Here is a 53,369-nt window from a genome sequence, read left to right as displayed (position 1 = left end):
TGGCGCTCATCAGGGCGCACGATGCGCTCCAGAGCCACATCGAGCATGATCAGCCGCAGGGCAGGCAGCTCCTCCGGGTGCTGCGGACCAGCGGCGTCTGCGTGCGCGCGGCACTGCCGGGGTTCCCGGCGAGAGCGGGACTGAAGGCTGCGCTCGACGAGCTGGAAGCGACGACGGCCGCGTTGACGGCGAATCCTTTGCAGCGGCCGGACACGCGCGTGCTGGAGTCGTGGATCACCACCATCGCCGAGGCGGTGGAGGAACGGCTGAGGACGTTGTGGGACGCGAGGGCGGTCGATCTCAGCAAGGAAGCGAAGGCAGCGGCGGAGATCGCGGTGGCGGTCTACATCCGGGGGCGCGATCGGGACGCGCTCAAGCACGACCTCACGAAGCTGCTGGCCAGGGGACGGCCGGGCGCGGCGGAGATCTCGGCGTTGCTGTGGCCGAAGCCGCGACGGCACTACCTCACGGTGCTGGTCAGCGGTGCGCGTTCATTGGACAAGCTCGACGACCTGCTTCCCGGAGCTCGGCAGTGGCCGGTGACAGCCAACCAGGACCGCTCCACAGCGCTGCTGGTGAAGCTGGGGCCGATTACGCGCGCGGGCGTTCTGGTGCGGGTGCCTGTGGACGCGGCTGACCTGGGCACGGCGGTGGTCCTCGGCAGGCGCGCGATCAGCGAGGCGCTAGACCAGTACGTGGCGGGCAACCGCATCGCGGACCTGACGCTGGAAGGGCCGTGGCAGGTCACCGGGCCGGATGACAAGCCGGTGCTGGGAGAGCCGATCAAGGCAAGCGTGAAGCGCGCGGCGCCGTTGTCGGCCGCGCGCTCGGAGGGGCTGCGGGCGGCGCTGCGGATCGCGCACATCGCCCAGCGGGTGGAGGCGCCGATGACGAGCGCCGCCCTGTGCTGGAACGCGATCGAGTCAACGGGGCTGGTGGCGGAGAAGTCGTCGCGGTTGGCACGCGCCTGCGCGATGCAGATGCTGCGCCAGCAGGTCATTGACGCGCACACGCAACTCAGGTTGATGGTCGCCGAGGAAGTGCGGCGGCTCGCTGGGCGCGTGAGGAAGGCGAAGGGTGCCCTCGCGCGTGCGGAGAACGCGCTGACGCCCGCCGACAGCGATGCGGTCGCACGGGCGCGCGAGGCATGGCTGGAATCCGCAGCCGCTCATCAACGCGCGGTGGGCGAGACCACCGCGCTGATGGACCTCGTCGACGCGCACGTTCCGATGAGCTCGGGCAAACCCGCTCTCACGGAGCCGGACCGCTGGCTCGATCTGCTGCTGCCACCTCTCGGCGGCGCGCAGACGGCCTGGGACGCCGTGACGGCGCTGGCGGCGTTCGCTGGCGGGCTCACGGAGGAGACCGTCGTGCTGTGGCGCGAGCGGCTGGCGCGGCCGCCGCTGCTCGCGAAGTGGTTGCAGGACAAGCAGGACACCTGCCACGCGCTGCTCGAATGGCTCTACACCACGAGGAACATCGCTTTCCACCACGGCCGCTTCGCGGGTCCCGTCGACGTCGCGACCGCGCACGCGGGTCGTGCGGTCGTCGACGTGATGCTGGAGATCCTGGGGCGGTGGCACTCGACGCAGCACGCGCGTGGTCAGGATCTGACGCCGCCGGAGGAGATCTTCAAGATCCTCGCGCAACGCAAGGACGCCCTCAGCGCGGCCCTGCACAAGGCGAACTCGTGCCACCGGTTGTCGATCCAGCACATCACCGGTCCGGACGAGACGAGCTGGTCGGCTCCTCGACGGGGAAGTGGATCGGGCTGAGCAGGTACTGCGCGCGCTCCGACGTGGGCTGGTTGCGCAGCCGGGGCAGGAGCACGCGGCGCAGGTCGCCGATCAGCTCCTCCAGTTCGTCGCGGCTGAGCCAGACGGCGTGCTGCCGGTAGCCGACGAGATCCGCCGTCGGGTCGGTGTTCTCGCGGTCGAGGTAGGCGTTGAACTCGGCGACCAGGACGGCCATCGACGTGGCGAACACGCGGCGGTGGTCTTCGGGCGACAGCGCGGCGGCCGCGTCGGCGTCGACGGTGACACGGTCCAGGCGGAGCCGGTAGTGGCGCTCCACCGCGCCACGGACACGGCGTTCGTCGGCGACCTCCAGGATTCCCTCGTTCGAGAGGAGGTCCACGTGCCGGTAGACCATGGCCTTCGACGCGTCGGGAATCCGGGCGCACAACTGGGCGGTGGTGAGTTCACGGCCGCCGCTCATCGCGTGCACGATCCGTAGCCGCACCGGGTGGGCCAGCAGTTCCAAGGTGTCCACCCCGCAACGATCGCATCCCGTGCTACCGTTCGCAAAAGATGAGAATGGTTAAGGGGGGCGCATGGGAACGGATCCGGGGTCGGCGGCCGTCGCGGTCGCGGACATGTTGCGGGAAGGGCGTTTCGCGGACGTCGAGGAGCTGTTCGCGCCGTCGTTGTGGGACGTGGTGCCCGAGGGGGCGCTCCGGGCGGGATGGGAGAGCCAGTTCCCCGTGCTCGGGCCGGTCGTCACCATCGGGAACCCGGTCAGCGAACCGGCCGAGGGCGACCTGGTCCGCGTCAGCGTGCCGGTGACGTGCGAGCGCGGTGGGCTCACGGTGGAGGTGTCGGTTGACGGCGACGGGAAACTGCATGACCTGGTCCTCGCGCCGCCCGCCGCGCCATGGGCGCCGCCGCGCTACGCCTCGCCGAGGAAGTTCACCGAACACGAGGTCACGGTCGGCTCCGGGGCGCTCGCCGTGCCCGGCACGATGACCGTGCCTCGGCGCCGAGGCCCGCATCCCGGCGTCGTGCTGCTCACGGCGGGGCCCTTCGACCGGGACCTGACCACGGGGCCGAACAAGCCGTTCAAGGACCTGGCGTGGGGGCTGGCCAGCCGTGGCGTCGCGGTCCTGCGCTTCGACAAGGTGAACCACGTCCACGCGAAGGTCGCGGCTGAACCGGGCTTCACGATGGTCGACGAGTACGTGCCGCACGCGGTCGCGGCCGTCCGCCTGCTCCAGCGGCAGCCGGGAGTAGACCCGGAGCGCGTGTTCGTCCTCGGCCACAGCGGCGGTGGCAAAGCCGCTCCGCGAGTCGCCGCCGCCGAGGAATCGGTTGCGGGGCTGGTGATCCTCGCCGGGGACACGGTGCCGTTGCCCCGGGCGATCCTCAGGGTTGCCCGCTACCTCGCCGAGCTCGATGCCGGGCCCGCCATGGACGCCGCGGTGGAGTCCTTCGCCCGGCAGGCCGCGCTCGTCGAAGATCCCGGGTTGTCGGCGGCGACCCCCGCGGCCGAACTGCTCTTCGGCTTGCCTGCTTCGTACTGGTTGGACCTGCGCGACTACGACCCGGTCGCGACCGCCGCCCGCCTGGAGAAGCCGATGCTGATTCTCCAAGGCGGACGCGACTACCAGGTGACGGTGGCCGACGATCTCGTGCGCTGGCAAGCGGGCCTGGCTCACCGGCCGGACGTTGTCATCCGCGTCCACGAGTCCGATGACCACCTGTTCTTCGCGGGCTCGGGGGCTTCGACCCCGGCGGACTACGTCTCGCCCCAGCACGTCGATCCGGCCGTGGTCGCCGACATCGCCAGCTGGTTGGCGCCGAGGCACTGGGGCCGTGTCCCACGAATCCGGTACACGCGAACAAGGTGAAAAACGTTTGGTGGCAACAGTTCACGGGCATCATGGATGAGTCCACTGTGGACTCGAACATGAATGTGGAGTTGTGATGAAGACGAAGTTGGCCACCGCGGCCGCGGTCATCGCCATCGCGTCCGGAGGGCTGGCGGCCCTCGCGGGACAGGCGGCGGCGGCACCGGCGAACTGCGACGTGTGGTTCAAGACCGGAGCGAGCGCGCCGGTCCAGGGCATCGACGTGAAGTGCACGAACATCGGGACCTTCAAGGCCGTCGTCCACTGCAAGAGGAACGACAACGGCTACCAGTACACCCACTACGGCAACCCGGTCTCCGCGGGCAGCTGGTCGACCGTCTGGTGCGACAGGAACGCCAACATCTTCGGCTGGGGCGGCACCCCCGCCTGACGCACGCGGCTGGCGTCGACCCGTCAGTCGGCGCCAGCCCGCCGTGCGGGTCACCTGTGTGGGGGCATGTCCTTGGTGGATGCCCAAAATCCGTGGTGCCCGAGCGCGGTGTCTGTTGATGATCCCCTTGTCGGTGAGCCGGAGGGGAGGTCGGCGATGTCTTCGTGCCGTGAACTCGCGTTGCGGCTGCGGCAGATCGCGGCCAGGCTGCCCGTGCGCCTGCTGCACAGCGCTGCTGTGAACGCCCACGAGGCTGCTTCTGGTTTGCTTGCCGCACAAGGAGAACGAGACACGCAGCTGCGAGCGAGCGCCGCCGCGCTCCAGCAAGCCGCGCTGACGGCGGCTGGCTCGGCCGAAGGCCTCGTGTGGGCCGTGGAGTGGATCGAGTCCTACTGCACCACGGTCCTGGGGGTCGCCGCCGACGCGCCCGCGCCCGTTCCCGTGTTGGCAGTGGACGTTTACGCGGCGGCCGCGGTGCCTCGGCTGTCCGGTTCGAAGCCGCCGTCCGCTTCCGAGGCGTACTCGACGACGTTCAAGCTGCAACCCGCGCTCGCCACACCGGCGCGGTACGAAGCACGACTCCAGCGATCCGACGCGACAACGTTCGGGATGCCGCCCGATCGCAGGCGTGGCGCGGAGATCGTGCGCTTGGACGACGAGCGTGACCGCCTCGAACGGGACAGCGATGGGCTGATCACCCACGTCATGGGCGAGCACGTCGAAGACTACGCGCGGCGGGTGTCCCAGGAGCGGGCGGTGGTCGCGAGCAACCCGCAGAAGCACTGGAAGGACACCAATCCCGGCGCGAAGCCTCCGAAGGAGTTGTACCGCGTTGGCAAGGAACAGGTGTGTGCCGCCATCGCGATTGACCTCAGGACGGGACTTGTCGCCCAAGGCGTCAACGGCAGGTCCCAGGATGTGGTGCCGGAGGGTCGGCTCCATCCGTTGCTTCAGCAGAACTTGCAGGATCTGCGGGCATACCAGCACCGCGTGCTCGCCGATGGTGACGGCACCTTGGCTGCGACCCGCCTCGGCAGCGGTCTCTACGAGGGGCAAGCGCACTATTCCCAGCCAGCGGCTCACGCGGAGGTCAAGGCGGTGAACGAACTGTTGTGGGAACGCCAGGATGTCCTTAAAGCAGGAGCGCGGCTGCCAGCGTCCGTCTTGGCCGAGTTGCGTTTTGACGCGAGATGGACAGCGCCGCAGAGACAGGCAGGAACAGGGGACCCCGCACCCGCGTGCGCGAACTGCAGCGCGATCCTGCGCGGAGTTCCCACCTACAGCGGTCGATGCACCTACGATCCTTGCGACTACCGTTACCGGAACCCCGCCGTCGAACCCCACACGGACAAACCATGAAGCCGCGCGTGAACTTTGACGACACCATCCGCGACGAATTCGAGCGCCGTCTCTACCAAGACGAACCGTTCACCGGCGAAGTCGTGGAAACGGCCGAAGACGGCTTCGTGCTGAGCTTGAACAACTATCGGGACGGCTGGGAGGAGGGGGTTCAGCGCGAGTGGTACTACGAGGGGCGGCTGCGGTCGGAGTACTGGATCGTCGGTGGAAAGCTCTTCGGCGAGTCCAAGGAGTGGCACGAGAACGGGCAGTTGGCGGTTCTGCAGGTGTGGAACGAGCACGGTGCCCTCGCCAGCTACCAGCAGTGGGACGAGCACGGTCGGCCGACCGAGCCGTAGGTGTCACTCGAAGCGCACGGAGCCTGGGGAACAGACGAATCTGGCCACCTGCGCGCTGTAGAGGCCGGAAGCGATGGCGCTGTCCTCGGCCATGATCGCGCGCAGTTCGTCCGTGGTGGCGTTCCAGAAACCGATCGACAGCAGTCGTCTGCCGGGCTCGGTCTCGACGTTGCCTTGCACCGCCCCGATGGCGCGAAGCCTTCCCTCCGCCTTTGACCGCAGCATCGCCCGGATGTGCTCGGTTTCGAGTCGTTCGACCTCGGCCGGGGGCAGCGATGTCGCGTGCTCACCCTGGGCGAGCAGCACGATGGTGAACGAGTCCACGGGGAGGTCGAGTGGTTCGAGCACGGTGTTCCTCTCGCGTCGCGACCGCGACCGATCAATGTGGTTCGGTCGGCAGCGTAGGTCCACGGCGGCCGTTGCGCGGTGCTTGAGAGTCTGAAACCGGCGCTATTTTTACCCGAAGTCGACCCACGTTTTGGCTGAGGTCGACTTGGTGCGTCGAATGGGCTCGACCGCTTGCCGGTGTCAGAACTCCCGGAGGAGTGCCTTGAACGCGGCGGCGAACTGTGCGGGGCGTTCGATGGGGCCGAGGTGGCCGCCGGGGACCTCGTGCAGGGGCAGCGAGAGCTTGGCGCAGAGGGACGCGGTGGCGCGGTGGGGGAGTTGGCCCCGCGAGTCGATTCCGGCGACCGGAACGAGCTGACGGGAGACGGCTCCGAGCGCGGCGAGGTCGATCTCGTTGGTGGTGAACGGGATCAGGACGTGCTCCAGGAACGCCGGTTGGAACACTCCGAGCCGTGCCTGGAGTTCGAGCAGTTCCGGTGTGGGCGGTTCGGGCAGTGTCTCGGCGTAGCCGTCGAGCCAGTTGCCGATGTGGCGCGTCTCCGAGGTGTCCGCGCCGGGCTTCGACGTGGTCATGGTCTCGATCATGAGGCGGGCGGCCTCGCTCATGTCCTGGGCGCGCGCGGCGGTCCGGACGGCTTCGAGCGCGGCGCGGTGGCGTTCGGCGTCGGGCAGCAGGGGAGCGCGAGGGGCTCGTGGACGACGGCGAGGCGGACCCGGTCGGGGTGGCGGGTGAGCAGTTCGAGGGTGGTGATGGCGCCGGCGCTGAAGGCGAACACGATCGGCGGCTCGTCGAAGAGCGTGTCGATCAGGCTCACCGCGTCCTCGGCGTAGGTCTTCGGGCTCAGGTCACCGTGCTGCGTGCCTGGCCGAGCGGAGACCAATCGGCTGGACATGCTGACCACGCGATGGTGGCCGGACAGGTGTGCGGCGAGGCGGTCGAGCACTCCGGCGTGGCCGACGCCGCCGGGCAGGAGCAGCAGCGGCGGACCGTCGCCGTGCTCGCGGTAGTCGATGGGCGTGCCGTCGAAGGTGAGCGTTGCGGTGCGAATGGGTTCTCCTGTGGGGTTTCTCAGATCTTCGACCAGTTGGCGAAGGTGTGGTGGAGTGCGTCGATCGCGCGCTGCCACGAGATCTCGACGCTGTGCTCGTCGGTGAAGCGGTTGGTGGCCTCAAGGTCGCTGAAGCCGTGCAAGGTGCTTCGGAGCAGGCGGACCGCGTCGATGGCATCGGGCTCGGCGAGGGCGTAGCCGCGCAGCAACGCGAAGCAGACCTCGACGATGCGCGCCACGCCCGCGTTCCCCTCGCTGGACACGGGGTGTCGGGTGGCCGCGTAACGCCCAGGACGCCCCGTCGCCAGGCGGCGGTAGGTGTCGGCGAAGGCGACCAAGGCGTCTCGTCCGGCGCGTCCCGCCACGGCGGCGCCCAGGGCATCGGCCCACTCGGTGAGCGCGAGCAGCGCGACGCGCTCCCGCAGGTCCGCCAAGCCCCGGACGTGGGTGTAGAGGCTGGCGTCGCGAACGCCGAAGCGCTTGGCGAGCGCGGCCAGGGTGACGTTCTCGAAGCCGATCTCGTCGGCGAGCTCGGCCGCGCCCGCCACCAGGGCTTCCGGGGTGAGTCGCACGCGTGACATGGGGTTCCTAACCTTCCTAGGATCAATCCTAATGTACACAGGGGACGCTTCAGGTGCCACGGTGCACCGTGGTCGTGGTGCTGGTGAGCGGGCGGCCGTCGGTGGCGAGGGGGACGACCGGCGGGACGATCTCGCCGTGGTCGTCGACGAGGACGGAGTGCGGTTCGCCCTCTGAATAGGCGTGGCGCTCGCCCCACTGCCGCAGCGTCACGATCACCGGGAACAGGTCCTTGCCCGCCTCGGTCAGCTCGTACACGCGGCGCTTGCCGTAGGGGGCATCGACCTGGGCGATCAGGCCGTGCGCCGCGAGCTTGCGGAGCCGGTCGGTGAGGATGTTGCGCGCGATCCCGGTGCGCTGCTGGAAGTCGGTGAACGAGCGCGCCCCGTCCATCGCGTCGCGGACGATCAGCAGGCTCCACCGGTCTCCGACCACGTCGGTCGCCCGCGCGACCGGGCAGTCCGGGTCCGTCCACGCCATGGCGTCACCCCTCATTGAGTTGCTTATTGAAACCATTCTGCCCTACTCTCCGAAGAGTTTCATTTCGCAACTGATGCGAGGGGTGTGCTGGTGGGCAGGGGGACGAGGTCGGTGCTGGCGGTGGTGTGCGGCGTGGCGGTCGCCAGCGTCTACGCCGGTCAGCCGGTGCTGGGGTCGATGGGGCACGAGCTGGGCGTTGCGCGTGATTCGGTCGGGTGGTTCGTGGCCGTGGGGCAGCTCGGCTACCTCGCCGGGCTGGTGTTGCTCGTGCCGTTGGGCGACATGCTCGATCGCAGGCGTTTGATCGCGGCGCATCTCGGCGTGGTGGCTGTCGGTCTGGCGGTCGCGGCGTCCGCGTCGGCGGCCTGGGTGGCGTTCAGCGGTCTGGCCGTCGCGGGGGCGTTCGCGGTGGTGGTGCAGACGGCGGTCGCCTACGCGGCCGCGCTCTCCCCGCCGGGTGAGCGCGGGCGCGACCTCGGAGTCGTGACTTCCGGTGTTGTGGTGGGGATTCTCGGCTCCCGGGTGATCACGGGCGGCCTGGCGGAGGTGTGGGGCTGGCGCGGCAGCTACCTGGCGCTGGCGATCTTCACCGCCGTTCTCGGAGTGCTCAGCCTCCTCGTCCTGCCATCGGAGGAGGTCCGCGCGGGGCGCTACGGGGAGGTTCTCCGTTCCCTGGCAGGGCTCTTCGTCCAGCCGGTGTTCCTCGGCCGGGGACTGATCGCGTTCTTCCTCTTCGCCTCGTTCGGCGCCCTGTGGAGCGGGATGGCGCTGCCCCTGGCTGCGGAGCCGTGGCGGCTGAGCGAAGCGGAGATCGGGTTGTTCGGTCTGGCCGGGCTCGCCGGAGCGCTGGGCGCCGCCCGGTCCGGCCGCTGGGGCGACGCCGGGCACGCGCGGCGGGTCACCGGTATCGCGCTCGTGCTCCTGCTGGGTTCCTGGCTCGCGATCGGGCAGCTCTCGTGGTCCTTGCCGCTGCTGGTCGTCGGGGTGGTCGTGCTCGACTTCGCGGTCCAGGCCGTGCACGTGAGCAACCAGCACGTCCTCACCGGCACCTACGCCGATCGCGCCAGCAGTGCGATCGGTGGGTACATGGTCTTCTACTCGCTCGGCTCCGCGTTCGGGGCCGCCGCGACCACGGCGTTGTTCGACTCCGCGGGCTGGGCGGGCTCCTCGGTGCTCGGCGGGGTGCTCGCGTTGTGCGCGTTGGCTGTCTGGTCGTGCTCGCGGTAGTGCTGGAGCCGCAGGCGCTTGGTCAAGGGTCTTCGACATCGCTGACGAAGAAAGGGCCCGCCACGTACCAACCGATGTAAGGAGCGGGGAAGAGGCACACCCAGTCGGGGTTGACCTGCAACTGTCCTTCCCGGAAGTTGCCTTCTCCGATGCAGTGCTGCTGGCTGAAGAAGGGGCCCCACTGCCTGAATTCCGCGGCCTGAGCCGTTCCCGCGCCTGCCAGCGCGAACGAGGCCAGGGCGACCGTGGTCAGCCCGAGCGTGCTCATCCGTCGGATGGTGTTACGCATGTATCCCCCGAGTCCTTACTGTAGTGATCTTGATCAGAGCGCGGGCGAGGGTAGTGGAGAACGCCGGGGTGTGCTCAATCGCTTCACTCTCGGGTGAGCGTCTATTGTGGAGGGACAGAAGTCGTTGGCGGAGTTGAGGTTCGAGCAGGATCTGGTGCGAGCCCTGGTGCGGCAGCAGCACCCGGACCTCGCGGAGCTGGAACTCCGGGACGTCGAGGGTGGCTGGGACAACCAGCAGTGGCGCCTGGGACCGGAGTTCGCCGTTCGCCTGCCGCGCACCGAACGCGCCCCGGAGCTGCTGCGCACCGAGCAGAAGTGGTTGCCGGTGCTGGCCGAGCGCCTTCCGTTGCCGACGCCCGTTCCGGTGCGCGTCGGCGAGCCCTCCGAGCTGTTCGAGCACACCTGGACGATCACGCGCTGGGTCGACGGCGAACCAGCGGATCGCGAGCCGATCACTCGCGAGGATGACGCCGAGACGCTCGCGGGGTTTCTCAAGGCCCTGCACCAGAAAGCGCCCGTGGACGCGCCGTTCAACCCCACGCGCAGCGCGCCGTTTGCGGCGCCGCCCACGTCGCTGGGGAACGCCGCCCAGAGGGTTCTGGACGAGGCTGTGGCGGCGCCGGCCTGGCACGGGCCGCCGACGTGGTTGCACGGTGATCTGCACCCCGCCAACGTGATCGTGCGTGACGGGGCGCTCGCGGGGGTGATCGACTTCGGCGAGATGTGCGCGGGTGATCCCGCGACGGACCTGTCAGCGGCCTGGATCCTCCTTCCGGAGGGCTCGGTGAGAAGGTTCTTCGACGCGTACGTGGACGTGGACGGTGCCACCTTCGCGCGTGCTCGCGGCTGGGCGGTCCTGCGGGCGCTCGGCCTGATAGACATCGGGCGCAACGGAAGGCTCGGCCTCCCCGGCGGGAAGCCGACGTGGGAACCGGCGGGCCGCGCCGCACTGGAAAGGGCTGTGAAGCGATGATCATCAAGGGTGAGATGGCCGTGATGCTCGGTGTTCTCGGGTTCCGGAAGGGCGACAACCGCATCCTCGACGCGATCGTGCTCGTCGGGCCGAAGATGGAGATCGACGAGTTCGACGACGGGGCGACGTACTACGTGTTCCCCGCCTCCGGGACGGATCTGCTCTTCGAGGACGGTGTGCTCGTCGCGGTGCTCGTGGAAGCCCGGAACTACCCCCGGCCGGAAGCGTTGGTGGAGGGTCTGCCCATCACAGCGACTCGTACCGAAGTCCTTGCGCTGATGGGGAAACCGGAGCGCACAGGGCCCACCTTCGACAGGTACGAGGTGAACGGCCACTACCTTCACTTCGAGTTCGACGCCGGACGCATCTCCAGGCTCACCGCGCTGCTCGAACCGGTCTGACGGCCCAGCGCGGCCAGAACCAGGGTCACGGTGATCGACGTGGCGGCCATCAGCGTGATCGCGGTGGCCGGAGACGTCAGTTGCGCGAGTGAGCCCGCGAGCGCGGCGCCGATCCCTTGGAACGCGGTCATGCCGGTGGCGTGCAGGCCGAGCGCCTGGCCGGTGAGCTCATCGGGGGTGAGCGACATCAGGCGCTCCTGCAGGACGAGGCTCGCGGCGAAGCCGACGGAAGCGACGGTGACGGCGATGACCGACAGCACCACTCCGGGCTGGAGCACGAAGAACAGGTACGGGAACGCGAGCAGCAGCCGCAGCGGGGTCGCGAGCCGAGGCCGCGTCCCGGGCGGCACCAAGCGGCCCACGGCCATGTCGCCCAGGAACATGCCGAGCGCGCCGAACGCGTACAGGGTGCCCGCGTCCTCGGGAGCGTAGGAGACGTAGAGCGAATCGCCGCCGATCACCAACCCGTTGGGGACCCACAGACCCAGGTACGCCAAGCGGCGCGGGCGCGAGGACCACAGGACGGCGTTGGTGCGCCAGGTCGCCGAGACCGACGGGCGCCCGGAGGAGCGCGGAGGGCGGGCAGTGAGGCCCAAGCGGGTGACGAGGGCCGAGAGCACGTACAGCGCCGCCGCGAGAAGCAGGCACGAGCGCGGGGACAGCAGCGTCAACAGCGCGCCGCCCGCCGCGAAGCCGACCATCTGCGTGATGCCCCAAAGCATGTTGTACACCGAACGCCCCAGGACGTAGCCGTCCCTGGACAGGATCTCGGTGAGCAGGCCGCCGCGCACACCGCCGCCGAGCGCGGAGACCAAGCCCTGCGCGAGCAGCACGGCGAAGATTGCCCAGACCGGCAGTCCGGGCAACGCGAGCACCGCCATGGCGACCGCGAAGGCCAGGTAGAGACCGGACAGGACCGCGCGCGGGGCGAGGCGGTCGGCGCCCGAGAGCAGGAACAGACCGCCCAGCACCTGCGCCAGCTGCGGCCCGAACATGCTCAACGCCGACAGCAGCGGGGAGCCGGTGGTGCGGAAGACCAGCGTGCCGAGGGCGAGGCCGCCGATCGTCTGGGCGGCGGCGACCGCGGCGAAGGAGAGCAGGAACGGGGTGAACTCCGGCGTGCGGAACAGGGAGCGGTAACTGCGCATGCGACGGATTCTCGAAGCCGACCCCGGCCGTGGTTACTCTTTCGCGGACGTGCGAAAGGTCGGGGTGGCGTGGGGCTGTGGCAGATCGACATCGACACCCTCGCGCGCAGCCGCTTCGTGCTCTCGCCGTTCGCCGAGGCGTTCGCGAGCCTGCGGTTGCTGTACGCGGGGATCGGCGCTCATCCGGGTGAGGACAGCTGGTTGCGCGCGCACCTGCCCGGCTACCGCGCGCGCCTCGCCGCCGATCCGGTGATCGAGCCGCTGGTGCGTGCGGCGATCGGTACGTCCTGGATCGCGGACTTCTTCTGCCCCACCTCGTGCGACGGGGAGAGCTTCCAGGAGACCGTGGCTCGCATGCGCTCGACCGGGGCCGAGCAGGCGCGCGCAGATCTCCGCGTGTCCCTGCGCGGCCCGCTGCCGGGCGTCCTGGATCGAGATGATCTTCCGGAGCGCGCGACCTCGTTGCTGACCTTCGTGTGGGAGGAGACCGTGCTGCCGGACTGGGAACGTCGGCGGCGCGTCATGGAAGCGGACGTGCTCGCGCGGACCGCGCGGGTGAACCGGGGCGGCTGGGCCGCCGTGCTGGACTCGCTGAAGCCAGGCACGCGGTGGCTCGGGGAGAGTCGGTTTCGGGTCAACCTCAACGACTACCCGCCGCGCGAGGTCGCACCCGGCGCCGAGCTGGTGTTCATGCCGGTCACGCCGAAGACCAGCTGGGTGTCGTGGGAGGAGCAGCGCTACGCCGTGGTCTACCCGTGCCTCGGGGTGCTCGCCGGGGAACAGCGGCCCGCACCTGCCGGACTCGGCGCGCTGATCGGCGGCGCGCGGGCGGAACTGCTTGTGCTGCTGGGAAATCCGATGAGCACCACGCAGCTGGTCGCCGTGACCGGACAGGCGCTGGGCGCGGTCGGGCGGCACCTGCGAGTGCTGCGCGAAGCGGGGCTGGTGCGGCGGCGCAGGGCCGGGCAGTCGGTCCTGTACACGCGGACCGCCGCCGGGGGAGTCCTGCTGGAGGCCTCGAAAGCGGACTGACCTGACATGATCGGCGACATGGAGACGACCGCGCGGGTGGCCGCACACGCGCGCACGGGGGCCAGGCTGTCCCTGCTCAGCGATCACCGGCTCGCGGAGGTCGTCGCGGGCGCGCCGAGCCTGGGCTCCGGAGTCGGAGGCAGGTCATCGGAGATCGACGTCGACGGAACGCGCGTCTTCGTCAAGCGTGTGCCGTTGACCGACGTCGAGCTGCGGCCGGAGCATGTGCGCTCGACCGCCAACCTGTTCGAGCTGCCGCTGTTCTACCAGTACGGGATCGGATCGGCGGGCTTCGGAGCCTGGCGCGAGCTGGCGGCGCACCTCATGACCACCGCGTGGGTGCTCGGCGGTGAGCACGCGAGCTTCCCGTTGCTGCACCACTGGCGGGTCCTGCCCGACACCCCGCCCACCGGCTTCGCCGACGTGTTCGGCGGCGTCGACGGGACCGTCGCGCACTGGGACGGCTCAGCGGCCGTGCGTCGTCGGCTGGAGGCGATCGGCCGGTCCCGCTCCAGCCTCGTGCTCTTCCTGGAGCACGTGCCGCAGACGCTGGCTGAGTGGCTCGACGAGCACGAGGACCACGAGCGGGTCGAGCGGGAACTGCTGCGGACCGCGAACTTCCTGAGCGCGCGAGGATTCGTGCACTTCGACGCGCATTTCAGCAACCTGCTCACCGACGGCGGGACCGTGTACTTCGCCGACTTCGGGCTGGCGTTGAGCCGCGAGTTCGAACTCTCCACCGAAGAAGACGCGTTCCTCACCGATCACCTCGTGTACGACCGTTGTTACGTGACAGCTCATCTTCTGCGCCACCACCTGCCTGACGGTGTTGCGCCCGGTATCCGCGACCGGCACGCCCGGAGCGCGCTTGTTCTGGACGACTTCCACCACCAGCTGCTCACGCGGAGCAAGCGCACTCCGTTCCCCTCGGCCGCACTGTCCAGAGCGAGCGCCTGACCCCGCCGCGTCCCAGCCAGTGGAACGACGGAATTCGGCCATACCTGAAACTCCTTGGTAGTGAGCGTGGTCACTGAAAACTGATGTCGTGCTCGACCGGCCAAAGTGGACGGGCGGCGCGCGGCGGATCTGGCTTCTCCTGGCGGGAGAGTGGACATGACCGGAATGATCACGACGGTGCTGGGCGTTCGGGACGTCGCGCGGCTCACGGCGGTGATAGCGCTCATCGAGGCCAACGACACCGATTCGCTGCTCGCGGCGGCGATGCCGACCTTGGCGAGGACCGAGCGCGCGGCGCTGGCCCGGCACGCCCCGCTCACCCACGCGGCCGTGCTGATCTTCCCGGAGACGCTCGACGGACTGGGCGAGGAACTGGCCAGGCACGGCCTGGCGGTCGGGGCGGTGACGCCGAGCGTGGTCGTCCGCGAGCGGCTGAGCCGCCGCTACGCCGTCCCCTCTGCGGAGCTGGAGATCGGCATCCTGCGCGCTCCGGTGACCGACCGCGCCGGCAGGCAGTGCGAGCTGGAGATCTTCGCCATGGCCACGCCGCCGGAGCTGGCCCACATCGCCGCCGACGAACGCCTGCACGGCAGGGAGAACCACGTCGCGTTGGCCGTCGCGGACTCCGATCCCATTGTCCTGCAAGGACTTCGGACGACGATCAGCGCGCGGATGCGCCCCGACGGCGGCGGCTACAACGCCCACGAGGACGCCACGATCCTGTACTTCCGCGACGCCCACCACTCCGACCCGGCGCTGCGCCGCATCGAGCTGTACTGCCCCGGCCAGTTCCCCCGCGTGCTCGCCGAACACCGGCGCGACTCCGAGCCCGGCACCGGCCTGCTGCGCCTGCTGACCGGGGCGTGGGCGACCCAGGCCATCGCGACCGCCGCCGAACTGCGGCTGGCCGACCACCTCGCCACGACCTCCGACTTACCCGGCCTCGCCGTCGCCACCGGTGCCGACCAGGACAGCCTGGCGCGGCTCCTGCGCTATCTGAGCACGCTGGGCGTCGTGCACACCTCGGCGTCGGGATTCGCGCTCACCGATCTCGGTTCGCTGCTGCGCTCGGACGTCGAAGGCTCGATGCGCCCGCTCGCCCTGCTCTACGGCGGCCCCTTCTACCAGTCCTTCGCCGCGCTCACCGACGCCGTGCGCACCGGTGAGGAGTCCTACGCGCGGGTGTTCGGCGCGCACCACTTCGCCCACATGGCCGCCGATCCCGGGCTGGCGGAGCTGTTCCACCAGTCGATGGCCGCCAGTGGCGCCATGTTCACCGAGCTGACCCGCGTCGTCGACTTCTCCGCCGCGCGGACCGTGGTCGACGTGGCCGGTGGCAACGGCGAACTGCTGTCCCGGGTCCTCGTCGCCAACCCCGCGCTGCGCGGCGTGCTCATGGACCGGCCCCACGCGTTGGCCACGGCTCAGCCGACCCTGGCCGGGGTCGCCGACCGCTGCACCCTCGTTCCCGGTGACTTCACCGAATCCGTGCCCTCCACCGGAGACGTGTACCTGCTGTCCCGCGTCCTGCACGACTGGGACGACGCCCAGTGCCACGCGATCCTCACCACGTGCGCGGCCAACATGCCCGAGCACGCCGAGCTGTTGATCATCGAGCGCCTGCTCCCGGAGACCTCCGATACCGATTCCCTCGCCGTGCCGTGGGACGTCCACATGCTCTGCAACGTCGGTGGCCGGGAGCGCACCGCCTCCCAGTACCGCGCGCTGCTGACCGCGGCGGGCTTCGAGATCGTCGGCGGTGAGTCGCTCTCGCTGGACGCGCACGTGCTGCGCGCACGCCGCCGCAGCTGAGCTGTTCGGGTGGAAATCCGCGTTGTGGCGCGGGTGGTCAGCAGATCCGGGGATCGGGAGTTCCGTACTCGCGCAGGACCTGACCCGGCTGCCACACCCACCCAACGGCTCCGGGAGCGTTGAGGTGCCACCAGTTGCGGTCGGGCGCCTGGCAGTTGATGGTGACGCGCTGGCCGTTCCAGCCCTTGCCCACCACAGCTCCGCCGGGAGCCGCCACGATGTCGGTGTCGGCGATGAAACGGCCGGGCACACCGGAGGCGGCCTGTGCCTGCGGTGCTGCTCCCAGCAGGGCGACCGACGCGGCCACCAGAGCGAACGTGCGCACTGAAGTTCTCCTCGGGATGGGAAGCGGCGCTCGCGGCACCGCGTGATCAATTCCCGGAGGAAGCTACGGAGCGCTGGTGAAATCCCGCTGAAACCTCTGGCTCATCCGCGTTTGCGCGCCTTCGCCGCGAGCACCACCGGCGTCGGGGTACCGCCCTCGGCGAACCGTTCGAGGGTCAGTCCGGCATCGAGCAAGGCGTGCATCAGCTCGGGCAGCGGCCGGTGCGTGGCGCCGACCTTGTCGCGGAGCCCCTGGTCCGTCCACGACTCCGTGGTCCAGTGGCCGTCGAGGTATCCGGGACGGATCACCACCGCGGCGGGGTCGCTGCGATCGGCGAAACCGCCGCAGAAGCACGGGTGCACGCCGATGTGCACCAACACCCCGCCGGGCCGCAGCACCCTGGCCGCCTCGCGCAGCACGGCCGGGTACTCGGGCATGTCGGTGTGGACCATCACCGTCACGACGGCCGGGACACTGCCGTCCCGAACGGGCAGCCGCCCGGCGTCAGCCCGTGCGACAGGCAGACGTCCACGGGCGTGCCGCAGCATCCCGCTGGACAGATCGATACCGGCTGGCGTCCACCCCAACTCCCGGATGACGGCAGCGTGAACCCCCGTGCCGCAGCCGATCTCAAGGCACACGCCGCTGCCTTCGCTGTCGCCGAGGAGGTCGCGCAGCGCACGGTTGATGCCGAGCGGGTCTCGCTGCTGGCCGTGGAGGAACTGCTCCTCGTACCAGTCCGCGATCTCATCGTATGCCGCTGTCGCCACCACGCCATTGGACCGTCGAGGAGGCCGTGGACGCCACGGATTTCCCTTGTGGCGAAACCGGGAGGTGCTTGACCTCCAGCGGCGTCGAGGTCCTCCGGTCCTACGCGCTCAGGTAGGCGCGCAAGAACACTTCGGCCCCGGCGACGGCTCGCGCGGCGACCTCCTCGGCTGCGGGCGGTTCCGTTGCGAAGAGCGCTCGGTCCAACGGCGCGCCCATGACGAGGAACGCGAAGTGCTCGGCCGCCAGATCGGGGTCAGGGATGCGGAGCAGACCGCGCTCGTGGAAGCGGCGCAGTCCATCGGCGAGGCTGGCCATGACGCGGCCGGGAGCGCGCGCGTAGTAGTCCTCGGCGAGGTCCGGAAACCGTTCCGCCTCACCGATCAGCAGCCGCCGCAAACGCACGACCGGCCCGCCGAGCACGGTGGCGGCGAGCCGCGTGGCGGCGTCGCGGACCTCGGCGGCGACGTCGTCGGTGGTGCCCAGTTCGACCGACAGCTGGCGTGAGAACCGCTCGGCCGTGGCGAGCGCCTCGCCGAGGCTCTCCCGGAACAGCTGTTCCTTGGCGCCGAACACGTTGTAGATCGTCCGCTTGGAGACCCTGGCCTCGGCCGCGATCTCGTCCACGTTCGCGCCCACGTAGCCGTTGCGCAGGAAGTGCTCCGTCGCCGCCGTCACGATGACGGCACGCGACCTCGCCACCCTCGGGTCCAAGCCCTCCGCGCCGCCCTTCGTCGAACTCACAACTCCGCCCTCTCCGCCGTCTTCTGCACTCAAGAGTGCACTACAACACTTACTGGTGTGATACTGCACTTATCAGTGCAACAGAGGCTGTGAGCTGGAGGGCAGTGCTATGGCCGACGCGACCAAGGGGCGTGGCGAGGGCTTCGACATGGCGGCGGCGGTGACGCGGTCGCTGCTGGGCTGGGGCGTCGTCGCCGGCATCTTCTACCTGGTCGTCGGTGTCGCGCTGGCGTTGACCAGGTCCGGTTTCGACTTCGGGAAGCACGCCCTCAGCCTGCTGATGCTCGGCGACCTCGGCTGGGCGCAGACCGTCAACCTGGCGCTCGCCGGGCTCATGACCCTCGCGGCTGCGGTCGGAGTGCGCCGGGCGACGGGCTCCGCTGCGGCGAGCACGCTGATCGGCGTCTACGGCGCGTGCCTCGTCGCCAGCGCGATCTTCCCGCCCGACCCCATGGCTGGCTTCCCCGTGGGGGCGCCCGCATCGGAGGGTTCGCTCAGCGGCGTGCTGCACCTGGCTTTCGGTGCCGTCGGCTTCCTCTGCCTGGCCGTCGCGACGTTCGTCGTGGCCGGGTGGTTTGCCAGGCGCGGCAACGCTGGCGGCGCGCTGTACTCGCGCGTGAGTGGAGCTGTTGTGGCGCTTGGATTCGTCGGCGGTGCGGCGATGGCGACGTCGGTGGTGGGCGTGGTGTGCTTGTGGATCGCGGTCGTCGTTGGCTGGGCTTGGCTGGCGGTGGCGTCGGTTGGCTTGTACCGCACGGTGCCGCATCCTGACGGGGCGCGGTGAAGGATCACTGACCCACGCGGGCAAGCGTAGATCATCTCGAAGCGCTCGATACCTACGAGCTCTCCGAGAAGGAGCATCTCGCGTTCCTGGTCGACTTGGAGAGCATCATCAATCTGGCGACGCTGTTGCGGTCACATCTCAAGTTTTCTCCGGCGGAAGCGAAGTCAGCGCAACATGGACTCAGTCAATCCACAGTGGACCTTGGCGATCGGCCTGCACGCCAGGACGGCGACGGCCACCAGCGCGGCGCCCACGGCGAAGGAGATCGGCCCGGCCACCGCGAGCTTGGTGCCGCCGTGCAGGAAGGCGAACATCGGCTCCGGGTTGGTGGTCAGCCACAGCCGCAGCGGCTCGCTGGTCAAGAGGTAGCCGAGGGCGACGACAGGGGCCAGCACGGCGAAGGTGATCACGGCGACCAGCAGGCGGGCTGCGTGGTAGGCGATCACTCGCCAGAGCGTTCCCTTCCCACTGGGCAGCGGATCCACCGCAACGCCGGAGACACTGCCGATCCACCGCGCGTCGACCCCGGTCACCTTGACCAGGACCGCGCCGAGCAGGCCGAACGCCGGAACTCCCAGCACCACCAACGGAAGCGCCACCACCGAGACCAGGAGTCCGATGCCGGTGAGCACCGCGATCGCCAAGGTCCAGAACGGGCCGAGCACCGTGAGCAGCACGCTCGGCCACAGCTTGCCCTGGAACAGGAACCCGCGTGCGGTCACATCGTTGTTCATGATCAAAGTGTTTCGCGCGGCGCGCGCACGCGGCCAACCTGCGCGCACGTGGTTCCGCACACCGGGTAGCACCCCGGCCGTTCAGTCGGGCGCGAACGCGGCGACGTAGTCGGGTCCACCCAGCGGTGAGCGCACCAGCTCCAGCGGAACGTCAAGGGCGGCAACGAGATCGCCGACGCGGGGCAGCAACCTGGCGCACGTGTTGCCTATCTCCTCCGGCAGCGACCGGGTGCGTTCGGCGCTGAGCACTCCGGCGGAGAGGTACCAACCGTCGTGCTCGGACAACTCCAGCAGTTTGAGCAGCCGATACAGGTCCTCGTCGATCTCCTCTTCCGCCAGCACCTGGAACAGCAGTCGCGTCGCGTGCGCCTGCGCGAGCTGCTCGGCGAGGTCGAGTTCGGCGGTGAAGCCGCCCTGCGCGACCTTGGAGCGCAGCCGCGATCGCAACCACACCTCGCGAATCCACAGTGGACTGTCCTCGGCGGTCTCCGTGGAGTTGTCTGCCACCAGGGTTCTCGCGGCTTCGAGTGACACGAGCTGGTTGTCCGAGCCCGCCGAGGTGAACGCCAGCGCCAGCCCCTGGTAGTCCAGTAATCGGTTGACGGAGAAGAAACCGAGGGCGCCGGTGGCCGCACGGCAGCGCGACACCGCCCGCTCGGCGAGCCGGACGCACAGCACCTTCGCCAACGACGCCGCGCGCAGCTGGGACCGGCTCGGCTGCTCCGGCTGCCAGCAGTTCTCGACCGCCCGACGTGCCAACGCTGTCGCCGCGACGGCCTCGGCCAGAGCGGTGAACAACAACCGCTGCTGGTTGGGGTAGAGGATCACCGGCTGCTCCGCGATCTCCCGGCCCGAGGCCAGCCGCCGCTGCGCGTGACCCAGCGCGATGGCGACCGCCGACCGCGCCACGGCGGCGAGACCGACCGACACCGCGCCCCAGGCGAAGCGGCCGAAGCTCGTGCTGCGCTCAGTGCGCGCCAACGGTTCCAGCCGGTCGTGGAACTCCCCGGACTCGGAGACCTCCGCGCCGTCGGCCAACCACGCCGATCGTGGCAGTCGGACGTCGTCGAAGCGCACCGAGGCGTAATCCAGCGACAGCAACGACGTCGGCTCCTGCGCCTTGATGACCACCCCCGGGCGCGGACCGGAGGCATCGCGCAACCGCACCAGGAACAGCGCCACGCCCCGATCGACACCTTCGACGACCAGGCGAGCACCCACGACGCCGAGCCGAGCGACCCCGTCGGCTGCCACGTTCGGCGGGAACTTCGCCGCCCCAGCGCCGGGGCTGCGCAGCACGAACTCATCGGTACCCGGTTCGTACACGGCCTGCGTGCGGATGTCGGCGATGCTGTTGCCGTGACCGAGTTCGGTCATCAGCACCGCCCCGATCGCCGCTCCACTGGTCAGTTCTGCCAGGTCAGCCGGTGCGGCGCCGTGCCCGGTCGCCGCGCCCATCGCCATGCAGTGGTGCAGGAACAACACGTGGAACACGCGGGGGTCGACCATCGCCGCCATCTCCAGCAGCTCGCGCAGCCGGTCCGGCTCGTGCAGCAACGGTGCTTCGAGGTGGAGCTGGTCGTGCACGAGTCGCACCCGGTCGTAGGTCGAGGCGGTGCTGTCGCAGTCGAAGATCGGGTCGGCGAAGATCTCGGAAAGCTTGGGCTCTGTCACCGAAATCGTCCTTCCAGCCAGTCGTGGACGGCCTCGGCGGTGGCGCCCGCGCCGTCCTCCAGCACGGTGAAGTGATCACCGGTGGCCGCCACCAGTTCGTGCGGTGACGGCCAGGCGAGCGACGGCTCGTCGGCCATCGCGCGGCCCGCTTCGACCACGAGGGTCGCGGCGGTGACCGCAGAGGGCTTCCAGTTCGCGAAGAGGTCGAGATAGCGGCCAGTGACGGTCAACCGCCGGTCCAGGTCGTCGAACCCTTCAGCCCTGGCCGCCGTCTCTCGGAGCACCGCCGCCCGGAACCCCGGCGTGGTCGCGGCGAGCGCGGGACGGGTGTCCAGCAGCACGACAGGTCCGAAACCCGGAAGCGACAACACGTCCACCGCCTGACCGCCTGTAAGCGCGGCGGCGAACTCGGCGCACTGGTGGTCGCTGAGCGCCAGCACGGTCGGAACGCACAGCACCGTCGGGCACTCGGCGCGGTCGGCGGCTTCCCTCAGGCGCTCGTTCTCCACCGGGGACGCGCGCAGGGCCTCGACGAGCCGTGCGGAGCTGACGTCGGTCACGGCCGTCAAACAAGCAGACGAAACGCACCAGGACAAGGCACTTCACCAGGTGCTTCGCCGTTCACCGGATCCGGGTCCTGTCAAGCGTTCGCCACGGCGCTACGTTGAGCGCATGTCTTCGCGTTCATGGCTCGTCGTGCTGCTCACCGTCGCGCTGACCGGGGCGCTGCCGCCCGGTACGGCGCTCGCGGTGGACAGGCCCGGCGGCAAGCAGAGCTTCGCGGTCACCGTCGGGCAGGTCGCGCCGAAGGGAACCACCCCGACGGGCAAGGAGTTCTCTCGGCTGGCCATGTACTACTTCGACCCGGACGGCGTTGTGCGCCAGGCGTTCTGGTTCTGGAGCTGGAACCAGGGCTACCCGGCGGCCACCATCGGGGCGAGCTCGGCGGGCTGCGACAACTGCAAGATCCACACCGCCGGCGGGTTCCAGACCGGTGCCGAGGTCAAGGAGCTGCGGGGGCGCTACACCACCACCGGTGACAAGCTCGCGGTGAACTGGGACGGCGGTGCCACCGAGAGCTGGACGGTCGCCAGGCCGGAACCCGGGATCAGCGTGATCTCGCTGACCGGGTCGAGCTACGGCGCCAACGTCGGCCAGGGCTACGGTAGCAACATCCGCAACACCGTCGCCGTGCAGCTGAAGGACATCCCGAAGAAGTACTACCCGGGCCGCTACTCCTACAACGCCTACGACGCGAAGACGGGCAAGCTCGTCTCGGGCACCGGGACCTCCGGGATCAACCTCTCGCTGCCGGAGTGGAAGCAGTGCAACGGCAACTGCCTCAGCGCGGGTGTGGAGATCACCGACCCCGAGTCGACGGCGTGCACGGCCTGCAAGCCCGGCGAGAAGCGCGCGATCCGCTACTACCTGGCCTCCGAGGGCGGCCGGAAGAACTTCTACGAGCACTTCTGCACGTGCCTCTTGCAGGGCTCAGCGGCTTGCTACAACGGCGGTTCCCACCTCAAGCCGCAGCTCCAGGTGATCGACGACTCCGGCCGGTTCCGCGGCTGGGTCGGCGTCGAGGCGCAACACCGGATCGCCAACCGCGGAACCATCGCCGTGCACTGGTACACCGACGTCTGAGTCTCAGGGGTGCGGCGTGGGTCGGTAGGTCAACTCCTGGGTGTGGCCGTCCAGCGTCCGGCTCTCGACCAGTTCGAGGTCGAAGTCGGCCACGCCCAGGAAGATCGGCGCCGCCCCGGTGCGGCCGCTGAGCACGGGGAAGATCGTCAGCTGCACGAGGTCCACGAGCCCGGCGGCCATCAGCGCCCGGTTCATCGAGAGGCTGCCGTGAGAGCGCAGCGGCACGTCCGATTCCTCCTTGAGCCTGGCCACCACGTCGACGGCGTCCCCGTCGGCCAGCGTCGCGTCCGGCCAGTCCAGCGGGCCTGTGAGCGTCGATGAGACGACCGTCGTCGGCATGCTCCGCATCCGGTCGTTGATCGGGTCGAGGTTCTTGACCGGGCCCAGCATCTCCTGGAACTCCCGGAAGGTGGTGGCTCCGAGGACCATCCGCTGCTCCTCGCGGTACTGGGCCAGGCGGCGCTCCAGGAACTCCGGGCCGTGCTTGCTCCAGTAGCCGCCCCAGTCACCGTCGCCGGTGTAGGAGCCGAAGCCGTCGAGGGTGGACAGGACGTCGAAGGTGTAGGTCGCGGTCACGGTGCGCTCCTCGGGTCGGGGTCTCTCACCCTGGCTACGAACGGCGTCGACCCGAATCGACAATCACGTCCTCGTGATCTGCCAGCTCGCCCAGACCGCGCGGTACTCACCCGTTCCGCCGGTGCACCAGGCGTGCCCGGCCTGCTGGGCGGAGCCCTTCACCACGGCGGCAACGATCTTCATGTCCGTCCCTCGTCACCACACCGATTCACCACTGAATCGGTGTGGTGAAAACGAGATCAGTGAAGGAAATTCACCGTGGCAGACTGGCCGCCATGACCCTCGATCAGCGGTTGATCGATGTAGCGACCGAGCTGCTCGACCGCCGGTGGCCGCTCGCCGACTTCGCCGTCGCCGCCGCCGTGCGCCTCGACGACGGCGAGATCCTCACCAGCGTCGGGCTCGACAACATCAACGCGGGTGCCGGGCTGTGCGCGGAGACCGGCGCGCTGTGCCAGGCGTACACATTGGACAGACGCGTCACCGCGTCCGCGTGCGTGTGCCGCAACGACGGCGCTGTCGGCATCCTCGCCCCCTGCGGGATCTGCCAGGAGCGGCTCGCGCTGTGGGGCCCCGACGTCCAGGTCGCCGTCGCCGACCGCGCCGCGCCCAGCGGCTGGAGCGCTCGCGCGCTGGCCGAGCTCAACCCCTTCTACTGGGCCACCCACTTCACCGACGGCACCACCTGGCCCTCCGCCGCCGAACACACCTGACCGCCTCAGCGATCCACGCGCTGCCAGACCACCGCCTGCGGGCGCGCGCCCGTCACGGCGAACTCCTGAACTGCGACGCCGATCCTCGCCGTCCGGATCACCGCAGTGGATCAGCCCGTGCTCTGGGACGCCGCCGACCCGACCCAGAACTCGACGTCCGGCAGGTGGTCGATGGTGTCGGAGTCCTCGTAACTGCCGGAGACGGTGGGCCTGAGCCCGCCTCCACCGGCGGTGATGGCTGCCCACGCAGCCGCTCGAGAATCTGCCGCTGATCCGCAGGGGACATGCGTGTCGGCGGAGGCGGGCTGCTGGGGAGAGGAGGTGGTCGCGTCGATGCCGAGATGTGCGATCCACCGCCGCACCGCCTTCTGCAGCGCGACCTCGGCCGCCTGCCGGGCGTTGTCCAGGTCGTCCTTCGCGGCGTGCAGCAAGGCATGGACGTCCTCGGCGGCCTGATCGGCACTGCCCTGCGTAGGAGGCGAGCCACAGCGTCGCGGCCTCGGCCACCTCCCGCAGCGACGCCGCACCCTGCAGACCCTGCTCTGCTGCCATTGGTGCGCGCCAGGAAACGGATAGCCGGTACCTGGAGACGTTCTGGGCCGAGGGAACCCCGCAGCCAGCTGCTGATCGGCCCGTCCCGACACCCGGTTGAAGAACGTGTCCGGACGCGACGCATGCTCGCCGGCGCCGCAGACGACGAGTCCACCTGCTCGGCCCCGCTCAGCACACTGCTAGGCTGTCAGCGGCAGCACCAGAGCAGTGGTGTCCCGATCCGGAATGGGTGCGCCCGCGCGAGGAGTTCGCTTCAGCCTTGACACGGATGAAGACCGGCACCGGGTTGAGCTTCGACGCGCTCGCTCAGCTGCCCGAGGTGACACACTTGTTCCGGGCGAGCTGCTGGAGCGGGGTGTGAAATCTGGTGAAGTACATCCTGTTCCCCTGTGAGTACCGCCCCTACGAAGAGCATCTTCCGGAGTTCGTTGACCACCTGCCCGAAGGTGCTCGCCTGTTCGCGATTGACCCGGATCATTATGACTTTTCCGCAGCGCGCTGCGTGAAGGACCTGATCATTGACCGGATCAACTACGCCGATGACTCCGAGACCGTCGACGTGGAGATCTGCTTCCGGTTCGAGCCGCGTTCGGGGCCGTATCCGCCGGCGCTGGTCATCCAGTACACCGATGTGCGGAGTCTCGCCATCGACGTGGGGGAGCGGCAGCCAGCCGGTGTTCGGTTGGGCGCTCTCGCGCTGGACGAGATCCTTCCTCACGAACACGGTGTCAGCCACGAACTCGCCTTCCACGCTGGCACGGTTCTGGTGATCGCGAAGGACTTGCGTGCCACCTGGGATGACTCGGTCTTCTGAGCACCGCACGCCGCGATCGATGCGGCTAGCGGATGCTTGTTGACTGTTCGCGGTCGGCCTCGGTGTGCTGGACTTCGTCGCTGGCCCTGAGCCGCGAACGTAGCCATCGCTGCTGGCCACGGACATCGCGTGCCCGGCGGGCGACGAAGAACTGTCGTGCACCCGGCGCGGAGACGGGGGAGGTGTCGTGCGCCGGGATCAACGCGTGACGGCCTGCCAGGCGACGGTGTCCGGGCGCGTGCCGGTGACGGCGAACTCGTGCACCGCGGAGAGGACTTCCTCGAGCGGGATCTCGGCGTTGGAGGGGTAGTAGTGGGCGTTGTGCATGTAGTCGTAGAAGACCTCGCCCTCGCGGCCAGTGTCGGGTGAGAGGGTGAACCACAGGCCGTCATCGTCGCCGCACTGGATGAGCGCGAGGTGGGGGTCGCGGCCGACTCCGACGAGCATTTCGATCTCGGGGATCTGGTCGTCCTCGACGTCGCACTCGCGGAAGACGCTCAACACGGTGGGTTCGCCGCTGATGGCGTGGTGGCGGAGCAGCGCCTCCAACCCGGCGGCGTCGCGCACGTCCGCGCTCTGCTGCTTGACGTCGTACCAGACGTGGGTGGTGGTCACGGCGTGTTCCTCCTGAAGCTCTTGCGGTAGCCGTCGGGGCCAAGCACGGTCAGTTCCTCGTTGGGCCGCAACAACTTCGACAGCAGCCGGTCGCAACCCAGCGGGCCGGGGCACGGCTCGTTGTTTTGCACGAGGGTTGCGGCGGTGCGCCCGTTGCTGCGCATCCACAGTAGAGCCTTGAGCTCGACATGCAGGGCGATGCCCAGCGGCCGTCGGAATCCAGCCGCGGAGAGCATCTTGTCGATCAGACCGGACTCGGAGTCCTTGCCGGAGACGAGCGATCCGACGCGGATGCCATCGGCATCGAGCAGCTTCCCGTGCGTGGTGCGGGGCGAGCGCTCGGCGGAGACCGGCGGCGGCAGCTCGGCACGGGCTGCCTTGATCGCCTCGTCGATACTCGGCCCGTCCACAGAGGCCACGGCAGTGGCGGCCAGCGGGCGGACGGTGGCGGTGCCGCCGCTGGTGAGTCCGGCAATCCAGGTCTCGACTCGCGCGGGCAGCTCGCGCAGCACCAAGCGCACGGCGCGCAAGTCGTCCTTGGCGGCTTCCAGCAGCGCATGTACCTCATCGCGTGCGGGGTCGGGGCTGCCCTCGGTGACGTGGTGCCAGCCGGTCGCGGCCTCGTCCACGGCGTCCTCGGCCAGGTCGACCAGCCCGAGCGGAAGCCCGGCCACGGCAGCGCGCGCGGCAGCGGCGACCTCGGCGATGGACACGCATCGAGGCTGCCTGTCCGGGCGGGATCACTGGCGGGATCGAGCGAGTTCCACTCGATCGGCGCAGACACAGTGCTCGTGGAGGAATCGTGGGTGGAGTTGAGTGCCGCTTGGGTGACCAGTTCGCGGTGTGGGAGCACACCGCAGAGGAATGGCGAGTCCTGGACGAGGTCCCTCGACTGCCCTTGTCTGGGCAGTTGGCAGCAGTGCATCCCCTTGCCCGCCAGTCCCGGTGAACGACCTGGCTCAGGCTGCTGTCACTCCGGCCAGAGAGCCTCGCTGAGGACGCTTCAGTCGTCGTCCCTGGCGGTGAACCGGCGGAGCACGTCCAGGTCAACGTCGAGCCTCAGAGGCCCGCCGCCGTCGTGGCGGATATCGGCTTCGACGGTGACGTGATGGCCGTTGATCTCGGTGATCGTGCAGTGGATGTGGGCCTCGCGGGGGTAGCCGTCTCCGGTTTCGAGTTCGGCGTAGTTGTCGAACATGACGGTCTTGTCCAGCGCCTGGTGGACTGTGCCATGCCGGTCGGTCAGCTCGACGTAGGCCACCCCTGGCTGCGGGTCGCTTTCGTATCGGACAGCGGGCGCTATCAGCAGACAGTGCTCGCCCTTGATCGGATTCCATGACATGGCCGAATGATAGGCAAGCACAGCCTGCGGCCGAATCATTTTTGGGAAGGTGCTTCTCGGCGGCTGCCGTGGCCCTAGTGGACTGTTGACGACGGTTGACCTGCGGCGTGCAGCAAGGCATAGACGTCCTCGGCGGCCTGATCAGCACTGCCCTGCGTGAAGGTGAGCCACAGCTTCGCGGCCTCGTGCGGTGCGTCCTCGGCCGCCAGCAGCAGCTGCACCGGCAACGCCGCCACCGCAGCCTCGGCCACCTCCCGCGGTGACGCCATGCTGACCGACCCTGCTCCGCCGACGTTGGTGCTCGCCAGCGCCACGCAACTGCGCGTGGTCGAGGTGTATGAGGCTGATGTCCTCATCGACCGCTTCGGCGAGCTGCGGGAAATGGCGAGCTACGCCGGTCGCTAGGCTCCATTGCCCAAATCTCCCAACCGACTGCTGGAGTGGGTCGCATGCGTGTGAACGTTGACGACGTCGACGTCGAGGGCGAGAACGTCTACTTCTACGAGGGTGCGCCGTTCACCGGCGAACTCGTGGAAACGGGACCAGATGGTCGGATTGTTGAGTTCATGGCCGTCCGCGAAGGGCTGCAACACGGCGAAACTTGCGCGCGGTACCCGGATGGACGGAGAAAGTTCCACGGTCAGTGCGTGAAGGGCCGAGCCGTCGGCACCAATCGGGCTTGGCACCAGAACGGGCAGCTGGCGGTGGAAAAGGTCTTCGACGACAACGGGACGCTACTGTCCGAGCAGATGTGGGACGAGAACGGCTCTCCGCTGCCGACGGGCAGCTTCAGTGCGCACTGAGAAGCGACGCGCGTGGTCGATGAGCTGATCCGCTGCCGCACTGTCGGCGTCGGTTCCGGACACGAGTCGGCCGACGACCATGCCGTTCGGCGTGGGCTCGTTCGATCGGGTCTGTCTTGCTCGACGGGAAGAAGAACGTCGGCTCAGTCGTATCGCCGCCGAGTCCGGCGATCCACGCTTCACTCCGCGCGGGTAGCTCGCGCAGCACGAGTCGCACAGCTCTCAGGTTGTCCTCGGCGGCTTCCAGCAGGCGGTGGACGTCGTCGCGGGCGGGGTCAACGCTGCTGTTCGTGGCGTAATCCCAGCCGATCGCCGCCGCGTCAACGGCGTCTTCGGCGAGGTCGACAAGACCGAGTGGCAACCGGGCCACGGCGGCGCGCGCGGCGGCGGCGACCTCGGAGCGAAGGGACACAGCATCGACATTCCTCGAAAGGTGATGCCCTCGGAGGGGAACGCGGCGACACCACCTGACTGGAGCTGGGCTTGCTGTCGTTGAAGACGGTTGTGGACGGGGTTCGTGGGTCTTGAAGACTGGCGAACCCAGAGTGGAGTTCGGCTGCGCAGGGCGGGCGGTGTGGGGAGGATGCGGGGGTGAACCTCATCGAACTCGTCCAGGGTGACATCACCGAACAGCACGTCGACGTGGTGGTGAACGCGGCGAACTCCTCCCTGCTGGGCGGCGGGGGAGTGGACGGCGCGATCCACCGCAAGGGTGGCCCGGCGATCCTGGAGGCGTGCCGCAAGCTGCGTGCGGGGCACTACGGGCGTGGGCTCAAGACGGGGCAGGCGGTGGCGACGACGGCGGGGAAGCTCCCGGCGCGGTGGGTCGTGCACACCGTCGGGCCGGTGTGGTCGGCGACGGAGGACCGCTCGGGGCTGCTGGCCGACTGCTACCGCAACTCCATGCTCGCGGCTGCGGAACTCGGGGCGTGCAGCATCGCGTTCCCGGCGATCTCCACGGGGATCTACCGCTGGCCCGTCGAGTCCGCCGCGAAGATCGCGCTGACAACGCTTGCCGAAGAGGTTCCGGGGATTACCTCGGTGCGCCTGGTGCTGTTCGACAAGAAGACGTACGACGTGTTCAGCGAGAATGCGCAGGACAAGAAATAAGATTGACGCTGCGGGCGTGCCCGGTGATGATGGTGTCAACACAAGCGAGACGAGGAGCGGTCATGGCGAGCACGGGGACGCGAGGGGTGCAGTGGCGTTATCACGCCACCGCGATCGCCGCGTACGTGTCGCAGATCAGCTGGCCCGCCGCGTCCTGGCAGGTACAGGCCTCCTCCGTTGACGCGGGCTCCCCGCCGTGACCCCGTACGGGTCATGATCAGGGAGCCGCCCGTCGGGAAACCGATCCGGGCGGCTTTCTTTATTGTGCTTTCTCGAATTCACGCCGATGAGCTTGGGAAGCGGAACGACCTCCAAAGTCGTTTCCCGGGGGTTCGACTCCCTCCATCGGTGCTCGGTTTCAGTTCATTGACATCTGAACAGATTCTCGGTGGAGATGGGGCTGTTGGAGCCCCGCCCGGCTGTAACCCGGGAGCCCACGCGGCACAGGGGGTTCGACTCCCTCCTCCACCACGGGCCGGAGCGCACCTCGGGCGCTCCGGCACACCAAGCGATGCCCGTTGGTCCAGCCGGCATGGACACCGCGCTCTGGACGCGGGGACCGAGGTTCGATCCCTCGACGGGCAGCGAGGCGGCAACTCCGTGAAGGCGTTGCCGCACAAGGAGGATTGGCCGAGTCAGGGATGGCACCCGTCTCGAAAACGGTGGTCGGGCGTGAGAAACGCCCGCGCAGGTTCGAATCCTGCATCCTCCGCGGGGAACGCGCCGGGCGCAGACGATCCTCGCACGATCGTCCGGGAGGGTTCGACACCCTCGTTCTCCACCAAGCGCGTGTGGCTCAGCGGCGAGAGCACCCCGTTCACACCGGGGAGATCCCAGGTTCGAGTCCTGGCACGCGCACGTCACGTCCCGTAGCTCAGCCGGTAGAGCGTCCGCTCGACATGCGGAAGGTCCCAGGTTCGAACCCTGGCGGGACGACTGCGGCCGTGCGCCGGGCATCCGCCCCGATCGCCTAGGGCCTGTCCTGTAAGTGGTTTTGATCATCGTTAACCACCGCAAACCCTGCGGTGTTGCGGGGTTTGCTGTCGTTGAAGGTGGCTGGGGTGGGGGTTGGGTGGTCTTGAAGACCTGCAAACCTGATGACTTACAGGGCCTCGGCGGTCAGAGCGGAGGAGCCGGATGCCGGGACGTCGCGACGCGGTAGGTCCGTGCCGGTGGCGTGCCCGGGCGTTCCCGGCGTGACCGCGCGACCAGCACCAGCAGCCACACCACCCCGATCGCAGCGATCAGGCCCTGCCCCACCCAGGTCAGCGTCGTGTACAGCGCGACCTGTGCGCCGGTCGGCTCGGCAGGCAGGTCGCGCAGCAGCAGTTCGTACCCCCAAGGCTGACCGGTCAGCAGCAGCGTGGCGTAGAGGGAAATCACCGACATCGAGTCCCACAGCGCGTGCAGCAGCGAAATGCCCAGGTAGGCCAGGGCGAGCCGGGCGGTCAGGACGAAGTGTTCGCGGGTGCTCCACGCGAACAGGAGCCCGCCGAGAACGGCGGTCCACAGGCCGTGCCCGACCGGGGCGAGGAGTCCGCGCAGCAGCTCGGTGGTGACCAGGTCCGCCAGGGACAGTCCCTGAGGGGTGAACAGCGCGGTCAGCGCGTACCCGGCCGACTCAAGGGCGGCGAACCCGAATCCGACCGTGGCGCCCAGGATCAGCCCGTCGCGCATGGACTTCACGGCCAGGTGCCGGGTCAGCAGCGCGAGCGCGGCCAGCTTGACCGCTTCCTCGATGAGCCCGACGCCGACGTACAGCCACGGCGACGGGTGCAGCAGGTACGCCTCGAGCACCGATGCGCCGAGCACGCCGAGCACGCCACCGACGATGAACGTGCGGAACACGAGCTCTGCGGTGATCTCGCCGGAGTCGCGGCGCTCGAACGCCCACGCCACGAAGGTCACCGGCACCAGGAAGCTGCCGAGCAGCACCAGGGTGGGGATGAGGTTGGGGTTCCCGGTCAGGTACGTGACGAGCGCGGACAGGATCCACAGGATCAGGCCGACTCCGAACATCCGGAGCCACACACGTCGTTTCGGGCGCTCGGTGATCGCACTCACCCGCGCCTCCCCGATGGCTCGTGGCCATTGGCGGCCGTGTCGATGGAAGTCCGGTGCCGGGCGGCGGAACGGGGCTCCGCGACGTCCTCGATCCTTGGGGGACGACGCGGTGACGACCACGGCGCGGCACGCGATGCCGGGTCGCCGATGGCCAGGATGTGGAGTGCCTGCGCGCCGACCGCGCCACCGATCGTGACGACGGTGTGGTGGTTTTCCGTGGTGCCGCCGCCCCCGGGTGGAGCACCGCGCGCCCACTCGGCGAACGCGGCCACGTACGCCGGCTGATCGAGGTTGAGTGAGAGTCCGGTGACCATGCCTGACGTCCTTTCAGAAGAGCAGTTCGACCATCTGGACGACCTGGTCCCCTTCGACGGGGCCGGGTTCTTCGCGCGCGGGTCGATACCCGCGACCGGCATCAGGCCTCCTGCGAGAGGTGGTCGTGGACGAACCGGACGGCCATGGCGCCTTCCCCGACCGCCGATGCCACCCGTTTGACCGAGCCGTGGCGCACGTCTCCCACCGCGAACACCCCGGGCACGCTCGTCTCCAGCACCAGTGGCGAGCGGTGCACCCCGCGCCACACCTCGGCCTTCCGGAAGCCCTCGGCGTCCGCCCCGGTGAGCACGAACCCGTCCTCGTCGAGGGCGATGACCCCCGAAAGCCATGCGGTGTGCGGGCGAGCTCCGATGAAGACGAACAACGCGCGGGCGTCGAGGACGCGGCGCTCACCGGTGCGGTTGTCGGCGACGATCACGGATTCGAGGTTGTCGCCGCCGACGAGCTCACGGACCTGGGTGTGGCCGTGCACGCTGATCCGGGGGTGCTGCTCGACCTGGTCGATGAGGTAGCGGGACATGTTCGCGGCGAGGTCGCCGCCGCGCACGAGCAGATGGACCTGCGGCGAACCCTCCGCGAGGAACACCGCCGCCTGGCCGGCCGAGTTGCCGCCGCCGACCACGGCCACCGGAGAAGCCAGGCACCGCCGCGCTTCGTGCGCCGTCGCGGCGTAGTACACGCTGGTCGCTTCGAACGCCTCGATGCCGGGTACGGCGAGCCTGCGGTAGCTGGCGCCGGAGGCGATCACGACGGTCCGGGAAACGATCTCGATGCCGTCGTCGAATCCGACGGCGTACCGGCCACCGCGTGGTTCGAGGGTGCGTGCCTCGGCCGGCACGGCGACCCGGGCCCCGAACTTGGCCGCCTGGATCACCGACCGCTCGGCCAGTTCGGCACCGGAGATCCCCGGCGGGAAGCCGAGGTAGTTCTCGATGCGGGAGGTCGTCCCGGCCTGGCCACCCGGGGCCAGGGCGTCGAAGGCCGACAGCCGCAACCCGTCCGACGCGCCGTAGACCATCGCCGCCAGCCCGGCGGGCCCGGCGCCGACCACGAGCAGGTCCAGCACACCGTGTTCGGGTTCCGGTGGACGCAGCCCGATCTTCCCCGCCAGCTCGGCGGTGCTCGGGTTCCGCAGCACGTCGGTGCCGTTCACCACGACGACCGGCGTGTCCGCTACGGCGACGGCGAAGCGCTTCAGCAGCGCCTCGGCCTGCTCGTCCTTGTCGACGTCGACCAGCCGGTAGGGGAGCCGGTTGCGTGCGACGAAGTCCAGCAGCCGCCTGGTGTCCGGGGAGTAGCAGGAGCCGACGATCCGCAGCCCGTCGCCGGATCCGATGAGCAGCGTCCGGCGCAGCAGGTACGCGCGCAGGACCAGGTCGCCGAGCAGCGGGTCGCCGAGCACCAGGCGCAGCACCGCGCTCACCGGGATGGCGAGCACCTCGCCCGGTTCGGCGGCAACGGCGCCGACGAACGCGGGCTGCCCTTCGAGCAGTCCGAGTTCGCCCAGGAACCGGCGAGGTCCGTGCACGCGGACGACCTTCGCGTCGTCCCCGGGTCCTTCGGTGACGGCGACCTTGCCGCTCAAGATCACGAAGAACTCGGACGGCCGCTCGCCCTGCGCGTACAGCACCTCACCGGCCTGGACCGGACGGCGTTCACCCTCTGCGCCGAGCGCGCGGATCTGCTCGTCGGTGAGCCGGGGGAACGCGCCGCAGGTGTCCGGGGTCTCGGTCAGCGGCGCGCCGAGGTCGATTCCCGTCGAGGCGGTCATACGAACGCCTGATCGACGTAGCACCAGCGCCAGATCTCCCCGGGCTCGAACGAGCGCACGATCGGGTGCCTGATGGCGTGGGCGTGCTTGCTCGCGTGCTTCATCGGTGACGAGTCGCAGCAGCCGACGTGCCCGCACGTCAGGCACAGCCGCAGGTGCAGCCACGGCGTGCCGGCCACCAGGCACTCCTCACAGCCCTGCGGGGTTCGCGGCACAACGTCTCGGACGAGCGCGAGATGCCGGTCGACGGCACTGGTCATCGCGGGTCACCTTCCCCGGTCGATGGCGTCTGCGACCGCGCCAGCACCTGATCGAGCCACACGCGCAGCGCGGGTACGGGCGCGGCGCCCGCCTGCCGCGCGACGACCTCGCCGCCGCGCAGCACGATCAGCGTCGGCACGGCCTTCACGTCGAAGCGCTCGGACAGCCGGGGTGCCTTGTCGACGTCGACCTTCACCAGCTTGACCTTCCCGGCCCGCTCACCGGCCAGCTGGGCCAGCGCGGGGCTGACCTGGCGGCAGGGCCCGCACCAGGTGGCCCAGAAATCGACCAGCACCGGCATCGTCGCCCGCTCCGCGACGTCGGCGAAGTCGTTCTCGCCGGCGTCGGCGATCCACGGCAGCGGCTCGTGGCAGTGCCCGCAGGTCGGTGTGCCCTCGGCGGCTGCCGGGACGCGGTTCTCGCGGCCGCAGTGATCGCAGACGACCGTGCCGGAGGTTCCGGTGATGGCGTTCATGCCGCGGACCTCCCTTCGCCCCGGCTGTAGGTGATGACGAGTTCGCCGTCCTCGGCGTCGACGGTGATGACCAGTCCCTCGGTCGGTTCACCGCGCAGAAGCGCGCGGCCGATCTTGGTCTCGACCTCGTGGGAGATGTAGCGGCGCAACGGCCGGGCGCCGTACACGGGGTCGAACCCGTGCCGGGCGATGAGCTTGCCCGCTTCCGCGGTCAGCTCGACCGCGATGCCCTGTTCGGCCAGCCGGTGGCGCAGTTCGGCGAACTGCAGCTCGACGATCCGCTCGATCTCGCCGAGCCCGAGCGGGGTGAACAGCACGGTGTCGTCGACGCGGTTGAGGAACTCCGGCCGGAAGTGGTGCCGCAGCTCGGCCAGCACGGCGTCCCGGGCGTCCGGCTTGATCTCACCGGTCGAGGTGACCCCGTCGAGCAGGTGCTGCGAGCCGATGTTGGAGGTCATGATGATCACCGTGTTGCGGAAGCCGACGGTCCGGCCCTGAGCGTCGGTGATCCGCCCGTCGTCGAGCACCTGGAGCAGCGTGTTGAACACGTCCGGGTGCGCCTTCTCGATCTCGTCGAACAGCACGACCGAGTAAGGCTTGCGCCGCACGGCTTCGGTGAGTTGGCCGCCCTCGTCGTAGCCGACGTAACCCGGGGGAGCGCCCAGCAGCCGGGACACGGTGTGCCGCTCCTGGTACTCGCTCATGTCGAGCCGGACCATGTTCTCCTCGCTGTCGAACAAGGCCGTCGCGAGGGTCTTGGCGAGCTCGGTCTTCCCGACCCCGGTCGGGCCGAGGAAGATGAACGACCCGATCGGCTTGCGCGGATCGCGGATGCCCGACCGCGCCCGGATGACCGCGTCGGCGACCAGCCGGACGGCCTCGTCCTGGCCGATCACCCGCTCGTGCAAGATCTCGTCGAGCCGCAGCAGCTTCTCCCGCTCGCCCTCCCGCAGCCGGGAAACCGGGATGCCGGTCCACGAGGCGACGATGTCGGCGATCTCGTCCTCGGTGACGACCTCGTGCAGCAGCCGCTGCCCGCCCTGCTTGCCCGCCAGCCGTTCCTCCTCCGCGGCGAGCCGCCGCTCGGCTTCGGTGATCTCGCCGTAACGCAGCTCGGCCGCGCGGTTGAGGTCGTAGTTGCGTTCCGCCTCTTCGGCTTCGTGGCGCAGCCGTTCCAGCTCCGACCGCAGCTCCTGGACCCGCCTGATCCCCTGGCGCTCGGCGTCCCACTGCGCCTTCTTGGAGTCCGCTTCGGCACGAAGGTCGGCGAGTTCCCTGTCCAGCTCCGCCAGCCGCGCCTTGCTGGCCTGGTCGGATTCCTTGGACAGCGCGGCGTGCTCGATCTCCATGCGGGTCACGCGCCGGGTGAGCTCGTCGAGTTCGGAGGGCATGGAGTCGATCTCCGTGCGCAGCCGCGCGCAGGCCTCGTCGACGAGGTCGATCGCCTTGTCCGGCAGGAACCGCTCGGTGATGTAGCGGTGGGACAGGGTCGCGGCGGCGACCAGCGCGCCGTCCTGGATCTTGACCCCGTGGAACACCTCCAGCCGCTCCCGCAGTCCGCGCAGGATCGAGATGGTGTCCTCGACGGAGGGTTCGTCGACGACGATCGGCTGGAACCGGCGCTCCAGCGCGGCGTCCTTCTCGATGTGCTTGCGGTACTCGTCGAGCGTCGTCGCCCCGATCATGTGGAGCTCACCGCGCGCCAGCATCGGCTTGAGCATGTTCCCGGCGTCCGAGGCAGACCCAGCGCCTTCGGTGGCGCCGGCCCCGACGATCGTGTGGAGCTCGTCGACGAAGAGCAGGACGCGTCCCTCTTCGGCTGTGACCTCGGCCAGCACGGCCTTGAGCCGTTCCTCGAACTCACCGCGGTACTTCGCCCCGGCGACGAGGGCGCCCATGTCGAGCGAGAAGATCGTCTTGTCGCGCAAGCCTTCCGGCACGTCGCCGCGCACGACCCGCTGGGCGAGGCCCTCGACGATCGCCGTCTTGCCGACGCCCGGGTCGCCGATCAGCACGGGGTTGTTCTTCCTCTTGCGCGACAGGATCTGGATCACCCGGCGGATCTCGGCATCCCGGCCGATCACCGGGTCGAGCGTGCCCGACCGCGCGTCGGCGACCAGGTCACGGCCGTACTTCTCCAGCGCCTCGTACGCGCCTTCGGGGGTCGCCGAGGTGACCCGCTGGTTGCCGCGGATCTTGGTCAACGCCGCCAGGAACGATTCGCGCGTCACGCCGTGCCGGGTCAGCAGCCGACCCGCGGCGGACTTCGCGCCCTCGTCGGCGAGCGCCAGCACGAGGTGTTCGACGGAGACGTAGTCGTCCTTGAGCCGCTGGGCTTCCCGTCCGGCGGCCTCCAGCAGCCCCGCGAGGCGCCGGGTGATGCGGACCTGCCCGGGGGCGGCGCCGGGGCCGGTCACCTTCGGTCGCCGCGCGAGTTCCGCCTCGGTGGCCTCGCGGAGACCGTCGACGTCCGCGCCGGCCTGTCCCAGCAGCCGGGGCGCCAGGCCGTCGGACTGGTCGAGCAGGGCGAGCAGCAGGTGTTCAGCGTCGGTCTCGGCGTGGCTGTGGCGCTGTGCCGCGCTCTGTGCCTCCTGCAGCGCTTCCTGCGATTTCTGGGTCAGCCTGCTCATGTCCATCGCCGGTGGCTCCTGACTCGGGCTTCGAGGACGTCGATGCGGTCCAGCAGGTCGAGCACGAGCCCGATGGCCGCGTAGTTGAGGGAAAGGCCCGCGCGCAGGCGCTGGACGCGCGCGAGGGTGGCGATGGCGGACGGCGCGAACCACAGCTCTCCGCGCGAGTCGGCGGTTCCGTCCACCAGGCTGAGCGCGACGAACCGGCGGAGCAGCTCCGGGTGCAGTCCGCTTCGCGCGGCCACCGCATCGAGGCTGAGCCGGGCGGGACGGACCAGCAGGTACTCGGCCATCAGGTCCTCCTCGGGTCGAAATCGGACACCGCGGCGAGTTCCTCGAAGAGTGCGCGCTCCCGCTCGCCGAGCTTCTTCGGCACCAGCACGCGCACCTCGGCGTAGAGATCGCCCGGCGTGCCCTTGGGGTTGGGCAGGCCCTCGCCGCGCAGGCGCAGCCGCCGTCCGGTTGACGAGCCGGGCACGACCCGCACCTTCACCTCGCCGCCGGGGGTCGGCACGGGGACCGTGGCACCGAGCGCCGCCTCCCACGGCGACACCGGAAGCTCGACCGTGATGTCGCGCCCGGACAGGCGGTAGCGGGGATGCGGCTTGATCCGCACCACGAGGTAGAGGTCACCGGGCGGGGCGTTCCCGGACGCCCGCCCGCCCTGTCCGGCGAGCCGGATGCGCTGCCCGTCGACCACGCCCGCCGGGATGTCGACGTCGTAACCTCGCTCGCCCGCGCCGGCGAAGCTCACCCGCCGTCGCCCTCCCCGGTAGGCCTCCTCGACCGCCAGCTCCAGCTCGGCCTCCTGGTCGGCGCCCGCGACGGGCCCGCCGGAGCCCCTGTTCCGGAAGAAACCGCCCAGCAGGTCCTCGACGTCGACCCCGTCGAACCCGCCGCCGAAGCCGCTGTCGAACCCGTCGCCGAATCCCGGTCCGGCCCGGGCGTGGCGGACGCGCCCGCCACCCCGTCCACCACCCCGCCCGCCGGCACCGGCGTACACCCGCTCGTCGACGTCGTCGGGCACACGGCGGAAATCCGCGCCGAACCGGTCGTACTTCGCGCGCTGCGCCGGATCGGACAGCACCTCGTAGGCCTCGCTGATCTCCTTGAAGCGCTCCTCGGCGCCCGGCTCGGAGTTCACGTCCGGGTGGAGCTGCCGGGCCAGTTTCCGGTACGCCCGCTGGATCTCGTCGGCACTCGCGGTCTTGGCGACACCGAGGGCCTCGTAGAAATCGGTGGCCACCGGCACTCACCCCCGCGACTTGGACACCGTCACGGCCGTCGGCCGCAACTGGTGCCGATCGGTCCCGTAGCCGGGGCGCACGACCTGGGTCACCGTGTTCGGCTCGGCGGCCGGGTCTTCGACGACGGCTACGACCTCGTGCCGGTTCGGGTCGAACCGGACGCCGGTCTCGTCATCACGCGGGTACCCGAGCCCGGCGAGCAGCCGGACGGCCTGCTCCCGGATCGCGTGGACGCCCCGCACGATGGCCGACGGATCCGCTTCGGCGTGCGCGAGCGCCAGTTCGAGGTTGTCCAGCACCTCGAGCCAGGCCGCGGCGACCCGCTCCCGTTCGGCTTCGGTCGCCCGCCGCAGCTCCGTGGCGTGGCGCTTGCGCACGTTGTCGAGGTCGGCGACGGCGCGCCGCCACCGGTCCTCGATCTCGGCGATCTTCTCGTCCGCCTCGGCGGCCTCCTCGGAGGGGTTCTCCTGTTCCGCGGACCTTCCCGTGGTGGCCATCGATCCGCCTCACGTCCGGTCGAAGTCGGCGTCGATCACGTCGTCCTCGTCCGCCGTCCGCCGCGGCCCGCCGCCGTCACCGTTGCCGTTGCCACTGCCACTCGCCCGGGGCGCGGTGAGCCCGGCCAGCACCTGCTGCAGTTCCGAGGTCAGCGACCGCACGCGGTCCAGGGCGGCGGCGTCCTTCACGGCCTCACGAGCCTCGTGGACGAGCATCTCCGCCCGCGCCTTCTCATGCGGCGGGGTGGTGTCGGTGATGGCCCGTTCGACCTGGTAGGCGGCCGAGTCGAGCTGGTTGCGCGCGTCGATCTCCTCGCGCAGCCGCTGGTCCTCGGAGCGGTTGCGCTCGGCCTCGGTGACCATGCGGTCGATCTCCGCCTGGTCGAGGTTCGAGCTCTCGCTGATCGTGATGCCCTGCTGCGCGCCGGTGTCCTTGTCCTTCGCGGTGACGTCCAGGATGCCGTTGGCGTCGACGTCGAAGGTGACCTCGATCTGGGGCTCGCCCCGCGGTGCCGGCCGGATGTCGGTGAGCTGGAAGCGGCCGAGCACCCGGTTGTCTACGGCCCGTTCCCGCTCGCCTTGGAGCACGACGACGTCGACCGCGGGCTGGTCGTCCTGCGCGGTGGAGAACACCTCGGTCCGCCGCGCCGGGATCGTCGTGTTGCGCTCGACGATCTTCGTCATCACGCCGCCGCGGGTTTCGACGCCGAGCGAGAGCGGGGTGACGTCGAGCAGCAGGACGTCCTTGACCTCGCCCTTGAGCACCCCCGCCTGGACCGCCGCGCCGAGCGCGACGACCTCGTCCGGGTTGACGCTCATGTTCGGGTCCTTGCCCCCGGTCAGCCTGCGGACCAGGCTCTGCACGGCCGGGATCCGGGTCGATCCGCCGACCAGGACGACCTCGTCGATGTCGTTCGCGGTCACCTTCGCGTCGGCCATCGCCTGCTCGACCGGGCCGAGGCACCGCTCGACGAGGTCGGAGGTGATCTGCTCGAACACCGAGCGCGTCAAGGTGGTCGTGAGGTGCTTGGGGCCGTCCCTGTCCGCCGTGATGAACGGCAGGCTCACGCTGGTCTGGCTGACTGTGCTGAGCTCGACCTTCGCCTTCTCCGCGGCCTCGAAGAGACGTTGCAGCGCCTGCGGGTCCGACCGCAGGTCGATGCCGTTGTCCTGCTGGAACCGATCGGCGAGGTGGTCGACGATCCGGCGGTCGAAGTCGTCCCCGCCGAGGTGGGTGTCCCCGGCCGTCGAACGGACCTCGACCACGCCGTCGCCGACGTCGAGCAGGCTCACGTCGAAGGTGCCGCCGCCGAGGTCGAACACGAGGACCGTCTCGTGGCCCTTCGAGTCGAGCCCGTAGGCGAGCGCGGCGGCTGTGGGCTCGTTGATGATGCGCAGGACCTCGAGGCCTGCGATCTTGCCCGCGTCCTTGGTGGCCTGCCGCTGGGCGTCGTTGAAGTACGCGGGCACCGTGATGACGGCCTCGCTCACCCGCTCGCCGAGGAACTTGCCCGCGTCGTCGGCGAGCTTGCGCAGGACCTGCGCGCTGATCTCCTCCGGCGAGTGGAGCTTGTCGCGGACCTTGAACCGGACGACGCCGCCCGCGCCCTCGACGACGTCGAAACCGACGGCCTTGGCCTCGTCGCCGACTTCGTCGTACTTGCGGCCGATGAACCTCTTCGCCGAGTAGATCGTGCCCTTCGGGTTGAGGATCGCCTGCCTGCGCGCGAGCTGGCCGACCAGCCGCTCCCCGCTCTCGGTGAAGGCGACCACCGACGGGGTGGTCCGCGCGCCTTCGGAGTTGGAGATGACCGTCGGTTCGCCGCCCTCCCAGACGGCGATCACCGAATTGGTCGTTCCCAGGTCGATGCCGACTGCCTTCGCCATCACGCACCGGCCTTCATCGTGGCGAGCATGTTCCTGGCTTCGTCGGCGACCGCTTCGTCGGCGACGACCTCGTAGCGGGAGGGCGCCATCACCTGGACCGAGGCGAAGTCCCGGCGGCCGCGCTGGAGCGCGTGCGCGACAAGACCGAAGATCGCTCCGATCACCGCGCCGAAGACGAGGCCGTACACGGCCAGCGTGAACGCGGCCAGCAAGGGCGTGAACCAGTTGAAGACGCCGAACAACCAGCCGATCAGCAGGCCGGTGAGGGCTCCGGAGCCGGCTCCGCGCAGCGCGGCGCCGCCGTGGTTCAGGCGCCCCACGATCTGCTCGACCAGCTTGACGTCCGAGCCGATGATGGCGACCCGCTCGACCGGGAAGCCGTTGTCCGACAGGTAGTCGACGGCGCGTTCGGCTTCGCCGTAGTTCTCGTAGGACCCGATCGGACGGCGCTGGTGCGAAGCGCGGGGATCCGTGGTGTGACGCGGTGTTGGCGCCGTGGCGCCGGGCTGCGCGGTCATCGTCGGACTCCTAGACGTTGGCGGGTTCTTCTCGGGAAGCCCTCTCGGCGATGCGGGGCTCGTCTTCTGCCGTCTCGGAACTGGTGCTGATCTCGACCTTGCGAGGCTTGCTGGCTTCGGCGACCGGGATGCCGAGCACGAGCACGCCACGGTCGACCTCGGCGGACAGCCGCGTCGTGTCCAGGTTGTCGCCGAGGAAGAACTGGCGGCTGAACTCCCCCTGCGGCCGTTCGTCGACCAGCAGTTGGTCACCGTCCTGGCGCAGCGGTGCGCGGCGGGCGCGCACGGTCACCACGTTGCGTTCCACAGTCACGTCGACGTCGCCGGGGTCCACGCCCGGGAGGTCCAGCGCGACGAGGAACCGGTCATCGCGGCGAAAGGCCTCCATCGGCATCGCCCGCGGGCCGCGAGCACCGGTAAGGGCCTGCTCGGTCAACCGTTCGAGATCGCGGAACGGGTCGAAACGCAGCAGTGTCATGACGTCCCTCATTCCTCGTCCGTACGTGTCGCGGAAGACCCACCGCGTCGAACCGCGAAACCGGCGAGGCAGCCACAGTGGCAAGAGAAGTGGTGCCCGCGTGTGCGCCTGGCAGGTCGAAATTCGCGCGCCCGCTCGACCCGGCAGGGCAGGATCAACCGCTGTAGCCTTCTGGCCAGTCGACGGTCGGAGGTCCGGTGACACCCGCCGAGGCGGGCGACGGGGCCCGCGATGATCCACAACGGCCGCAGAGCTGGTGGCGCGGCCGGTTGTCGACTCTGCGTGAGCTGTTCGTCGTCTCGACGATGATGATCGACGGCAGGGGAGCCGACGGCATCCTCCGGCTGGCCGCCACCTCCGTCCCGTCGTTGAGCAGTTGCGGCGCCAAGGCGGTCTACCTCTTCACAGGCGGCGCACTCCGCCGTCGTGACGACGCGGAGCCGGACGCGGAGCTCGACCGGCGGGTCCGGTTCCTCAACGGTGTCAGCGGTCCGCTCGTCCTCCCCGGCGGCGGCTGGTGCTGGGGCTTCGCGCTGCGGGGGCTGCACGGCCTGGTGGGCTACCTGGTGGTGCACGCGGCGGAGGCGCCACCTGAGGACGAGTTCTTCCTGCTCGAGGCGCTCGGCGGGCAGACGGCGGGCGCGCTGGTGAACGCCTCGCTCCACCGGCGGGAGCGCGAGCACGCGCTCGAACTGCAAGAGCTCAACGGCAGGCTGTCCGCCTCGGTCGCCCGGCTCGAGCAGCAGACGCACGTGCACGAGGTGCTCAGCGACATCTCCGTGTCGAGCGCGGGCGAGCCCGGCATCGCCCACGCCGTGCACCAGCTGACGTCGTTGCCGGTCGCGGTCGAGGACCGCTTCGGCAACCTGCGCGCCTGGGCCGGTCCCGGCAAGCCTGACCCGTACCCGAAGCACCAGGCCCACCGGCGCGAGGAGATGCTCAAGCGCGCCGCGGCGGTCCCGCACCCGGTCCGGGAGAAGGACCGCGTGCTCTCGCTGGTCAAACCGCGGTACGAGGTGCTCGCTGTGGTGGCGCTGGTGGACCCTCGCAACACCGTGGGCACCCACGAGATGTTCACGCTCGAATACGCCACGACGGTGCTGGCGCTGGAGCTGTCCCACCTGCGCAATCTCGCCGAGGTCGAGCTGCGCCTGCACCGGGACCTGGTCGATGACCTGATCACCGGCACCGACGACGAGAGCGCCTACGCTCGTGCCGACGCGCTTGGGCACGACCTGCGCGGTGCACATTGGGTGATCGTCGTCCGCTGGGGCGAGGAGCAGACCGACGACGCCGTCGCCGAGGCCGTGCGCCAAGCGGCCGCGTCGCTGCACCTGAGCTCGATGATCTCGCGGCACTCGGGTGCGGTGGTGCTCCTCGTCAGCGGCTGCCCGGACGGGGCCACGCTGTACCGCCTGCTTTCGGAGAACCTCGGTGGCGCCGGTGCGACCGGGGTCGGTGGCCGCTGCGATCGCCCCGGCGACTTTCCGCGGTCCTACTCGGAAGCGACGCGGGCGTTGGACATCCGCCGGAAATCGGCGTCGCCGGATGGTGCGACGACCTTCGACCAGCTGGGCCTCTACCGCATTCTGGACAGCGGCGGGAACCACGCCGAAATCGTGGCGTACGTGCGGGAATGGCTGGGCCGGCTACTCGACTACGACGAGCACAAGAACGCGGATCTGGTCCAGACGCTGGCGCAGTACCTCGAATGCGGCGGACACTACGACGAGACCGCTTCCGCGCTGGTCATCCACCGCAGCACCCTGCGCTACCGGCTGGGCCGGATCCGGGAGATCACCGACCTCGACCTGAACGACGTCGACAGCAGGCTCAACCTGCACGTGGCCACCCGAGCCTGGAAGGTGCTGGGAGGCTCGGTGTGAACGGCGAGGGGTGCACGCGCGACAACGCGGCCGGACCCGGTGATGCGCGGGACCTACGAGCGCCCATCGTGGATCTGCCTTGCCCAGTGGGCGGGGGTCTCGTGGTAGGCGATGTCCAGGCCGACTATCCAGACGCGAGGGGTGCCTCCGCCGGGCGCGGGGTCCGACCACTGCTGGTTGACCAGGGCGACCGCCTCGGGCTCGGGCACACCGAGCGAAGCCAGCTCCCGGACGATCTCGCGGCAGAACGCCAGTGCCTCGGCGTCGCCGGCGCAGGGGAACTCGCCGTGTGAGCGCAGCAGCGACTCGTGCACGAGCCACTCGTCCGCACCGTCGGCGCGGATCTGGTCACCGACGTCGGCGGGGTCCAGGTCGAACTCGGCCAGGAAGCGGTCGAGGTAGTCCTTGGGGCCGACGGGTGCGAAGTCAGCCATGTGCGGCCGCGGCGGCGAGGATGTTGCGCTTCATGCCGCCGAACACTATGCCGTGGAAGGGCCACACGGCCCACCAGTACAGATGCCCGAGCAGGCCGTGCGGGATGAAGACGGCGCGCTGCCGGTAGACGGAGCCGCCGGACGCCGAAGCCACGGACAGCTCCAGCCACGCCTTGCCGGGCACGCGCATCTCGGCGCGCAGGCGGAGCAGGGAGCCGTGCTCGATCTCCTCGACGCGCCACCAGTCGAGCGCTTCGCCGGTGTGCAGCACGCGGGGGTCGCGGCGGCCACGGCGCAGGCCGACGCCGCCGACGGCGCGGTCGAACCACCCGCGCACGGCCCACGCGAGCGGGAAGGAGTACCAACCGTTCTCGCCGCCGATGCCCTCGATGACCCGCCACACGGACTGCGGCGGAGCGCCGGAGCGCTGTTCCCGCACGTCGGTGTAGACCGAACCGCCGGACCACGCGGGGTCGCTGGGCAGCGGTTCGGACGGGGCGCCCGCGGGGGAGGCGTTGGACCACCGGGTCTGCACCTCGCCGTCGCGGATCTTGGCCAGGGCCAGCTCGACGGCGCGCGCGTAGCCGGTGAGCCCGCCCGAAGGCTGGGGGAGGTGGGCGTCGATGTCGTGCTCGGACCGAACGACCTCGTGCACGAGCGAGTCGACCAGCGGCCGGGCGATCGAGGCGGGAACGGGGGTGACCCAGTTGACCCAGTGCGAGGACAGCCGGGGGCTGAGCACGGGAACGGGGATGATCACGCGCCTCGGCAGCCCGGCGATCCGCGCGTAGCCGCGCATCATCTCCACGTAGGTGAGCACGTCGGGGCCGCCGATGTCGAAGCCGCGGTTGACCTCGGCGGGCAGGTCGAGCGCGCGGACGAGGTAGTGCAGCACGTCGCGCACGGCGATCGGCTGGATGCGGTTGTGCACCCACTTCGGCGTGATCATCGCGGGCAGGCGTTCGGTCAGGTAGCGCAGCATCTCGAAGCTCGCCGAGCCGGAGCCGATCACCACCGCCGCGCGCAGCACAGCGGTGGGCACGCCGGAGCGCAGGAAGATCTCACCGACCTCGGCGCGCGAAGCGAGGTGATCGGACAGATCGCTTCCGGCCGGAGTGATCCCGCCGAGGTAGACGAGCCGCCGTACGCCGTTGGAGCGCGCGCAGGACGCCACGATCCGCGCGGCGCGCTGGTCGATCTCGGCGAAGTCCTTGTGGTTCAAGGAATGCACGAGGTAGTGCACGGCGTCGATGTCCTCGGTCGCCGCGCGCACCGAAGCTTCGTCGAGCACGTCGCCGCGCACGATCTCGACCTGCTCCGCCCACGGAACGTCGCGCAGCTTGCCGGGATCTCGTACCAGGCACCGCACTTCGTGGCCCTCGGCGAGCAGCAGCGGCACGAGCCGTCCGCCGAGGTATCCGGTCGCTCCAGTCACCAGGCATCGCATACGCCCAGCCTCGTCGCCGTAGCCCGATCGTGCACGTTCAGAACTGCTCGCGACCGAGTTCCTGCTCGACAACCGCCTCGACGTCGTCGAGCCGCCGCAGTCCGCTGAGCGCGCGGGTCATCCGGTGGTTGCCGGACAGCTCGCGCGCGTTGCCGTGCAACCACGCCCAATACCCGGCAGTGAACGGGCACGCTTCGTCGCCGAGCCGCTTCCGAGGGTCGTACGGGCACGTCGAGCAGTGATCGCTCATGCGGTTCACGTAGGCACCGCCCGACAGGTACGGCTTCGTGGCCATCACACCGCCGTCGGCGTGCTGGCTCATCCCGACGACGTTCACCGGCATCACCCACGGGAACCCGTCGACGAAGGACGTGGTGAACCAGTCGCTCAGCTCAGCGGGGTCGTAGCCGCGTTGCAGGCCGTGGTTGCCCAGCACCATCAGCCGTTGGATGTGGTGCACCCAGCCGCGATCGCGCACGCCCGCCAACGCGGACTTGAGGCACTTCGCCCGCACAGCGCCGGGATCGAGCTCGGCCCACCACTCCGGAAGCCGCACGCGAGCGCGGAAACCGTTGTTGCGCTTGTACTCCGGGCCGAAGTGCCAGTACAGGTGCCACACGTACTCGCGCCAGCCGAGCACCTGCCGCACGAAGCCCTCGACGCTGCTCAGCGGCGCGTCACCGGCTCGGCGCTCGGCCGCGCGGACGACGTCGAGCGGGTGCAGCAGCCCCAGGTTCAGCGGCACGGACAGCAGCGAGTGCGCCATCGCCCAGTCCTCGCCGAGGATCGCGTCCTCGTGCGGGCCGAACGCGGCGAGCCGGTGCCGGACGAAGTGCTCCAGAGCTGCGTGAGCCTCCGCCGACGTCACCGGGAAGAGCCTGGGACCGTCCCGGCCGACGGTGTCCAGGTCCATCGCGTCGAGGTCGGCGCGGACCCGCTCGTCGATCTCGTCCTCCTCCGGCCACCACGGCGGTTCCACCGGCAGCCGGGACGCCCCCTTCGGCGGGGGTTCGCGGTTGTCGGCGTCGTAGTTCCACCGCCCGCCCACGGGCTCGTCCGCGTCCATCAGCACCTCGAAGCGCCTGCGCTGGTCGCGGTAGAAGTCCTCCATCAGGAAGCGCTCCCGCCCGCGCGCCCACGCGGCGAACTCCTTGCGGGACAAAGCGAATCCTGGAGTCGGTAGCACCTCCGCGACGAGGCCGTCGCGTTCGAGCGCCCGCACCAGCTCCTCAGCGGCGTGCGAACCAGGCTCGTGCACGGCGACCGGGCGGCCGTACTCCGCGAGCGCCGCCCGATAGGTCGTAGCGCGCAACAGGGTCGCTCGCTCGCCGAGTTCCGCGGCGAGGTGCCGCATCCCCGACAGCACGAGGTGCAGCTTCTGCCGGTGGTAGGGCCGTCGTCGCAGCGCGTTCTCGGACTCGACGAGCAGCACTTCGCGGGTGCCGTGGTGGAAGTGCGCCCCGAGCTGGTCTCCGAACAGCCACAGTGGACGGTCGATTTCGGCCATCGCGTCATTCTCGCAGCCGAGCGGCGGACCGACACGGTAGTGCGAACGGGGTGCCGGTACGGTTCGCCGATATGTCGTCGAACGCGCCCGTCCGTGCTGGTCGTGCGAGCACCTTGCTGCTGGTCCTGGCCGCGCTGCCGGTAGCGGCGATGCTGTTCGAGGTGCTGCGCTCGCCGCGCCTGCACTTCCTGGACTACTGGTCGGTCTTCACGCGGGTCACCGACGACGACGGCAGCCTCTACCCGCGCGGCGTGCTGACGTACCAGAACGAGCACCCGATGTTCTTGCCCGGCTTGCTGTTCTGGCTGGAGGCGAAGCTGCTCGGCGGCTACAACCAGGTGCTCGGGCTGATCGATGTGATCATGGTCAGCTCCACCGTGCTCCTGCTGCGGCGGCTGCTGCCGCGCGAGCTGGGCGACACCAAGCGCGCCGCGCTCACGGCGGGCTTCTCGTTCCTGCTGTTCACCACGAGCGGCCTGCACAACTTCGCGTTCGGCTTCAGCGGGATCGGGTGGCTGTCGGCGAACCTGGCCGCTGTGGGCGCGCTCGTGCTCGCGTGGCGGGGCAAGCACGCCAGCGCGATCGTGGTCGGGATCGTCGGATGTGCTTGCTACGGAACGGCTTTCGCGGTGTGGCCCGCGCTCGCGCTGGTCAACTGGCTGCGGCGGGAGCGCGCGCGGTGGGTGGTCGGGCCGCTCGTGATCGGCGTCGTGGTCGTGCTCGGCTGGGCGATGACCTACGGGCCGAAACCGAGTCTGGACAAGGGAGATCTGCTCGGCCTGGACAGCTACCTCGCGGCGGTGGCGGCGGCTCTGGGACAGCTGTGGTCGACCAACCAGGACGTGGCGACCGGCGCGGGCGTGCTCACGGGACTGCTGCTGGCGGGCTTCGCCGGACTGGGGGTGCGCAGGCGCTTCGCGGACGACGTGCAGCACCCGCAGACGCCGTGGATCGGGGTGGCGGTGTACGCGGCGGGCGCGGCGGTGATGATCAGTGCGGCGCGCGCGGGAGCCGGTCTGGACATCGCCTCGACCAGCCGTTATGCGTCGATTCCGGCGTTGGCGGCGTGCGCGGCGCTCGCGCTCGTGGTGATCAGCTGGCCCCAGGTCAGCGCCGTTCGAGTGGCCGGAGCGGCGGTCGCGGTCGGCCTGATGACCTACGCGATCGGCAGTGTGCAGGCCGGGCACGTGCGCGCTCAGTACGCGAAGCAGGACCTGCTCGCGATCGCCATGCGCACCGACGCCCCGGCGATGGTCACGCAGCTGCGGGCCAAGGTCGCCGCGCTGCCCGCCGCCCGCGCGTTGGGGCTCTACCCGTTCAACGAGGACTTCAGCTTGGGTTGTGGCGGGCACGAACTGGGCGAGGTGATCGGCGCGGACGCGCTCACGCCGGTTCGGGGCGTGTCGGCGACCGAGCGCACGGGCGGCAACCTGGACAGCCCTGCGGTCGGGGACGCGTTGATCAACGGCTGGGCGATGGTCGCTGACAAGCGCGTCGACTGCGTGCTGGTGCTGGATCGCTCGGGCACGGTGGTCGGCGGCGGGATCACCGGCGTGCCGCGACCCGATGTCGCGCAGGCGCTCGCAGCTTCGGACCCGCGCCTGGGGTTCACGGCCGTCGCAGGTCCGGGCACAGCGGGTGATCGTGTCGTCGTGTCGGCGGGTGGGCGGCTCTACCAGCTGACGCCGGGATAGATTCCGGCGGTGCGCGTGGACGGGGAGACGGCAGCCGTGGTGACGGACCGCCGGGATCGCTGGCTGGAGCTGGGCCTGCTGGCCCTGACGGCGGTCCCCGTGGTGATCATGGTGGTCGAGGTGTTGCGCTCGCCCATGCTCAACTTCCTCGACTTCTGGTCGATGCTGGGCAACGCCACCAACGACGACGGCTCGCTGCACCCGAGCGGCCTGGTGAACCTGCACAACGAACACCCGTTCGTGTGGCCGGGCTTGCTGTTCTGGATCGACATCCGTTTCCTCGGCGGCTCGAACCAGGCGCTGGGCATGGCCGTGGTGCTCGCGGCGGTGCTGATGGTGCTGGCGCTCAACCGCATGCTGCCCAAGGACCTCGGCCGGGCGAAGCGCGCGGCGCTGACGATGGCCTTCGCGTTCCTGCTGCTGTCGCCGAGCGGTCTTGAGCTGTTCGGCATGAGCATGAACGGCGTCCACGGGCTGTCCGGCTACCTGCCGAGCGTGGTCGCGCTGCCCTTCGCGCACCGGGGCCGCACCGTGCTGGCCGTGCTCGCGGCGGCCGTCGGGTGCCTCGGCTACGGCAGTGCGTTCCCGGTGTGGTTCGCGGTCGCGCTGGTGGCGTGGCTGCGGCGTGATCGTCTGTGGCAGATCGTGCTCCCGGCCGGGCTCGGCGTGGCGGTCGGGGTGTCGTGGTTGCTGGTCAAGCGGGCCGAGCACCTGCCGACTCCGGACAAGCCGCTGGGCGCGGAGAGCTACCTGTCGACCTTCGCGGAGACACTGGGTTCCTTGTGGTCCTCGGTGCGCGATGTCGCAGTCTTCGGCGGAGTGCTGACCGGGTTGATCCTGGTGGTGCTCGTCGCCGGAGTGCTGCGGGACCGCGTCGAGGACGGGGCAGTGCGCCGCGCGGCGGGCTGGGCGGGCTTGGGCCTGTACGCGGTGCTCGTCGCGGGCATGGTGAGCCTGTCGCGGATCAACCTCGCCACCCAGCTCGGCTCGACCAGCCGGTACGCGGTGATTCCGGCGTTGGCGATCTCCGCGTTGCTCGTGCTCGCGGTGCTCGCCTGGCAGCCCTCCAATGGGCAGACGGCGTTCGCGGCCACGACCGTCGCGTTGCTGACCTTCGCGATGGGCACGAAGGCGGCCGACACCGTGCGCGCGAACTACCCGGAGCAGAACCTGCTCGCGATCGCTGTGCGGGTTGAGGCGCCGAAGACGATGGCGGAGTTGCGCCTGGAGCCGATCAGCGCGCTCAAGCCCGTGCGGGCACTGGGTGCCTATCCGTACTCGGACTCCTTCACGCTGGGGTGCGGTCAGGAACTCGGTTCCAAAGTGGACCCGACGCGGGTCCGTCCGGTACCCGATCCCGGCGCGGGGCGGCCGACACAGGGCCATCTGGAATCGGGGCCGCTGAAGGGGGACACCGCGATCAGGGGATGGGCGGTGATCGACCACCGCCGCCCGGAGTGCGTGCTGGTGGTCGACGCGCAGGGCACCGTCGTCGGCGGCGGGATCGCCGGGCTGTCCCGGCCGGACGTGGCGAAAACCGTTGGCACCAGGGAAACCCGCTCCGGCTGGCGCGCGGTCACCGGCTCCGACGTTCCCGGCGGCAGCGTGCTCTTCGGCGCGGGAGGACAGTTCTACAAGATCACTCCCACGCCGTGAGGCTCACGTGAGCAGTTCGGGGGCGGGCTTGCCGCCGGTCATCGACAGCGCGCCCTTCACGCACCTGGCCAGCAGCCACCAGTTGGCGGGCTTCTTCAGGTCCAGCCCGCCGATGAGCTGGCGCAGCAGGGTGAGCGAGTCGAAGTAGATCCGTTCGCAGACCAGCGTCTCGTCCTCGTCGAAGATGAAGTACGCGGTCATCCGGGTGCGGAACTCGCTGCCGGTGGCCGGGATCTTGCCGAGCGGGCCGAGGTGCGTGCCCATCAGCCAGAACTCCACGACGATCGCGTCATCGGTGTGGCGCAGCTTGATGATCTCGTGGTGCTGGTCGGGGAAGGCCACGCGCGTCTCGTGGTAGTACCCGCGCACCGCCGCGTCGCCGTCGTGCACGGTCATCGTCGCGATGACCTCGTAGCGCGGGTGCGGGAACGTCGACAGCACGTCGTCCCAGCGGTGGTCGACCTCGTCCTGGAAGTGGTCGAGCACGAGCTTCTCGCGGGCGGCGCGGACTTCGTCGGTGATCATGAGCGTCCTCAGGTGAGCGTCTTGTGGGTGAACGTCGGGGTGGTTCCGGGATTGGTCCACGCGGCCGTCAGCTCGCTGGACGGGAAGAACTGGAGGAACCGCGGATCGGACTGGGAGCGGTCGACGATCGACTTCTCCAGGATGATCGAGTTGTACTGCTCCGCCGTGGTCTCCAAGGTGTTCGCGTTGAGCACGACCTCCTGCTGCCACGCGCGCGCCCACCTCGCGACGCCGGGCAGGCGGCTGTGCTCCGGGGTCAGGCACTCGGCGGCGATCACGTTCTCGCTGCTGGCCCAGATGCCGGTCGAGGTGTTGAGCACCAGCGTCTGGTTCCCGAACACGTGCCCGGGGGTACCGAGTACCGCGACGCCGGGACCGAGTACCAGTCCGCCGTCGGCCGCCAGGAACGCTTCGGCCGGCACGTCGTCGAACGCGCTGACCTGGTACCACGGGCGCTGCAACGGGTGCAGGTCCGCCATTCCGGCCAGCTCGTCGCGCTGCACGATCACCTTGGCGTTGGGGAAGTACGCGTCGCCCGGGTTCGTCGTGGTGCCGATCCAGCGACGCAGGTCCTGCGTGTGCAGGTGGTCGAACATGAGGTAGTCGACCTCCTCGGGCCGGATGCCGAGGCGGGTCAGGTGGTGCTGAACCGTGCCGTGCCGCGTGACCGCGAGCTTGTCCATGAAGTTCGGCAGGCGCTGCTTGAGCGCCGCGAAGTACGGGGTGTTCTCGCCGCGTTCCACATCGCTGGGCTCGAACAACAGGGTGCGCCGTCGACCGCCGCTGTCGTGCCAGCGGATCACCAACATCCGGTTGGTGATCGACAGGAACGGCGCGATGGCGCGGCTCGCCCGGAAGAGGCCGAAACGCGTCGGGTAGGGCAGCGTCACCAGATCGCACGTGATCACGCTGTCCGGGGTGCCCGTCGCCGAGAACTCCCTGCGGAAGTCCGCCGCGCGCGTGCGCGCCCAGGTGAGCTTCGCGCCGAAGCCGCCTGGAACGCCGGGCAGGCCGTCGAACACCTCGACGGCCGCGCCGAGGCTGGGCAGTGCTGCGACGTCGGCGGGATCGAACACGCGGGCCTCCCAGGTACTTACGCTGTAAGTCAAGGGAAGCACTTACACTGTAAGTCCGTCAACCGGAAGGCAGTCCCGATGGAGCCCCGCGACAAGGTGACCCGCGAGAAAGTGCTGGCAGCGGCGCTGACCCTGGTCGAGGAGAACGGCATCGAGGGCCTGAGCATGCGCAAGCTCGCCGCTGCGGTCGGAGTGGAGGCGATGTCGCTCTACAACCACGTGCCCAACAAGGACGCGGTGATCGACGGCGTCGCCGAACTGGTCATCCAGCGCATGGTCCTGCCCGAGCCCGCCGGCGACTGGAAAGCCGACCTCCGCGCGCTCGCCGACGCTTTCCGCAGCTCAGCCATCAGCCACCCGCACGCCGCGCGCCTGCTGCTCACCCGCCAACTCGTCTCCGGCGGCAGCCTCGCCGCATCGGATGCCGCCCTCGCCGCACTCCGCCGGGCTGGGTTCTCCGCATCGGAAGCCGTTCACGCCCTGCGCGCGGTCTTGGCGTTCCTCGTCGGCACCGTGCTGCGCGAGGTCGAGTCCACCCCCGCCTTCGACGGCTCCGATCTCTCCGCCGTGGCCCGCCGCCGCGCCGACCTCTCCGCCGACGCCTTCCCCTCGCTGGCCGAGTCCGCTCCTTTCTTGGCGTCCTGCGACCACGAGCGCGAGTACACCTACGGCCTCGACCTCCTCCTCTCCGCCCTCGAATCCCGCCTGAACCGCTGAGGTGGTCCGGGGGGCTTCAACTGCGGCGAACCCTCGGGTGGGGTGGGGAGCCGGAGTGCTACCTGAGGTGGGTGGGGAGCGATATCGATGATCCTCAGGGGTGAGGGCGTCGGCTTGCTCGTCTGGCGGAATGGCGGGCCCAGCTCCGCCGGTCCCGGGGGGTGGCGGGGGCGGCAGGAGGGGCTGGGTGCGACCGAGGTAGCAGGCCAGGGTGTCGGCTGAGCGGCAAAAATCATCTGGCACGTGCCACCTGAGGATGATGCCAGAACAGTTTTCTCAATCTATTGGGAACTGTCGTGTGGTCGTGTGGGATCGTGCCGATGGGGCTGCGGGAGTGCGAATCGAACTTTCTGATTCCTCTTGCAATGATGTGTAGTCTTGTATCAATGACATCAGTATTTATGTGTAAATCTAATTGCGCCGAATGGCGGCGGCGGTGTTGGTAGCGTGATGACTAGCCTTTCGGATGGATCTGCGTGTTCTGGGCTTTGGGTGTACTTCTGGAACTGGGATTCACTTGGTTGATGGGCCGTTTACCTGGGGAGGAGCGGCATGTTTCTGGTTGAGCGGGACGATGAGTTGCGGATTCTGCGCGATCTGCTCGCCGAGTGCGCGGACGGGCGCGGCAGGGTCGTCGTCGTCTCGGGCGGGGCCGCGGTCGGCAAGACGGAGCTGGTCAACGCGGTCACGGAGGACGCGCTCGACGCGGGCGCCGTGGTGCTGGCCGCGACGGGTTCGCGGGCGGAGAGGTGCCTGCCCTTCGGGTTCCTCCACCAACTGCTGCAAGGGATTCCGGCCGACACCGGCCGGGTCGCGGGGTTGCTCGCGGCGCACGCGGGCGGGCCAGCCACCGACGGGGTCGGCGAGGTCATCCCGCAGGAGCACGCGCAGATCGCGCACGAGGTGTGCTCGCTGCTGTTCGCGGTGGCCGAGCGGCAGCCGGTGATCCTCACCCTCGACGACCTGAACCACGCGGACACCGCTTCTCTGCGGTGCGTTCTGTTTTTGCTCCGGCGACTGCGGTCGGCGCGTGTGATGGTCATTGTCACGGAGGGTG

At 69.7% G+C, this 53,369-nt stretch carries 62 protein-coding genes and 6 tRNA genes (2 of these 68 only partly in view); 30 read left to right on the top strand and 38 right to left on the bottom strand.

What is annotated here, in order from left to right; translation table 11 throughout:
• Positions 1 to 1,775, top strand: the 3' portion of a protein-coding gene (locus ABD798_RS27200) for a hypothetical protein (protein WP_344880554.1). 154 nt of this gene lie to the left of the window's left edge; 1,775 of the gene's 1,929 nt are visible here — the last part of the coding sequence; its start codon lies off the left edge, out of view; the stop codon is at positions 1,773 to 1,775.
• On the opposite strand, the gene ABD798_RS27195 is transcribed toward ABD798_RS27200, so the two are convergent.
• Positions 1,717 to 2,271, bottom strand: coding sequence for a helix-turn-helix domain-containing protein (locus ABD798_RS27195; RefSeq protein ID WP_344880551.1), 555 nt, complete (start codon positions 2,269 to 2,271; stop codon positions 1,717 to 1,719). The two genes, ABD798_RS27200 and ABD798_RS27195, sit on opposite strands and share 59 nt — an antisense overlap.
• A gap of 61 nt (positions 2,272 to 2,332) precedes the next feature.
• Between ABD798_RS27195 and ABD798_RS27190 the strand changes: the two genes are divergently transcribed.
• From ABD798_RS27190 to ABD798_RS27175, 4 genes are all read left to right on the top strand, one after another.
• The gene (locus ABD798_RS27190) at positions 2,333 to 3,625 is read left to right on the top strand and encodes an alpha/beta hydrolase (protein WP_344880549.1); all 1,293 of its coding nucleotides are present in this window, start codon (positions 2,333 to 2,335) and stop codon (positions 3,623 to 3,625) included.
• A 76-nt stretch (positions 3,626 to 3,701) separates the two neighbouring features.
• Entirely contained in the window at positions 3,702 to 4,016 is a 315-nt protein-coding gene (locus ABD798_RS27185; protein WP_344880546.1) for a hypothetical protein, read from the top strand.
• 66 nt (positions 4,017 to 4,082) lie between these two features.
• Entirely contained in the window at positions 4,083 to 5,375 is a 1,293-nt protein-coding gene (locus ABD798_RS27180) for a YwqJ-related putative deaminase (RefSeq protein ID WP_344880543.1), read from the top strand.
• A gap of 8 nt (positions 5,376 to 5,383) precedes the next feature.
• Entirely contained in the window at positions 5,384 to 5,713 is a 330-nt protein-coding gene (locus ABD798_RS27175; protein WP_344880540.1) for a toxin-antitoxin system YwqK family antitoxin, read from the top strand.
• A gap of 3 nt (positions 5,714 to 5,716) precedes the next feature.
• Here ABD798_RS27175 and ABD798_RS27170 read toward each other — a convergent pair whose 3' ends face one another.
• The 5 genes from ABD798_RS27170 to ABD798_RS27150 form a co-directional block, all read right to left on the bottom strand.
• Complete coding sequence (locus ABD798_RS27170; protein WP_344880537.1) at positions 5,717 to 6,061, bottom strand: hypothetical protein; 345 nt, start codon at positions 6,059 to 6,061, stop codon at positions 5,717 to 5,719.
• 180 nt (positions 6,062 to 6,241) lie between these two features.
• Positions 6,242 to 6,634 (bottom strand): hypothetical protein, encoded by a 393-nt coding sequence (locus ABD798_RS27165; protein WP_344880534.1) that lies wholly within the window; start codon positions 6,632 to 6,634, stop codon positions 6,242 to 6,244.
• A gap of 29 nt (positions 6,635 to 6,663) precedes the next feature.
• Positions 6,664 to 7,188 carry an alpha/beta fold hydrolase gene (locus tag ABD798_RS27160; RefSeq protein ID WP_344880531.1) on the bottom strand — a complete coding sequence of 175 codons (525 nt, stop codon included), beginning with the start codon at positions 7,186 to 7,188 and terminating at the stop codon, positions 6,664 to 6,666.
• The gene (locus tag ABD798_RS27155; RefSeq protein WP_344880528.1) at positions 7,131 to 7,691 is read right to left on the bottom strand and encodes a TetR/AcrR family transcriptional regulator; all 561 of its coding nucleotides are present in this window, start codon (positions 7,689 to 7,691) and stop codon (positions 7,131 to 7,133) included. The genes ABD798_RS27160 and ABD798_RS27155 overlap by 58 nt, the downstream gene beginning before the upstream one ends.
• Positions 7,692 to 7,740: 49 nt before the next feature.
• Positions 7,741 to 8,169 (bottom strand): winged helix-turn-helix transcriptional regulator, encoded by a 429-nt coding sequence (locus tag ABD798_RS27150; RefSeq protein WP_344880524.1) that lies wholly within the window; start codon positions 8,167 to 8,169, stop codon positions 7,741 to 7,743.
• Positions 8,170 to 8,259: 90 nt separating this feature from the next.
• Between ABD798_RS27150 and ABD798_RS27145 the strand changes: the two genes are divergently transcribed.
• On the top strand, positions 8,260 to 9,396 hold the full coding sequence (locus ABD798_RS27145) for an MFS transporter (protein ID WP_344880521.1): 1,137 nt from the start codon (positions 8,260 to 8,262) through the stop codon (positions 9,394 to 9,396).
• A gap of 22 nt (positions 9,397 to 9,418) precedes the next feature.
• On the opposite strand, the gene ABD798_RS27140 is transcribed toward ABD798_RS27145, so the two are convergent.
• Complete coding sequence (locus ABD798_RS27140; RefSeq protein ID WP_344880518.1) at positions 9,419 to 9,664, bottom strand: hypothetical protein; 246 nt, start codon at positions 9,662 to 9,664, stop codon at positions 9,419 to 9,421.
• Positions 9,665 to 9,809: 145 nt separating this feature from the next.
• Between ABD798_RS27140 and ABD798_RS27135 the strand changes: the two genes are divergently transcribed.
• Both ABD798_RS27135 and ABD798_RS27130 read left to right on the top strand, forming a co-directional pair.
• Positions 9,810 to 10,658, top strand: a complete 849-nt coding sequence (locus ABD798_RS27135; protein ID WP_344880515.1) for an aminoglycoside phosphotransferase family protein — start codon at positions 9,810 to 9,812, stop codon at positions 10,656 to 10,658.
• Positions 10,655 to 11,059 carry a hypothetical protein gene (locus ABD798_RS27130; protein WP_344880511.1) on the top strand — a complete coding sequence of 135 codons (405 nt, stop codon included), beginning with the start codon at positions 10,655 to 10,657 and terminating at the stop codon, positions 11,057 to 11,059. The genes ABD798_RS27135 and ABD798_RS27130 overlap by 4 nt, the downstream gene beginning before the upstream one ends.
• On the opposite strand, the gene ABD798_RS27125 is transcribed toward ABD798_RS27130, so the two are convergent.
• Positions 10,999 to 12,207, bottom strand: a complete 1,209-nt coding sequence (locus ABD798_RS27125) for an MFS transporter (RefSeq protein WP_344880508.1) — start codon at positions 12,205 to 12,207, stop codon at positions 10,999 to 11,001. The genes ABD798_RS27130 and ABD798_RS27125 overlap by 61 nt on opposite strands.
• A 69-nt stretch (positions 12,208 to 12,276) precedes the next feature.
• Here ABD798_RS27125 and ABD798_RS27120 point away from each other — a divergent pair, with 69 nt between their 5' ends.
• From ABD798_RS27120 to ABD798_RS27110, 3 genes are all read left to right on the top strand, one after another.
• Complete coding sequence (locus ABD798_RS27120) at positions 12,277 to 13,239, top strand: ArsR/SmtB family transcription factor (RefSeq protein ID WP_344880505.1); 963 nt, start codon at positions 12,277 to 12,279, stop codon at positions 13,237 to 13,239.
• Between the two features lie 18 nt (positions 13,240 to 13,257).
• Positions 13,258 to 14,196, top strand: a complete 939-nt coding sequence (locus ABD798_RS27115) for a BUD32 family EKC/KEOPS complex subunit (protein WP_344880502.1) — start codon at positions 13,258 to 13,260, stop codon at positions 14,194 to 14,196.
• A 156-nt stretch (positions 14,197 to 14,352) separates the two neighbouring features.
• Positions 14,353 to 16,008 carry a methyltransferase gene (locus ABD798_RS27110; protein ID WP_344880499.1) on the top strand — a complete coding sequence of 552 codons (1,656 nt, stop codon included), beginning with the start codon at positions 14,353 to 14,355 and terminating at the stop codon, positions 16,006 to 16,008.
• 37 nt (positions 16,009 to 16,045) lie between these two features.
• Here the strand turns inward: ABD798_RS27110 and ABD798_RS27105 are convergent, their stop codons facing one another.
• The 3 genes from ABD798_RS27105 to ABD798_RS27095 all read right to left on the bottom strand — a co-directional run bounded on the left by ABD798_RS27105 (position 16,046) and on the right by ABD798_RS27095 (position 17,845).
• A complete protein-coding gene (locus ABD798_RS27105) occupies positions 16,046 to 16,333 on the bottom strand; it encodes an SH3 domain-containing protein (protein ID WP_344880496.1) in 288 nt (95 codons plus the stop codon).
• A gap of 101 nt (positions 16,334 to 16,434) precedes the next feature.
• A complete protein-coding gene (locus ABD798_RS27100) occupies positions 16,435 to 17,103 on the bottom strand; it encodes a class I SAM-dependent methyltransferase (RefSeq protein WP_344880493.1) in 669 nt (222 codons plus the stop codon).
• Between the two features lie 100 nt (positions 17,104 to 17,203).
• Positions 17,204 to 17,845 (bottom strand): TetR/AcrR family transcriptional regulator, encoded by a 642-nt coding sequence (locus tag ABD798_RS27095; protein ID WP_344880490.1) that lies wholly within the window; start codon positions 17,843 to 17,845, stop codon positions 17,204 to 17,206.
• Between the two features lie 109 nt (positions 17,846 to 17,954).
• Here ABD798_RS27095 and ABD798_RS27090 point away from each other — a divergent pair, with 109 nt between their 5' ends.
• A complete protein-coding gene (locus tag ABD798_RS27090) occupies positions 17,955 to 18,629 on the top strand; it encodes a DUF998 domain-containing protein (protein ID WP_344880487.1) in 675 nt (224 codons plus the stop codon).
• 164 nt (positions 18,630 to 18,793) lie between these two features.
• On the opposite strand, the gene ABD798_RS27085 is transcribed toward ABD798_RS27090, so the two are convergent.
• The 3 genes from ABD798_RS27085 to ABD798_RS27075 form a co-directional block, all read right to left on the bottom strand.
• Complete coding sequence (locus ABD798_RS27085; protein ID WP_344880484.1) at positions 18,794 to 19,363, bottom strand: hypothetical protein; 570 nt, start codon at positions 19,361 to 19,363, stop codon at positions 18,794 to 18,796.
• Positions 19,364 to 19,444: 81 nt separating this feature from the next.
• Positions 19,445 to 21,037 (bottom strand): acyl-CoA dehydrogenase family protein, encoded by a 1,593-nt coding sequence (locus ABD798_RS27080; protein ID WP_344880481.1) that lies wholly within the window; start codon positions 21,035 to 21,037, stop codon positions 19,445 to 19,447.
• Complete coding sequence (locus tag ABD798_RS27075; RefSeq protein ID WP_344880478.1) at positions 21,034 to 21,597, bottom strand: alpha/beta hydrolase family protein; 564 nt, start codon at positions 21,595 to 21,597, stop codon at positions 21,034 to 21,036. The genes ABD798_RS27080 and ABD798_RS27075 overlap by 4 nt, the downstream gene beginning before the upstream one ends.
• A 112-nt stretch (positions 21,598 to 21,709) precedes the next feature.
• On the opposite strand from ABD798_RS27075, the gene ABD798_RS27070 reads away from it, so the two are divergent.
• Positions 21,710 to 22,681, top strand: coding sequence for a hypothetical protein (locus tag ABD798_RS27070; protein ID WP_344880475.1), 972 nt, complete (start codon positions 21,710 to 21,712; stop codon positions 22,679 to 22,681).
• A gap of 3 nt (positions 22,682 to 22,684) precedes the next feature.
• Here ABD798_RS27070 and ABD798_RS27065 read toward each other — a convergent pair whose 3' ends face one another.
• Positions 22,685 to 23,257 (bottom strand): dihydrofolate reductase family protein, encoded by a 573-nt coding sequence (locus ABD798_RS27065; protein WP_344880472.1) that lies wholly within the window; start codon positions 23,255 to 23,257, stop codon positions 22,685 to 22,687.
• Positions 23,258 to 23,532: 275 nt separating this feature from the next.
• Between ABD798_RS27065 and ABD798_RS27060 the strand changes: the two genes are divergently transcribed.
• Positions 23,533 to 23,970: a cytidine deaminase gene (locus tag ABD798_RS27060; protein ID WP_344880469.1), complete on the top strand. Its 438-nt coding sequence runs from the start codon at positions 23,533 to 23,535 to the stop codon at positions 23,968 to 23,970.
• 110 nt (positions 23,971 to 24,080) lie between these two features.
• Here ABD798_RS27060 and ABD798_RS27055 read toward each other — a convergent pair whose 3' ends face one another.
• Positions 24,081 to 24,401, bottom strand: coding sequence for a hypothetical protein (locus ABD798_RS27055; protein ID WP_344880466.1), 321 nt, complete (start codon positions 24,399 to 24,401; stop codon positions 24,081 to 24,083).
• Between the two features lie 488 nt (positions 24,402 to 24,889).
• On the opposite strand from ABD798_RS27055, the gene ABD798_RS27050 reads away from it, so the two are divergent.
• Complete coding sequence (locus tag ABD798_RS27050) at positions 24,890 to 25,336, top strand: hypothetical protein (protein ID WP_344880463.1); 447 nt, start codon at positions 24,890 to 24,892, stop codon at positions 25,334 to 25,336.
• Positions 25,337 to 25,534: 198 nt separating this feature from the next.
• Here ABD798_RS27050 and ABD798_RS27045 read toward each other — a convergent pair whose 3' ends face one another.
• The 4 genes from ABD798_RS27045 to ABD798_RS27030 form a co-directional block, all read right to left on the bottom strand.
• Positions 25,535 to 25,951, bottom strand: a complete 417-nt coding sequence (locus ABD798_RS27045) for an Imm1 family immunity protein (RefSeq protein WP_344880460.1) — start codon at positions 25,949 to 25,951, stop codon at positions 25,535 to 25,537.
• Positions 25,948 to 26,664: a DddA-like double-stranded DNA deaminase toxin gene (locus ABD798_RS27040; RefSeq protein ID WP_344880457.1), complete on the bottom strand. Its 717-nt coding sequence runs from the start codon at positions 26,662 to 26,664 to the stop codon at positions 25,948 to 25,950. The genes ABD798_RS27045 and ABD798_RS27040 overlap by 4 nt, the downstream gene beginning before the upstream one ends.
• Before the next feature lie 290 nt (positions 26,665 to 26,954).
• Complete coding sequence (locus tag ABD798_RS27035; RefSeq protein WP_344880454.1) at positions 26,955 to 27,293, bottom strand: hypothetical protein; 339 nt, start codon at positions 27,291 to 27,293, stop codon at positions 26,955 to 26,957.
• 74 nt (positions 27,294 to 27,367) lie between these two features.
• Complete coding sequence (locus tag ABD798_RS27030) at positions 27,368 to 27,562, bottom strand: hypothetical protein (RefSeq protein WP_344880451.1); 195 nt, start codon at positions 27,560 to 27,562, stop codon at positions 27,368 to 27,370.
• On the opposite strand from ABD798_RS27030, the gene ABD798_RS27025 reads away from it, so the two are divergent.
• Positions 27,561 to 27,698, top strand: coding sequence for a hypothetical protein (locus tag ABD798_RS27025; protein WP_344880448.1), 138 nt, complete (start codon positions 27,561 to 27,563; stop codon positions 27,696 to 27,698). The two genes, ABD798_RS27030 and ABD798_RS27025, sit on opposite strands and share 2 nt — an antisense overlap.
• 44 nt (positions 27,699 to 27,742) lie before the next feature.
• Entirely contained in the window at positions 27,743 to 28,096 is a 354-nt protein-coding gene (locus ABD798_RS27020; RefSeq protein WP_344880445.1) for a toxin-antitoxin system YwqK family antitoxin, read from the top strand.
• Here the strand turns inward: ABD798_RS27020 and ABD798_RS27015 are convergent.
• Positions 28,083 to 28,508, bottom strand: a complete 426-nt coding sequence (locus tag ABD798_RS27015; RefSeq protein ID WP_344880442.1) for a hypothetical protein — start codon at positions 28,506 to 28,508, stop codon at positions 28,083 to 28,085. The genes ABD798_RS27020 and ABD798_RS27015 overlap by 14 nt on opposite strands.
• 179 nt (positions 28,509 to 28,687) lie before the next feature.
• Here ABD798_RS27015 and ABD798_RS27010 point away from each other — a divergent pair, with 179 nt between their 5' ends.
• The 8 genes from ABD798_RS27010 to ABD798_RS26975 all read left to right on the top strand — a co-directional run bounded on the left by ABD798_RS27010 (position 28,688) and on the right by ABD798_RS26975 (position 30,142).
• Entirely contained in the window at positions 28,688 to 29,206 is a 519-nt protein-coding gene (locus tag ABD798_RS27010) for an O-acetyl-ADP-ribose deacetylase (protein WP_344880439.1), read from the top strand.
• Positions 29,207 to 29,268: 62 nt separating this feature from the next.
• Entirely contained in the window at positions 29,269 to 29,406 is a 138-nt protein-coding gene (locus ABD798_RS27005; RefSeq protein ID WP_344880436.1) for a hypothetical protein, read from the top strand.
• An 82-nt stretch (positions 29,407 to 29,488) separates the two neighbouring features.
• Positions 29,489 to 29,557 (top strand) — tRNA-Trp (locus tag ABD798_RS27000).
• Between the two features lie 36 nt (positions 29,558 to 29,593).
• Positions 29,594 to 29,677 (top strand) — tRNA-Tyr (locus tag ABD798_RS26995).
• 41 nt (positions 29,678 to 29,718) lie between these two features.
• Positions 29,719 to 29,791, top strand: a tRNA-Gln gene (locus ABD798_RS26990).
• 35 nt (positions 29,792 to 29,826) lie between these two features.
• A tRNA-Ser gene (locus ABD798_RS26985) sits at positions 29,827 to 29,918 on the top strand.
• Positions 29,919 to 29,991: 73 nt separating this feature from the next.
• Positions 29,992 to 30,064, top strand: a tRNA-Val gene (locus ABD798_RS26980).
• 5 nt (positions 30,065 to 30,069) lie between these two features.
• Positions 30,070 to 30,142: transfer RNA gene (locus tag ABD798_RS26975), tRNA-Val, on the top strand.
• Positions 30,143 to 30,325: 183 nt separating this feature from the next.
• Here the strand turns inward: ABD798_RS26975 and ABD798_RS26970 are convergent.
• The 12 genes from ABD798_RS26970 to ABD798_RS26915 form a co-directional block, all read right to left on the bottom strand.
• Positions 30,326 to 31,270, bottom strand: coding sequence for a PrsW family intramembrane metalloprotease (locus ABD798_RS26970; protein WP_344880434.1), 945 nt, complete (start codon positions 31,268 to 31,270; stop codon positions 30,326 to 30,328).
• Positions 31,267 to 31,584: a hypothetical protein gene (locus ABD798_RS26965; protein ID WP_344880431.1), complete on the bottom strand. Its 318-nt coding sequence runs from the start codon at positions 31,582 to 31,584 to the stop codon at positions 31,267 to 31,269. The genes ABD798_RS26970 and ABD798_RS26965 overlap by 4 nt, the downstream gene beginning before the upstream one ends.
• A gap of 101 nt (positions 31,585 to 31,685) precedes the next feature.
• A complete protein-coding gene (locus ABD798_RS26960) occupies positions 31,686 to 33,377 on the bottom strand; it encodes an FAD-dependent oxidoreductase (protein WP_344880427.1) in 1,692 nt (563 codons plus the stop codon).
• The gene (locus tag ABD798_RS26955; protein WP_344880424.1) at positions 33,374 to 33,637 is read right to left on the bottom strand and encodes a ubiquitin carboxyl-terminal hydrolase 14; all 264 of its coding nucleotides are present in this window, start codon (positions 33,635 to 33,637) and stop codon (positions 33,374 to 33,376) included. Before ABD798_RS26955 ends, ABD798_RS26960 begins: the two co-directional genes overlap by 4 nt.
• The gene (gene trxA, locus ABD798_RS26950) at positions 33,634 to 34,113 is read right to left on the bottom strand and encodes a thioredoxin (RefSeq protein WP_344880421.1); all 480 of its coding nucleotides are present in this window, start codon (positions 34,111 to 34,113) and stop codon (positions 33,634 to 33,636) included. The genes ABD798_RS26955 and trxA overlap by 4 nt, the downstream gene beginning before the upstream one ends.
• On the bottom strand, positions 34,110 to 36,749 hold the full coding sequence (gene clpB / locus ABD798_RS26945; RefSeq protein WP_344880418.1) for an ATP-dependent chaperone ClpB: 2,640 nt from the start codon (positions 36,747 to 36,749) through the stop codon (positions 34,110 to 34,112). The genes trxA and clpB overlap by 4 nt, the downstream gene beginning before the upstream one ends.
• Positions 36,740 to 37,036 (bottom strand): chaperone modulator CbpM, encoded by a 297-nt coding sequence (locus ABD798_RS26940; protein ID WP_344880415.1) that lies wholly within the window; start codon positions 37,034 to 37,036, stop codon positions 36,740 to 36,742. The genes clpB and ABD798_RS26940 overlap by 10 nt, the downstream gene beginning before the upstream one ends.
• Positions 37,036 to 37,989 (bottom strand): DnaJ C-terminal domain-containing protein, encoded by a 954-nt coding sequence (locus ABD798_RS26935; protein ID WP_344880412.1) that lies wholly within the window; start codon positions 37,987 to 37,989, stop codon positions 37,036 to 37,038. The genes ABD798_RS26940 and ABD798_RS26935 overlap by 1 nt, the downstream gene beginning before the upstream one ends.
• A gap of 6 nt (positions 37,990 to 37,995) precedes the next feature.
• A complete protein-coding gene (locus ABD798_RS26930) occupies positions 37,996 to 38,487 on the bottom strand; it encodes a nucleotide exchange factor GrpE (protein ID WP_344880409.1) in 492 nt (163 codons plus the stop codon).
• A 9-nt stretch (positions 38,488 to 38,496) separates the two neighbouring features.
• Positions 38,497 to 40,374, bottom strand: a complete 1,878-nt coding sequence (gene dnaK, locus ABD798_RS26925) for a molecular chaperone DnaK (RefSeq protein ID WP_344880406.1) — start codon at positions 40,372 to 40,374, stop codon at positions 38,497 to 38,499.
• Positions 40,374 to 40,892 carry a YflT domain-containing protein gene (locus ABD798_RS26920; protein ID WP_344880403.1) on the bottom strand — a complete coding sequence of 173 codons (519 nt, stop codon included), beginning with the start codon at positions 40,890 to 40,892 and terminating at the stop codon, positions 40,374 to 40,376. Before ABD798_RS26920 ends, dnaK begins: the two co-directional genes overlap by 1 nt.
• Before the next feature lie 10 nt (positions 40,893 to 40,902).
• Positions 40,903 to 41,370 (bottom strand): Hsp20/alpha crystallin family protein, encoded by a 468-nt coding sequence (locus ABD798_RS26915; RefSeq protein WP_344880401.1) that lies wholly within the window; start codon positions 41,368 to 41,370, stop codon positions 40,903 to 40,905.
• Positions 41,371 to 41,567: 197 nt separating this feature from the next.
• Between ABD798_RS26915 and ABD798_RS26910 the strand changes: the two genes are divergently transcribed.
• Positions 41,568 to 43,256, top strand: coding sequence for a PucR family transcriptional regulator (locus ABD798_RS26910; protein WP_344880398.1), 1,689 nt, complete (start codon positions 41,568 to 41,570; stop codon positions 43,254 to 43,256).
• Between the two features lie 53 nt (positions 43,257 to 43,309).
• Here ABD798_RS26910 and ABD798_RS26905 read toward each other — a convergent pair whose 3' ends face one another.
• Genes ABD798_RS26905 through ABD798_RS26895 form a run of 3 tightly spaced genes read right to left on the bottom strand, consistent with a single transcriptional unit; the run spans position 43,310 to position 46,644 of the window.
• The gene (locus tag ABD798_RS26905; protein WP_344880395.1) at positions 43,310 to 43,690 is read right to left on the bottom strand and encodes a hypothetical protein; all 381 of its coding nucleotides are present in this window, start codon (positions 43,688 to 43,690) and stop codon (positions 43,310 to 43,312) included.
• Positions 43,683 to 45,137, bottom strand: a complete 1,455-nt coding sequence (locus ABD798_RS26900; RefSeq protein ID WP_344880392.1) for an SDR family oxidoreductase — start codon at positions 45,135 to 45,137, stop codon at positions 43,683 to 43,685. The genes ABD798_RS26905 and ABD798_RS26900 overlap by 8 nt, the downstream gene beginning before the upstream one ends.
• Before the next feature lie 37 nt (positions 45,138 to 45,174).
• On the bottom strand, positions 45,175 to 46,644 hold the full coding sequence (locus ABD798_RS26895; protein WP_344880389.1) for a cryptochrome/photolyase family protein: 1,470 nt from the start codon (positions 46,642 to 46,644) through the stop codon (positions 45,175 to 45,177).
• A 71-nt stretch (positions 46,645 to 46,715) separates the two neighbouring features.
• On the opposite strand from ABD798_RS26895, the gene ABD798_RS26890 reads away from it, so the two are divergent.
• Together ABD798_RS26890 and ABD798_RS26885 are read left to right on the top strand one after the other, a co-directional pair.
• The gene (locus tag ABD798_RS26890; protein ID WP_344880386.1) at positions 46,716 to 48,338 is read left to right on the top strand and encodes a DUF2079 domain-containing protein; all 1,623 of its coding nucleotides are present in this window, start codon (positions 46,716 to 46,718) and stop codon (positions 48,336 to 48,338) included.
• 9 nt (positions 48,339 to 48,347) lie between these two features.
• Positions 48,348 to 49,994: a hypothetical protein gene (locus ABD798_RS26885; RefSeq protein WP_344880383.1), complete on the top strand. Its 1,647-nt coding sequence runs from the start codon at positions 48,348 to 48,350 to the stop codon at positions 49,992 to 49,994.
• Positions 49,995 to 49,997: 3 nt separating this feature from the next.
• On the opposite strand, the gene ABD798_RS26880 is transcribed toward ABD798_RS26885, so the two are convergent.
• On the bottom strand, positions 49,998 to 50,519 hold the full coding sequence (locus ABD798_RS26880) for an ester cyclase (protein ID WP_344880380.1): 522 nt from the start codon (positions 50,517 to 50,519) through the stop codon (positions 49,998 to 50,000).
• 8 nt (positions 50,520 to 50,527) lie between these two features.
• Positions 50,528 to 51,595, bottom strand: a complete 1,068-nt coding sequence (locus ABD798_RS26875) for an MBL fold metallo-hydrolase (RefSeq protein ID WP_344880377.1) — start codon at positions 51,593 to 51,595, stop codon at positions 50,528 to 50,530.
• Positions 51,596 to 51,673: 78 nt separating this feature from the next.
• On the opposite strand from ABD798_RS26875, the gene ABD798_RS26870 reads away from it, so the two are divergent.
• Both ABD798_RS26870 and ABD798_RS26865 read left to right on the top strand, forming a co-directional pair.
• Positions 51,674 to 52,312, top strand: coding sequence for a TetR/AcrR family transcriptional regulator C-terminal domain-containing protein (locus ABD798_RS26870; protein WP_344880374.1), 639 nt, complete (start codon positions 51,674 to 51,676; stop codon positions 52,310 to 52,312).
• 552 nt (positions 52,313 to 52,864) lie between these two features.
• Positions 52,865 to 53,369, top strand: the start of a protein-coding gene (locus tag ABD798_RS26865; protein WP_344880371.1) for a helix-turn-helix transcriptional regulator. 2,276 nt of this gene lie beyond the right edge of the window; only the first 505 of its 2,781 coding nucleotides appear in the window; the start codon lies at positions 52,865 to 52,867; its stop codon lies beyond the right edge, outside the window.

Origin of the sequence: Allokutzneria multivorans, from assembly GCF_039537405.1 — a bacterium.
Classification (GTDB): domain Bacteria; phylum Actinomycetota; class Actinomycetes; order Mycobacteriales; family Pseudonocardiaceae; genus Allokutzneria; species Allokutzneria multivorans.
This window is presented reverse-complemented; position numbering and strand designations above follow the sequence as displayed.

What these genes read in the sequence shown, in the direction of transcription:
- ABD798_RS27190 (WP_344880549.1), top strand. Translation starts at nt 2,333, where the DNA reads ATGGGAACGGATCCGGGGTCGGCGGCCGTCGCGGTCGCGGACATGTTG.
- ABD798_RS27185 (WP_344880546.1), top strand. Translation starts at nt 3,702, where the DNA reads ATGAAGACGAAGTTGGCCACCGCGGCCGCGGTCATCGCCATCGCGTCC.
- ABD798_RS27180 (WP_344880543.1), top strand. Translation starts at nt 4,083, where the DNA reads ATGTCCTTGGTGGATGCCCAAAATCCGTGGTGCCCGAGCGCGGTGTCT.
- ABD798_RS27165 (WP_344880534.1), bottom strand. Translation starts at nt 6,634, where the DNA reads ATGACCACGTCGAAGCCCGGCGCGGACACCTCGGAGACGCGCCACATC.
- ABD798_RS27155 (WP_344880528.1), bottom strand. Translation starts at nt 7,691, where the DNA reads ATGTCACGCGTGCGACTCACCCCGGAAGCCCTGGTGGCGGGCGCGGCC.
- ABD798_RS27150 (WP_344880524.1), bottom strand. Translation starts at nt 8,169, where the DNA reads ATGGCGTGGACGGACCCGGACTGCCCGGTCGCGCGGGCGACCGACGTG.
- ABD798_RS27140 (WP_344880518.1), bottom strand. Translation starts at nt 9,664, where the DNA reads ATGAGCACGCTCGGGCTGACCACGGTCGCCCTGGCCTCGTTCGCGCTG.
- ABD798_RS27130 (WP_344880511.1), top strand. Translation starts at nt 10,655, where the DNA reads ATGATCATCAAGGGTGAGATGGCCGTGATGCTCGGTGTTCTCGGGTTC.
- ABD798_RS27125 (WP_344880508.1), bottom strand. Translation starts at nt 12,207, where the DNA reads ATGCGCAGTTACCGCTCCCTGTTCCGCACGCCGGAGTTCACCCCGTTC.
- ABD798_RS27115 (WP_344880502.1), top strand. Translation starts at nt 13,258, where the DNA reads ATGGAGACGACCGCGCGGGTGGCCGCACACGCGCGCACGGGGGCCAGG.
- ABD798_RS27110 (WP_344880499.1), top strand. Translation starts at nt 14,353, where the DNA reads ATGACCGGAATGATCACGACGGTGCTGGGCGTTCGGGACGTCGCGCGG.
- ABD798_RS27090 (WP_344880487.1), top strand. Translation starts at nt 17,955, where the DNA reads ATGGCCGACGCGACCAAGGGGCGTGGCGAGGGCTTCGACATGGCGGCG.
- ABD798_RS27085 (WP_344880484.1), bottom strand. Translation starts at nt 19,363, where the DNA reads ATGAACAACGATGTGACCGCACGCGGGTTCCTGTTCCAGGGCAAGCTG.
- ABD798_RS27070 (WP_344880475.1), top strand. Translation starts at nt 21,710, where the DNA reads ATGTCTTCGCGTTCATGGCTCGTCGTGCTGCTCACCGTCGCGCTGACC.
- ABD798_RS27060 (WP_344880469.1), top strand. Translation starts at nt 23,533, where the DNA reads ATGACCCTCGATCAGCGGTTGATCGATGTAGCGACCGAGCTGCTCGAC.
- ABD798_RS27035 (WP_344880454.1), bottom strand. Translation starts at nt 27,293, where the DNA reads ATGTCATGGAATCCGATCAAGGGCGAGCACTGTCTGCTGATAGCGCCC.
- ABD798_RS27025 (WP_344880448.1), top strand. Translation starts at nt 27,561, where the DNA reads ATGCTGACCGACCCTGCTCCGCCGACGTTGGTGCTCGCCAGCGCCACG.
- ABD798_RS27030 (WP_344880451.1), bottom strand. Translation starts at nt 27,562, where the DNA reads ATGGCGTCACCGCGGGAGGTGGCCGAGGCTGCGGTGGCGGCGTTGCCG.
- ABD798_RS27020 (WP_344880445.1), top strand. Translation starts at nt 27,743, where the DNA reads ATGCGTGTGAACGTTGACGACGTCGACGTCGAGGGCGAGAACGTCTAC.
- ABD798_RS27005 (WP_344880436.1), top strand. Translation starts at nt 29,269, where the DNA reads ATGGCGAGCACGGGGACGCGAGGGGTGCAGTGGCGTTATCACGCCACC.
- ABD798_RS26965 (WP_344880431.1), bottom strand. Translation starts at nt 31,584, where the DNA reads ATGGTCACCGGACTCTCACTCAACCTCGATCAGCCGGCGTACGTGGCC.
- ABD798_RS26960 (WP_344880427.1), bottom strand. Translation starts at nt 33,377, where the DNA reads ATGACCGCCTCGACGGGAATCGACCTCGGCGCGCCGCTGACCGAGACC.
- ABD798_RS26955 (WP_344880424.1), bottom strand. Translation starts at nt 33,637, where the DNA reads ATGACCAGTGCCGTCGACCGGCATCTCGCGCTCGTCCGAGACGTTGTG.
- trxA (WP_344880421.1), bottom strand. Translation starts at nt 34,113, where the DNA reads ATGAACGCCATCACCGGAACCTCCGGCACGGTCGTCTGCGATCACTGC.
- clpB (WP_344880418.1), bottom strand. Translation starts at nt 36,749, where the DNA reads ATGGACATGAGCAGGCTGACCCAGAAATCGCAGGAAGCGCTGCAGGAG.
- ABD798_RS26940 (WP_344880415.1), bottom strand. Translation starts at nt 37,036, where the DNA reads ATGGCCGAGTACCTGCTGGTCCGTCCCGCCCGGCTCAGCCTCGATGCG.
- ABD798_RS26930 (WP_344880409.1), bottom strand. Translation starts at nt 38,487, where the DNA reads ATGGCCACCACGGGAAGGTCCGCGGAACAGGAGAACCCCTCCGAGGAG.
- dnaK (WP_344880406.1), bottom strand. Translation starts at nt 40,374, where the DNA reads ATGGCGAAGGCAGTCGGCATCGACCTGGGAACGACCAATTCGGTGATC.
- ABD798_RS26920 (WP_344880403.1), bottom strand. Translation starts at nt 40,892, where the DNA reads ATGACCGCGCAGCCCGGCGCCACGGCGCCAACACCGCGTCACACCACG.
- ABD798_RS26915 (WP_344880401.1), bottom strand. Translation starts at nt 41,370, where the DNA reads ATGACACTGCTGCGTTTCGACCCGTTCCGCGATCTCGAACGGTTGACC.
- ABD798_RS26905 (WP_344880395.1), bottom strand. Translation starts at nt 43,690, where the DNA reads ATGGCTGACTTCGCACCCGTCGGCCCCAAGGACTACCTCGACCGCTTC.
- ABD798_RS26900 (WP_344880392.1), bottom strand. Translation starts at nt 45,137, where the DNA reads ATGCGATGCCTGGTGACTGGAGCGACCGGATACCTCGGCGGACGGCTC.
- ABD798_RS26895 (WP_344880389.1), bottom strand. Translation starts at nt 46,644, where the DNA reads ATGGCCGAAATCGACCGTCCACTGTGGCTGTTCGGAGACCAGCTCGGG.
- ABD798_RS26890 (WP_344880386.1), top strand. Translation starts at nt 46,716, where the DNA reads ATGTCGTCGAACGCGCCCGTCCGTGCTGGTCGTGCGAGCACCTTGCTG.
- ABD798_RS26880 (WP_344880380.1), bottom strand. Translation starts at nt 50,519, where the DNA reads ATGATCACCGACGAAGTCCGCGCCGCCCGCGAGAAGCTCGTGCTCGAC.
- ABD798_RS26870 (WP_344880374.1), top strand. Translation starts at nt 51,674, where the DNA reads ATGGAGCCCCGCGACAAGGTGACCCGCGAGAAAGTGCTGGCAGCGGCG.